This is a genomic window from Clostridium sp. CTA-7 (assembly GCF_054768095.1).
Genome location: NZ_BAAAAV010000009.1, coordinates 1 through 57,671 on the forward strand (window position 1 = coordinate 1; position 57,671 = coordinate 57,671).

Consider the following 57,671-nt stretch of genomic DNA (forward strand, 5'->3'; position numbering starts at 1 on the left):
GGAAGAGTTGAAAGAGGAATTCTTAAGGTAGGAGACGAAGTAGAAATCGTTGGATTACAAGAAGAAAGCAGAAAAGTAGTAGTAACAGGAATAGAAATGTTCAGAAAGTTACTAGACGAAGCGCAAGCTGGAGACAATGTTGGAGTTCTTTTAAGAGGAGTTCAAAGAACAGACATCGAAAGAGGTCAAGTTTTAGCGAAGGCTGGAACAGTTAAGCCACACAAAAAGTTCGTAGGTCAAGTTTACGTACTTAAAAAAGAAGAAGGTGGAAGACATACTCCATTCTTCGATGGATACAGACCACAATTCTATTTCAGAACAACAGACGTTACTGGTTCAATTAAGTTACCAGATGGAATGGAAATGGTTATGCCAGGAGACCACATCGATATGAACGTTGAATTAATCAATCAAATAGCTATGGATGAAGGATTAAGATTCGCTATCAGAGAAGGTGGAAGAACTGTAGGTTCAGGAGTTGTTACTAGCATAATAGAGTAATATGTATTATTAGTATATAGTTTAGGGCTGGGTGGGATTACCTAGTCCTTTACAAAGGCTTATATATTGACATAATGCATGTTTTGTGATAATGTGTTTAGGTAATTAACGAAATTAAATTAACATAAAGTAATAAGGTTTTATATTATTTACGGTAAACTGGAGGTGCAGACTGTGAGAGTAAAGATAACTTTAGCATGCACAGAGTGTAAGCAAAGAAACTACAATTCAATGAAGAACAAGAAAAATAACCCAGACAGATTAGAAATGCATAAATACTGCAAGTTCTGTAAAAAACATACACTTCATAAAGAAACTAAATAGTTAGCTGATATAGTGATGACATATACTCACAAAAATTAAGGATGTGAAGTAATGGCTGTTAAGGAAAATGTAAATTTAACTAAAAATTCACCTGATAAAGGTGGCGTATTTAAATTTTTTAGAGAGGTTAAGGCAGAAGTTAAAAGAATAACTTGGCCTTCTAAAAATGATACTAAAAAAGCGTTAATTGCAGTTGGCGTAGTCGTACTAATATATATAGTATTAGTAGGCGGGTTAGATTATATTTTTCAAAACCTCTTTAAATTCATTTTAAAACTAAAGTAAGGAGGTTTAGGTGGTTAACCACCTATAAGGAAATATGAGCGAAAAAGCAAGATGGTATGTTGTACACACATACTCAGGCTACGAAAACAAAGTTAAAGCAAATCTTGAAAAAACCATTGAAAATAGAAATCTTCAAAGCTTACTTCAAGACATTCAAGTGCCTATGGAAGAAGTAATAGAAGAGAAAGATGGGAAACAAAAGATTTCTCTTAAAAAGAAGTTTCCTGGATATGTGTTAGTAAAAATGCTAATGACTGATGAGTCATGGTATGTGGTTAGAAACACTAGAGGCGTAACTGGGTTTGTTGGCCCAGCTTCTAAACCAGTTCCTCTTACCGATGAAGAAGTTGAGTCTATGGGAGTTCAAGAAACTCCGGTAGAAATAGATTTGGAGGTAGGGGAAAGTGTAAGAGTTATCTCTGGACCATTAAAAGAATTTGTTGCTATAATCCAAGAGATAAATCTAGAAAAACGCAAAATAAAAGCGTTAATTGATATGTTTGGCAGAGAAACTTTAGCTGAACTAGAATTTACACAAGTTGAAAAATTAGTTTAATATAAGCTAATGTTTTAATAAAGTGGGAGGACTAAGGTCCGTATTACCACAGTATAGGAGGAATAATACATGGCTAAGAAAGTAACAGGAATGATTAAACTTCAACTTCCTGCAGGTAAGGCGACACCAGCACCACCAGTAGGACCAGCATTAGGTCAACACGGTGTTAACATCATGGGATTCTGTAAGGAGTTCAACGCAAAAACTGCTAACCAAGCTGGATTAATAATACCAGTTGTTATAACAGTTTACCAAGATAGATCTTTTAGTTTTATACTAAAAACTCCACCAGCAGCAGTTCTTATAAAGAAGGAATTAGGAATCGAAAGTGGTTCAGGAGTTCCAAACAGAACTAAAGTTGGAAAACTAACTAAGGATCAAGTTAGAAAAATTGCTGAGTTAAAGATGCCTGACTTAAATGCAGCTACAATCGAAACTGCTATGAGCATGATCGAAGGTACTGCAAGAAGTATGGGAGTAACTATTGAAGAGTAATTCGTAAAAAAGTGGGAGGTAAAAACCGCTAATACCACAAAGGAGGCAAATTATGGGAAAGAATTATATTGAAAGCGCAAAATTAATAGATAAGAGTGCATTATACACTCCATCTGAAGCTTTAGATTTAGCAGTAAAAACTGCTAAGGCAAAATTTGATGAAACTATAGAACTACATGTTAGATTAGGGGTTGACCCAAGACATGCAGATCAACAAGTTAGAGGAGCTGTTGTTCTTCCAAATGGAACAGGTAGAACTGTAAGAGTTTTAGTGTTTGCAAAGGGAGAAAAAGCTAAAGAAGCTCAAGAAGCTGGTGCAGATTTCGTAGGAGCGGAAGAATTAGTTCAAAAGATCCAAAGCGAAAACTGGTTTGACTACGATGTAGTAGTTGCTACACCAGATATGATGGGTGTTGTTGGTAGAATCGGTAGAGTTTTAGGACCTAAAGGATTAATGCCAAACCCAAAATCAGGAACAGTTACATTTGATGTTGCTAAGGCAATTGCTGAAATAAAAGCTGGTAAAGTTGAATATAGAGTAGATAAAACTGCTATAGTTCACTGCCCAATTGGAAAGAAATCATTTGGTGTAGAAAAATTACAAGAAAACTTCCGTGCTTTAATGGATGCTTTAATAAAAGCTAAACCAGCAGCTGCTAAGGGACAATACGTTAAATCAGTATCTGTTTCAAGCACTATGGGTCCTGGAGCAAAGGTTAACCCAACAAAAGTTTTAGATTAGTATTGACAGACGGATAGTTGTGTAATATAATTTTATCTGTTGTTAAAGAGAATACTGATTCCAAAGACAGTAGGTGCCGAAAGGTTTAAAATAATTGCCTACCGAGGAATACCAAGGTAAGTAATTATTTGGTCTTCCTATGTCTATGGGAAGGCCTTTCTTAATATAAATTTGCAGTTAAAAACTGTGAGGAGGTGGACACACAGTAATGAACAAGAATAGACAAATTAAAGAAGCTAAAGTTGCTGAGATTAAAGAAAAATTAGAAAAAGCTCAAGCGATCGTTTTAGCAGACTATCAAGGTTTAACAGTTGAAGAAGATACAGCCTTAAGAAAATCTTTAAGAGAAGCTGGTGTTGAATATAAGGTTTATAAGAACAACCTAGTAACATTAGCAGCTAAAGAATTAGGAATAGAAGGTCTTGATGAATATTTAGAAGGACCAGTTTCTATAGCGTTCGGATACGAAGATGCTACTGCTCCAGCAAGAGTATTACATACATTTGCTAAGGATCATAAGAAAATAGAATTAAAGGCTGGTATGGTAGAAGGAACTTTATACAATAAAGAAGAAGTTGAAAAACTTGCTACAATACCATCAAAAGAAGTTCTTATCGCAAAACTTCTTGGAAGCTTCAAAGCTCCATTATCAAACGTTGCATATTTATTAAATGCAATTAAAGAAAAAAAAGAATCAGAGTCAGCTGAATAATAACTGATAAAAATTTGGAGGTGCAATTAAAATGACAAGAGAAGATATAATTCAAGCTATAAAAGAAATGACTGTTTTAGAATTAAACGAGCTAGTTACAGCTTGTGAAGAAGAATTTGGTGTAAGTGCGGCTGCTCCAGTAGCTGCTGCAGGAGCTGTTGCAGGTGCTGCAGCTGCAGAAGAAAAGACTGAATTCGACGTAGTATTAGCTAGCGCTGGATCACAAAAGATCAAAGTTATCAAAGTTGTTAGAGAATTAACTGGATTAGGATTAAAAGAAGCTAAGGAAATAGTTGATGGAGCTCCTAAGACATTAAAAGAAGCTGTATCAAAAGAAGAAGCTGAAGACATGAAAGCTAAATTAGCTGAAGTTGGAGCTGAAGTAGAAGTTAAGTAATTAACTTTTAAATTGAAAAGGTGCTGTTAAAGGCACCTTTTTAATTGCCTAAATAAAACTATATAAAATATCAAAATCCTGGGATACTTTATATAGTTTTATATAAAAATTACTTGAAATGTAATTTATTATAGATTAACATAAGTTATACAATAAATTAATTGACATTAAAAGAATAGTATGATAGTATCATTAAATGTACTATTCAATATGGATAGCTATATATTCATATGAAAAAAATGTATAATCGAACAGAAGATGGTTATACTAATAAGTGATGCTGTCCGAAAGCATAAGTCCTTAGGGAAAGTGTGCTTTTGGTTATTTTAGTTTTATACAAGGGGTGAAAATTCATGGTACATCCTGTCCAAGTCGGAAAAAGAACTAGAATGAGTTTTGGTAAAGTTAAAGATGTAACTGAAATGCCAAATCTTATTGAGGTACAATTAGATTCATATCAGTGGTTTTTAAAGGAAGGACTTCATGAAGTTTTTGATGATATCAATCCTATTACAAACTTTACTGGTAATCTTGTGCTTGAATTCATTGATTACAAGCTTGATATGGATAATATTAAGTATTCAGTGGAAGAGTGTAAGGAGAGAGACTCTACTTATGCTGCGCCATTAAAAGTTTCAGTAAGATTACAAAATAATGAAACTGGAGAAATTAAAGAACAAGAAGTATTTATGGGAGACTTCCCATTAATGACAGAGCAAGGTACTTTCATCATAAATGGTGCTGAAAGAGTTATTGTAAGTCAATTAGTAAGATCACCAGGCGTTTATTACAATTTTAATGTTGATAAAACTGGTAAAAAATTATATTCATCAACAGTAATTCCAAATAGAGGAGCATGGTTAGAATATGAAACAGATTCTAACGATATTATCTATGTAAGAATAGATAAGACAAGAAAGCTTCCTATATCTATATTAGCAAGAGCTATGGGATTTGGAAGTGATCAAGAACTTTTAGACTATTTTGGAGAAGATGAAAGATTTAAAGCTACAATAGAAAAAGATAATACTAAGACTAAAGAGGAAGCTTTATTAGAGATATATAAGAGATTAAGACCTGGTGAACCACCTACAGTAGATAGTGCTATATCTCTTATAGATTCATTATTCTTCGATGCTAAGAGATATGATTTATCAAGAGTTGGTAGATATAAATTTAATAAGAAGTTAGCTTTAAATTTAAGATTAGTTAATCAAGTAGCAGCTACAGACATAGTTAATCCTCAAACAGGAGAAATTATGGTTGAGCAAGGTGAAAAGATTAGTAGATCTCTTGCAGAAGAAATTCAAAATGTTGGTATTAACTCAGTAGACATATTAGTAGAAGATAAAGTGGTTAGAGTAATTGGTAACCATTTTGTAGACATTAAGAAATTTATATCATTTAATATTGATGAGTTAAATGTTAGAGAGCTTGTTCACTACCCAACATTAAAAGAGATATTAGATAATTATGAAGATGAAGATGTTATAAAAGAAGAAATAAAGAAAAACATAAACAGACTTATTCCTAAACATATAATAAGGGATGATATATTTGCAACAATAAGCTACGAGTTGGGTTTACCATATAATGTTGGCTATGTTGATGATATAGACCACTTAGGAAATAGAAGATTAAGATCAGTTGGAGAACTATTACAAAATCAATTTAGAATTGGTTTATCAAGAATGGAAAGAGTAGTTAAAGAAAGAATGACTATTCAAGACCAAGAAGCTATAACACCTCAGATGTTAATTAACATAAGACCTGTTGCAGCTGCTATAAAAGAATTCTTTGGTAGTTCACAATTATCACAGTTCATGGATCAAACAAATCCATTATCAGAATTAACACATAAAAGAAGGTTATCAGCTTTAGGACCTGGAGGTCTTTCAAGAGAAAGAGCAGGTTTTGAAGTTAGAGACGTTCACCACTCCCATTATGGTAGAATGTGTCCTATAGAAACTCCAGAAGGACCAAACATAGGGCTTATTAACTCTTTAGCAACATATGCTAAGGTTAATGAATATGGATTTATAGAAACTCCTTATAGAGTTGTAGATAAGGAAAAAGGTATAATAACTGATGAAATAGAATACTTTACAGCTGATGTAGAGGACCAATATCTTATAGCACAAGCTAAAGAGCCTATTAGTGAGGACAGAAAGTTTGTTGATAAAAGAGTAACGGTTAGATACCTAGATGAAGTATTAGTAGTAAATGCTGAAGAAGTTGATTTAATTGATGTTTCACCAAGACAAATAGTTTCAGTAGCTACTGCTATGATACCATTCCTTGAAAATGACGATGCTTCAAGAGCACTTATGGGATCTAACATGCAACGTCAAGCTGTTCCTTTATTAAAACCTCAGGCGCCAATAGTAGGTACTGGGATAGAATTTAAAGCAGCTGTAGACTCTGGAGTTCTTCCAAAGGCTAAAAATGCAGGGAAAGTAGTTTACGTAAGCTCTAATGAAATAAGAATTAAGAGGGACGTAGACGGTGGTATAGATACTTATAGACTTCTGAAGTTTAAGAGAAGTAACCAAGGTACATGTATAAATCAAAGACCTTTAGTAGATAAGGGTGAAATAGTGTTTAAGAACCAAGTTTTAGCTGATGGTCCATCAACTGATTTAGGCGAAATAGCACTAGGTAAAAACATTAGAATGGGATTCATAACTTGGGAAGGCTATAACTATGAAGATGCCATGCTTATTTCTGAAGAACTAGTTAGAGAAGATGTCTTTACTTCAATTCATATAGAAGAATACGAATGTGAGGCAAGAGATACAAAACTAGGACCAGAAGAAATAACTAGAGATATTCCTAATGTAAGTGAAGATACATTAAAAGATATAGATGATAGAGGAATAATAAGAATTGGAGCTGAGGTTAGATCAGGAGATATTCTTGTAGGTAAAGTAACGCCTAAAGGAGAAACTGAATTAACTGCAGAAGAAAGATTACTAAGAGCTATATTTGGAGAGAAAGCTAGAGAAGTAAGAGATACTTCATTAAGAGTACCTCATGGAGAAGCTGGAATAATAGTAGATGTTAAGGTATTTACTAGAGAAAATGGCGATGAATTAAATCCAGGAGTTAATGAACTAGTTAGATGTTATATAGCTCAAAAGAGAAAGATTTCTGTTGGAGATAAGATGGCTGGACGTCACGGTAATAAGGGGGTTATCTCAAGAGTATTACCAGAAGAAGATATGCCATTCTTACCTGATGGTAGACCATTACAAATATGCTTGAACCCACTTGGGGTTCCATCTCGTATGAACATCGGTCAGGTACTTGAAGTTCACTTAGGATGGGCAGCAAGTCAATTAGGATGGCATATAGCTACTCCTGTATTTGATGGAGCTACTGAAAAAGATATTGAAGAATGCTTAGAAAAAGCGGGATATAATGCAAATGGAAAAACTGTTTTATATGATGGTAGAACAGGAGAAGCATTTGATAACGAAGTAACTGTTGGTATAATGTATATCTTAAAGCTAGCTCACTTAGTTGATGATAAGATTCACGCAAGATCAACAGGACCATATTCATTAGTAACTCAACAACCACTTGGTGGTAAGGCACAATTCGGTGGTCAAAGATTTGGAGAAATGGAAGTTTGGGCGTTAGAAGCATATGGTGCTGCTCATACACTACAAGAAATATTAACTGTTAAATCAGATGATGTAGTAGGTAGAGTTAAAACATATGAAGCTATCGTTAAGGGAGAAAACATACCTGAGCCAGGAGTTCCAGAATCATTTAAAGTTCTAATTAAAGAACTTCAAGCTTTATGCTTAGACGTTAAAGTATTAAATGATGAGAATCAAGAAGTTAGACTTAAAGAATTCGCTGAAGAAGATATGGAAGATTTAGAAGTTAATATTGAGGGTACAGAAGATGTTGTATCTGATGATATAAATGTAGATGATAGTTATACAATATCAGAGGAAGAAGTTGAGGAAGATGTTGAGTTTGATAACTTTGCATTAGATGGATTCCAAGAAGAAGATCTAGAACTTGATGATTTTGTAAATGATGAACACTAAATTTGAAGGGAGGATATACCCTTGTTTGAATTCAATAATTTTGATGCTATACAAATAGGTTTAGCTTCACCTGATCAAATAAGAGAATGGTCAAGAGGAGAAGTCAAAAAGCCTGAAACTATAAACTATAGAACTTTAAAACCAGAAAGAGATGGTTTATTCTGTGAAAGAATATTTGGACCTATTAAAGACTGGGAATGTCATTGTGGTAAATATAAGAGAGTTAGATATAAGGGAATAGTTTGTGACAGATGTGGAGTTGAAGTTACTAAAGCTAAAGTAAGAAGAGAAAGAATGGGGCATATTGAACTGGCTGCCCCAGTTTCTCACATTTGGTACTTTAAAGGGATTCCATCAAGAATGGGATTACTTTTAGATATGTCACCAAGAGCTTTAGAGAAAATATTATACTTTGCATCATATGTTGTAATAGATCCTAAGGAAACACCATTATTAAAGAAACAACTTTTAAATGAAAAAGAATATAGAGAAGCTGTTGATAAGTATGGTGAAGAAAGCTTTGTAGCTGGAATGGGTGCTGAAGCAGTTCAAGAGTTACTTAGAGAAATTGACTTAGAAGGCCAATCAAGAGACCTTAAAGAAGAACTAAAAACAAGCACTGGTCAAAAGAAAGTTAGAATCATAAGAAGATTAGAAGTAGTTGAATCTTTTAGAAAATCAGGAAACGACCCAAGATGGATGGTTATTAATGTAATACCTGTAATTCCACCAGATTTAAGACCAATGGTTCAATTAGATGGAGGAAGATTCGCAACTTCAGACTTAAATGATCTATACAGAAGAGTTATAAATAGAAATAATAGATTAAAGAAGCTTTTAGATTTAGGAGCACCAGATATAATTGTTAGAAACGAAAAGAGAATGCTTCAAGAAGCTGTAGATGCGCTTATAGATAATGGTAGAAGAGGAAGACCTGTTACAGGACCAGGAAATAGACCTCTTAAATCTTTATCAGATATGCTTAAAGGTAAACAAGGTAGATTTAGACAAAACCTACTTGGTAAAAGAGTTGACTACTCAGGTAGATCAGTTATAGTTGTAGGCCCAGAGTTAAAAATGTACCAATGTGGACTTCCAAAAGAAATGGCTTTAGAATTATTCAAACCATTTGTTATGAAGAAGTTAGTAGAAGATGGGGTAGCACATAATATAAAGAGTGCTAAGAGAATGGTTGAAAGAGTAAATAATCAAGTATGGGATGTACTTGAAGAAGTTATTACAGATCATCCAGTTTTATTAAACCGTGCACCTACACTACATAGGCTTGGAATTCAAGCATTCCAACCGATTTTAGTAGAAGGTAGAGCAATAAAGCTACATCCACTTGTATGTACGGCTTATAATGCTGACTTTGATGGAGACCAAATGGCTGTTCACGTTCCACTATCAGTTGAAGCACAAGCAGAAGCAAGATTCTTAATGCTTGCAGCAGGAAATATTATGAAACCTTCTGATGGTAAACCAGTTTGTGTACCTACACAAGATATGGTTTTAGGATCATATTATTTAACTATGGATAAAAGTGATGCTAAGGGAGAAGGTAAGATATTTGCTTCTAAGGATGAAGCTATAATGGCTTACCAAGTTGGTGAAATAGCAATTCATGCATTAATTAATGTAAGAATGTTTAAAGAAGTAAATGGAGAAAAGAAATCAGGAATAATAAAGACAACAGTTGGAAAGATAATATTCAATGAATCAATACCTCAAAATTTAGGCTTTGTAGATAGAACTAAGGAAGAGGAAGAGTTCAACTTAGAAGTAGATTTCTTAATAACTAAAAAGTCTTTAGGAACAATTATAGATAAATGTTACACTGTACATGGTCCAACTAATACATCAATAATGCTTGATAAAATTAAAGCATTAGGATATCATTATTCATCTATTGGAGCTGTAACAGTAGCAGCTTCTGATATGATAGTGCCTGAAGCTAAGTACACACTATTAAAAGAAGCGGATGAAACTGTTGATAAAATAGAAAAGATGTATAAAAGAGGATTCATATCAGAAGATGAAAGATATGAAAGAGTTATAGAAAAATGGACTAAGACAACAGAGGATGTTGCCGATGCATTAATGGAAAGTTTGGATAAGTTTAATCCAATATTCATGATGGCAGACTCTGGAGCCAGAGGATCTAAGTCTCAAATTAAGCAATTAGCTGGTATGAGAGGTCTTATGGCGAGTCCAACAGGTAAGATTATAGAGTTACCTATTAGAGCATCCTTTAGAGAAGGACTTGAAGTTCTAGAATACTTTATATCTACTCATGGAGCTAGAAAAGGTAATGCAGATACAGCTCTTAAAACTGCTGACTCTGGTTACTTAACAAGAAGACTTGTTGATGTATCACAAGATGTTATTGTAAGAGAGATAGATTGTGGAACAACAGAAGGTATATATGTTTCTGAAATAAAAGAAGGAAACGAAGCAATCGAAGGATTAGCAGAAAGACTATACGGAAGATATACAGCAGAACCAATAATTAATCCAACAACAGGAGAAGTTATGGTTGAAGCTGATCAATATATGGAACTAGATGTTGCAGAAAAAGTTGCAGCAGCAGGAGTTAAGAAAGTTAAAATTAGATCTGTATTTACATGTAAGTGTAAAGTTGGTGTGTGTTCTAAATGTTATGGTATGAATATGGCCACTGCACAAAAAATAAATATAGGTGAAGCTGTTGGTATTATAGCAGCTCAATCAATCGGAGAACCAGGAACTCAGCTTACAATGAGAACCTTCCATACAGGGGGAGTTGTTGGAGCCGATATAACACAAGGTCTTCCTAGAGTTGAAGAATTATTTGAAGCTAGAAAACCTAAAGGTTTAGCTATAGTAAGTGAAATTACAGGTACAGTAAAAATTGAAGAAACTAAGAAAAAGAGAACTGTATTTGTTACTTCAAATGATGGTGAAGAACGTAGTTATGAAATACCATTTGGTTCAAGATTAAAAGTATCAGACGATGACTTTATAGAAGCTGGTGATGAAATTACTGAAGGTTCAGTAAATCCACATGATATAGCAGCAATTAAAGGCATAGATGGAGCTAGAAAATATCTACTATCTGAAGTTCAAAAAGTTTATAGACTTCAAGGTGTTGATATTAATGATAAACATTTAGAAGTTGTTGTTAGACAAATGACTAGAAAAATAAAAGTTTCGGATTCAGGAGATACTGAGCTATTACCAGGAACTATGATAGATATGTTTGACTTCGAAGAAGAAAATGCAAGAGTAAGAGAATTTGGCGGAGAAGAAGCTAAAGGGGATCAAGCATTACTTGGTATAACTAAGGCTGCTTTAGCAACAGATAGTTTCTTATCAGCTGCATCATTCCAAGAAACTACAAGAGTTCTTACAGAAGCTGCTATTAAAGGAAAGATAGATCCTTTAGTGGGGTTGAAAGAAAATGTTATTATTGGTAAGTTAATACCAGCAGGTACTGGGATGATGAGATATAGAGATGTAAAACTAGATGTTGACGATGTTTTAGTAGAAGATGAAGCATTAGAATCAATAGAATAATACATTGCAATTTTATTGACATGTGTATGCTTAAATGATAAAATACGAGATGTGTGATTTTAAAAGCTACACTACAGTATAATTGTCTACATGAATTCATGGAGGCAAAGTCATGAACTTAGCCTCTATGAACTTTTATATAGGGAGTGATTTCATGATAGATAGAATTGTAGGTAATAAAGTAATTGGAATAAAACAATGTACTAAATCTATACTAAATGGAAGAGGTACTATTTTATATGTAGCTAAAGATGCAGACTGTAATTTAACTAATTCGTTAATAGAATTAGCGAATGAAAAAAAAGTTAAAATTATTATTATTAATACTATGAAAGAATTAGGAAAAATGTGTGGTATAGATGTTAAAGCATCTTCAGTACTTATATTAGACTAATTCATTAAGAAGCTTTTATCTTAAATATTAGATATATAGATAAAAATTTTCAGGAGGTGAAAAAATGCCAACTATTAGCCAATTAGTAAGAAAAGGCAGAAAAACTATTATCAACAAGTCAGCGTCACCAGCACTTAACGAGTGTCCACAAAGAAGAGGAGTTTGTACAGTTGTTAAAACAACTACTCCAAAGAAGCCTAACTCAGCTTTAAGAAAAGTAGCGAGAGTAAGACTTACAAATGGATTCGAAGTAACTGCATACATTGGTGGTGTAGGACACAACTTACAAGAGCACAGTGTTGTTCTTATAAGAGGTGGTAGAGTAAAGGACCTTCCTGGTGTTAGATACCATATCGTAAGAGGAGCACTTGACTGTGCTGGAGTAGCTAACAGAATGCAAGGAAGATCAAAATACGGTGCTAAAAAGCCGAAGGCAAAAAAGTAGTTTAAACTAAACTACAGTAGTGCTTGTCTTCAGCATTTACATAGATTTATAAATTAAGTTTATATAGATGAAAAGGCGAAGCACTTTACGGCAATGTTTAATTGCAGAGTACCAATGAACTTAAATTTACAATGTTAAGGAGGGAAGAAAAGTGCCAAGAAAAGGACATATCGCAAAAAGAGATGTATTACCAGATCCAATATACAACTCAAAAGTTGTTACAAAGTTAATAAACAATGTAATGGAAGATGGTAAAAGAGGAGTAGCACAAAAAATATGCTACGACGCGTTTGAAATAATGGCGCAAAAAACAGGAAAAGATGCTTTAGAAGTTTTTGAAGAAGCTATGAACAATGTAATGCCTTTATTAGAGGTTAAAGCTAGAAGAATAGGTGGTGCTAACTACCAAGTTCCTATCGAAGTTAGACCAGAAAGAAGACAGACATTAGGATTAAGATGGCTTTTAGATGCTTCAAGAAAAAGAGGCGAAAAAGTAATGGCTCAAAGATTAGCTGGAGAATTAATGGATGCAGCTAATAACACTGGAGCAGCTGTTAAGAAAAGAGAAGATACTCACAAGATGGCTGAAGCAAACAAAGCATTTGCTCATTACAGATACTAATATACAAACTGTTTTGGCTTTTGCCAAAACAGTTTTGTCGAATTTAAAATTACTCGTTGAGAGGAGGACATACAAATGGCTAGAAAATATTCGTTAGATAAATTCCGTAACTTTGGAATAATGGCTCATATAGATGCTGGTAAAACTACAACTACTGAGCGTATATTATTCTATACAGGAAGAAGCCACAAAATTGGAGAAGTTCATGAAGGGGCAGCTACAATGGACTGGATGGTTCAAGAACAAGAAAGAGGTATAACAATTACTTCTGCTGCAACAACATGCGAATGGCAAGGACATGAACTAAATATTATAGATACTCCAGGTCACGTAGATTTCACAGTTGAAGTTGAAAGATCATTAAGAGTACTTGATGGAGCTGTTACAGTTCTAGATGCAAAGAGTGGGGTTGAACCACAAACTGAAACTGTATGGAGACAGGCAGACAAATACGGTGTTCCAAGAATGATATATGTTAATAAGATGGATGCTACAGGTGCAGACTTCTTCAGATGTATAAACACTGTAAGAGATAGATTAAAAGCTAATGCAGTTCCAATTCAAATTCCTGTTGGATCAGAAGACCAATTTAAGGGAATGATAGACTTAATAACTAATAAAGCTATTATGTTCTATGATGATTTAGGAAAAGACGTTAGAATTGAAGAAATACCAGCTGATTTAGCTGATCAAGCTGAAGAATACAGAATGGCTTTATTAGAAGCTATAGCTGAAAATAACGAAGATTTAATGGAAAAATATCTTGAAGGTGAAGAGTTAACTGAAGAAGAGTTAATGATTGGATTAAGAAAAGCTACTATAGCTAATGAAATAGTTCCATGTATATGTGGTTCATCTTATAAAAATAAAGGTGTTCAGCAAATGATTAATGGAGTTGTTGCTTTCTTACCATCACCGTTAGATATTCCAGCTATTAAAGGAACTACTTTAGAAGGTGAAGAAGATTCAAGAGAAGCTTCTGATGAAGCTCCAATGGCAGCTTTAGCATTCAAAATAGCAACTGACCCATTCGTTGGAAAACTTGCATTTACAAGAATTTATTCAGGTATTATGGAAAGTGGAACATATGTTCTAAACTCAACAAAGGGTAAAAAAGAAAGAATAGGAAGACTTGTTAAGATGCATGCTAATTCAAGAGAAGAAGTAGAAGCATTAGAAGCAGGTGAATTAGGAGCAATTATTGGATTAAAAAATACTACAACAGGAGATACTCTTTGTTTAGAAAGTAATCCAATAGTATTAGAATCAATGGAATTCCCAGAACCAGTTATATCTGTAGCTATAGAGCCAAAGACAAAAGCTGGTCAAGAAAAGATGGGCTTAGCATTAGCTAAACTTGCTGAAGAAGATCCTACTTTCAAAACTCATACTGATCAAGAAACTGGTCAAACAATTATTGCTGGTATGGGAGAACTTCACTTAGAAATCATTGTTGATAGATTAACAAGAGAATTCAAAGTTGAGTGTAATGTTGGAGCTCCTCAAGTTGCTTACAAAGAAACAATTAGAACAGCTGTTAAAGCTGAAGCTAAGTATGCTAAGCAATCAGGTGGTAAAGGACAATACGGTCACTGTGTTATTGAAATGGAACCTACTGAAGGAGAATACACATTTGAAAATGCTGTAGTTGGAGGGGCTATTCCAAGAGAATATATTCCAGCTATAGATAATGGTATTAAAGAAGCAGCTAAGAATGGTATTATAGCTGGTTATGAAACTATTAACTTCAAAGTTAAAGTTGTTCATGGTTCATATCACGAAGTTGACTCATCAGAAATGGCATTTAAGATTGCTGGTTCTATGGCATTTAAAAACGCTATGGCTAAAGCAGATCCAGTATTACTTGAGCCAATGGAAAAGGTTGAAGTTACAGTTCCAGAAGAATACATGGGAGATGTAATGGGTGACCTTAACTCAAGAAGAGGAAGAATCGAAGGTATGGAAGCTATAAATGGAGCTCAAATAATAAGAGCATTCGTTCCACTTTCAGAAATGTTTGGATATGCAACTACTTTAAGATCAAGAACTCAAGGTAGAGGTACTTACTCAATGGTATTCGATCACTTCGAAGAAGTTCCAAAGAGTGTTCAAGAAAAAATTAAGAGTGAAAGAAATTAATTCACTTTAGTAATAAATTTAGGTAATGTTGCTCATAATTAAAGTGTGAGCAACGTTACATAATATAAATTTTAGTATTATCAAATAATATGATGAAAATTTATATAACTCTAGAAAATTAGAACTAAATTAGATATAATAACTAAGAAGGTTCATATAATTAATTTCCATAAAGGAGGATTTTACAATGGCAAAGCAAAAATTCGAAAGAAGTAAACCACACGTAAACATTGGAACAATCGGTCACGTTGACCACGGTAAGACAACTTTAACAGCTGCAATCACAACTGTTTTATCAAAAAGGGGATTTGCAGAAGCATTTGATTATGCTGCAATAGATAAAGCTCCAGAAGAAAAGGAAAGAGGTATTACAATCAATACTTCTCACGTTGAATATGAAACAGAAAACAGACACTATGCTCACGTTGACTGTCCAGGACATGCTGACTATGTTAAGAACATGATTACAGGTGCTGCACAAATGGATGGAGCAATCTTAGTTTGTTCAGCTGCAGATGGTCCAATGCCTCAAACAAGAGAGCACATTCTTCTTGCATCAAGAGTTGGAGTTGACTACATAGTTGTTTTCTTAAATAAAGCAGATATGGTAGACGACGAAGAATTATTAGAATTAGTTGAAATGGAAGTTAGAGAATTATTATCAGAATACAACTTCCCAGGAGACGATATTCCAGTAGTTAAGGGATCAGCTTTAGTAGCATTAGAAAACCCAACAGACGAAAAAGCAATCGCTCCAATACTTGAGTTAATGGATGCTGTAGATAGCTACATCCCAACTCCAGAAAGAGCAACAGATAAGCCATTCTTAATGCCAGTAGAAGATGTATTCACAATCACTGGTAGAGGTACAGTTGCAACAGGAAGAGTTGAAAGAGGAATTCTTAAGGTAGGAGACGAAGTAGAAATCGTTGGATTACAAGAAGAAAGCAGAAAAGTAGTAGTAACAGGAATAGAAATGTTCAGAAAGTTACTAGACGAAGCGCAAGCTGGAGATAACGTTGGAGTTCTTTTAAGAGGAGTTCAAAGAACAGACATCGAAAGAGGTCAAGTTTTAGCAAAAGCTGGATCAGTTAAGCCACACCAAAAGTTCGTAGGTCAAGTTTACGTACTTAAAAAAGAAGAAGGTGGAAGACATACTCCATTCTTCGATGGATACAGACCACAATTTTATTTCAGAACAACAGATGTTACTGGTTCAATTAAGTTACCAGATGGAATGGAAATGGTTATGCCAGGAGACCACATCGATATGAACGTTGAATTAATCACTCAAGTAGCTATGGATGAAGGATTAAGATTCGCTATTAGAGAAGGTGGAAGAACTGTAGGTTCAGGAGTTGTTACTAGCATAATAGAGTAATAATTTCTTATAAAATAGATTTGAATGTAAATTTAAATATTAAGTGTGATCACGTTTAGAGAGTAAGGGGACGCCCTTGCTCTCTTTTTTTTATAATAATATAGAAAAGAGTTAATAGATAGAATATGCATAATAAATAAATGCTAGTGCATATATACTTTTATAATATGTAGATAGTATAATAAAAGAAATTTATAAAAATATGTTCTTTTTATTGTAAAGGATTAATATATGTTGAATAGTCAATAATATTAATATAAATTTTAATTTATAAAGATCTGTAAAATAATACTATAAAAAATATATTGATAAATATCGAAAACACATATAAAATATATTTGCAAAATAAAATATGTTTTGAAGGTATAACAAAGCATACTTTAAAAATTATCAAAAAAGGCTAAAAAACTCTTGAAAATGCTATGTAAAGATAGTATAATAAAGAAGTTGTATAGCAAACAGCGATGAATCAAGAGGTTGCCGGACTTCCGGGTTAATTCTTGATGAGTATGTTAGGATCTAGAATCCAACGACAGGGGTTTTATAAAAGTGTGTTTTCAAATATGAAACACCAGGAACAGTTTATAGAACATCCGCTGTTGTGCGTTAGAAGTAAAGCGTACATGAAAAGGAGGGAAACCAAGATGTCAAAACAAAAAATAAGAATCAGATTAAAGGCTTTTGATCACACAATATTAGATCAATCAGCTGAAAAAATTGTTGAAACAGCTAAATCAACAGGAGCTAAGGTTGCAGGTCCAGTACCACTACCAACTGAAAAAGATATTGTTACTGTATTAAGAGCTGTTCATAAATACAAAGATTCTAGAGAACAATTCGAAATCAGAACACACAAGAGATTAATCGATATCGTTAATCCATCACCAAAAACAGTTGATGCATTAATGAGATTAAACTTACCAGCTGGTGTTGATATCGAAATCAAGCTATAGTTGATACTTATTAAATAAACAGTTTGAACGGTTATGATTGCTAAGCAGTCCGCTAATACGTTTAGGAGGTGTAAATACATGAAAAAAGCTATATTAGGAAAAAAAATAGGTATGACTCAAATTTTCGATGAAAATGGAAAAGTTGTTCCTGTAACAGTAGTAGAAGCTGGTCCATGTGTTGTTGTTCAAAAGAAAACTATCGAGAAAGATGGTTATGAAGCAATACAAGTAGGCTTTGGAGATGTTAGAGAAAAATTAGTTAACAAACCAAAGAAGGGACATTTTGCTAAAGCAGGTGTTTCTTTAAGAAGAAAGCTAAAAGAATTCAGATTAGAAGATTGTTCAGCTTATGAAGTTGGTCAAGAAATCAAAGCTGATTTATTCGTAGCTGGAGATAAAATTGATGTATCTGGAGTTTCTAAAGGAAAGGGATTCCAAGGGGTTATCAAAAGATGGAATGCTAGCAGAGGACCAATGAGTCACGGTTCTAAATTCCACAGAGCAGTAGGTTCAATGGGGGCTTCATCAGATCCATCAAGAACTTTCAAGAACAAGAACATGCCAGGACATATGGGAGCTGTTAACACAACAGTATTAAACTTAGAAGTAGTTAAGGTTATAGCTGAAAAGAACTTAATACTAATCAAGGGTGGTATCCCAGGACCTAATAAAGGTACAGTAGTAATAAGAAACGCAGTTAAAGCTTAATTTCTGTAGAAAGGAGGAAACAGGATGCCTACAGTAGGATTATTTAATCAAGAAGGAAAACAAGTTGGAGATATCCAATTAAATGATAATGTGTTCGGAGTTGAAGTTAACACTGATGCTATGCATCAAGTTGTAGTTGCTTTATTAGCAAACAAGAGACAAGGAACTCAATCAGCTAAGACAAGAGCTGAGGTTAGAGGAGGCGGAATTAAGCCTTGGAGACAAAAAGGAACTGGTAGAGCAAGACAAGGTTCTATTAGAGCGCCACAATGGATCAAAGGTGGAGTTGTATTCGCACCAAAACCAAGAGATTATAGAATGTCAGTGCCAAAGAGCATGAGAAGAGTAGCTATGAAGTCTGCATTAACTAGCAAAGTTCAAGACGGACAAATGGTAGTGCTTGAAACATTAGCATTTGAAGCTCCAAAAACTAAGAAAATGGTTGAAGTTTTAAAAGCATTTGAAGCTAAGAAAACTTTAATAATAACTGGAGAAGCTAATGAAGTTCTTTACAAGTCAGCTAGAAATATTGCTGATATTGAAATAATGCCAGTTAACAACATCAATGTTTATGATTTATTAAAATTTGAGAAATTAATCATAACTAAGGATGCTGTATCAAAAATTGAGGAGGTGTACGCATAATGACAAGCTATGATATTATAAGAAAGCCTGTTATCACTGAAAAGACTATGACTGCTATGGCAGACAAAAAGTACACTTTCATAGTTCAAATTAATGCAAACAAAGTTCAAATTAAGAGAGCTGTAGAAGAAATATTCGGCGTTAAAGTTGAAAAAGTTCAAACAGTAAGAACTATGGGAAAAACAAAGAGAATGGGCGTACATGTAGGAAAGAGAGCAGACTTCAAAAAAGCTATCATTACTTTAGCAGGAGATAGCAAGAACATAGAATTCTTTGAAGGAATGCAATAACGCAAATAAAGCGTATTATTGGTATGAAAATACCAGAGAAGCTTAAAGTAAGGAGGGAATTTACATGGCAGTTAAAAAGTTTAGACCAACTACCCCATCAAGAAGAGAAATGACAATGGCTACTTTTGAAGAAATAACAACAAGTACACCAGAAAAATCACTTCTTGTATCATTAAACAAAAGTGGTGGTAGAAATGCTCAAGGTAAAATAACTGTTAGACACCACGGTGGTGGAGCTAAGAGAAAATATAGAATAATAGATTTCAAGAGAAATAAGGATGGTGTTCCAGCAAAGGTTGCTACAATAGAATACGATCCAAACAGAACAGCATACATTGCATTAGTAGTATATGCTGATGGTGAAAAGAGATATATAATAGCTCCAGTAGGATTAAAAGTTGGAGATGTTATAGTTTCAGGTCCAGATTCTGATATTAAAGCAGGAAATGCTCTTCCATTAAAGAATATACCAGTAGGTACTTTCGTTCACAACGTTGAGTTACAAGTTGGTAAGGGAGCTCAAATGGTAAGATCAGCTGGAACTACAGCTCAATTAATGGCTAAAGAAGGTAACTATGCAACATTAAGATTACCTTCAGGAGAAATGAGATATGTAAGAATCGAATGTAGAGCTACAATCGGTACTGTATCAAATACTACTAACGATATAATCAATATCGGTAAAGCAGGTAGAAAGAGACACATGGGATGGAGACCTACAGTTAGAGGTTCTGTAATGAATCCTTGCGATCACCCTCATGGTGGTGGTGAAGGTAGATCACCAATCGGTAGACCGAGTCCAGTTACTCCATGGGGTAAACCAGCACTTGGATACAAGACAAGAAAGAATAAGAAGTATTCTGACAGATTCATAATAAAGAGAAGAAACGATAAGTAGTATGAAGAGAATCTAAATTTCTCTTCATGGCTTGTCAGCCTATAGATTATGAAGGGAGGCAAATTATAGTGAGTAGATCAACAAAAAAAGGGCCTTTTGTACATGAAGGACTTTTAAAGAAAATTGAAGAAATGAATGTTAGTGGAGATAAGAAGGTTGTTAAAACTTGGTCAAGAAGTTCAACTATCTTCCCACAAATGATTGGTCATACAATTGCTGTTCACGATGGAAGAAAGCATGTTCCAGTTTTCGTTAGCGAAGACATGGTAGGACACAAGCTTGGTGAGTTCGCTTTAACAAGAACTTACAGAGGACACGATTATGACGAAAAAGCAGCAAGAAAAAGAAAGTAATCCCGGAAAGGAGGAACATAAATGGAAGCTAGAGCTATAGCTAAATATGTTAGAATGTCTCCAACAAAAGTAGGAGTAGTTCTTGATTTAATAAGAGGAAAAAATATTCAAGAGGCTTTCGCTATTTTACAATATACTCCGAAAGATGCAGCTGTTGCTATAAACAAAGTTTTAAAATCAGCTGTTGCTAATGCAGAAAATAATCATGAAATGGACGTAGAAAGATTATATGTAGCAGAAGCATTCGTTGGTGCAGGTCCAACACTAAAGAGATTTAGACCGATGGATCACGGAAAAGCATTTAGAATTAACAAAAGAACAAGTAATATAACACTTGTAGTTAAAGAAAGAGCTTAGAAAGAAGGAGGGAAATCAAGTGGGTCAAAAAGTACATCCTCACGGACTTAGAGTAGGAGTTATCAAAGATTGGGATGCTAAATGGTATGCTTCAAAGAAGAATTTTGCAGACAATCTAATAGAAGATAACAAAATCAGAGAATTCGTAAAGAAAGAACTTTTCTCAGCTGGTATTTCAAAGATCGAAATTGAAAGAGCTACTAAAAGAGTTAAGTTAAATATATATACTGCTAAACCAGGAGTTATAATTGGAAAAGGTGGATCAGGAATAGAAGCATTAAAAGGTAAATTAGCTAACTTAGTTGATAGTAAGAACTTATTAATCAATATAGTAGAAGTTAAAAATGCTGAAGCAAATGCTCAATTGATGGCAGAAAATATAGCTGCACAATTAGAAAAGAGAGTATCATTCAGAAGAGCTATGAAACAAAGCATTCAAAGAGCTATGAGACTTGGAGCTAAAGGTGTTAAGACAGCTTGCTCAGGTAGATTAGGTGGAGCTGAAATAGCTAGAACTGAACAATATCATGAAGGAACAATTCCACTACAAACTTTAAGAGCAGATATAGATTATGGATTTGCTGAAGCTGATACAACTTACGGGAAAATCGGCGTAAAGGTTTGGGTTTATAATGGAGAAGTTCTTCCAACTAAAAAAGTTGAAAAGAAGGAAGAAGTTAACGCGTAAGAAAGGAGGAATTAGTCATGTTAATGCCTAAAAGAGTTAAGCATCGTAAGGTACAACGTGGTAGAATGAAAGGGAAAGCTACTAGAGGTAATTTCCTTGCATACGGAGATTTTGGTATTCAAGCTACAACTTGTGGTTGGATAACTAGTAACCAAATAGAATCTGCCAGAATTGCTATAAACAGATATATCAGAAGAGGTGGAAAACTTTGGATAAAGATTTTCCCAGATAAGCCAGTAACTGAAAAGCCAGCTGAAACAAGAATGGGTTCAGGTAAAGGTTCACCAGAATATTGGGTAGCAGTAGTTAAACCTGGTAGAGTTTTATTCGAGCTATCAGGAGTTAATGAAGAAGTTGCAAGAGAAGCTATGAGACTTGCATCACACAAGCTTCCTGTAAAGTGTAAATTCGTTACAAGAAGAGATTTTGAGGAAATGGGTGGTGAAGAATAATGAAGGCTAGAGAATTAAAAGAATTAAGAGCAAATAATCCTCAAGATTTAAAGGTTAAATTAAATGACCTTAAGGCTGAGTTATTCAACTTAAGATTCCAATTAGCTACAGGTCAATTAGAAAATCCTATGAGAATAAAAGAAGTAAAAAAATCTATAGCCCAAATCAAAACCATCATAAGAGAAGAAGAGATCGGGGCTTTCGAGCAGTAAATCTGAAAGGAGGTAACTCTTAATGGAAAGAGGATTAAGAAAGAAAAAAATAGGTAGAGTTGTTTCAGATAAAATGGATAAAACTATCGTTGTTGCTGTTGAAACTAAGGTTAGACACCCATTATATGGTAAAACAGTTAATAGAACAACTAAGTTTAAAGCTCATGATGAAAACAATGAAGCTAGAATAAATGATAGAGTTTTAATTATGGAAACTAGACCATTATCTAAAGATAAGAGATGGAGACTTGTTGAAATAGTTGAAAAAGCTAAATAGGCTTTAAGACTGAAAGGAGGGTAATTCAATGATACAACAACAAACCTTACTAAAGGTAGCAGATAACTCAGGCGCAAAGGAAATAATGTGCATAAGAGTTTTAGGCGGATCAAAAAGAAAGTTCGGTAACATTGGAGATGTAATAGTTGCTAGCGTTAAAAGTGCAACACCAGGCGGAGTTGTTAAAAAAGGAGACGTTGTAAAAGCTGTTATAGTTAGATCAGTTAGAGGATTAAGAAGAGCTGATGGTTCATACATTAAGTTTGATGAAAATTCAGCTGTTATTATAAAGGATGATAAGCAACCAAGAGGAACTCGTATCTTCGGACCAGTTGCTAGGGAGCTAAGAGATAACGAATTTAACAAGATTTTATCATTAGCGCCTGAAGTTCTATAATAGAGGAGGTGTCTCATTTGAAGGTACATGTTAGAAAGAACGACACAGTTGTAGTTGTTTCAGGTAAAGATAAAGGGAAAACTGGTGAAGTTTTAAAGGTATATCCTAAAACAGGTAAAGTTATTGTTCAAGGAGTTAATATAATTAAAAAACACCAAAAGCCAACTAGAGCTAATGCTCAAGGTGGAATAATTGAAAGAGAAGGAGCTATTTATAGCTCAAAAGTTATGTTATACTGCACAAAATGTAAAAATGCTACAAGAATAAGCAGTAAAATCTTAGAAGATGGTACTAAGGTTAGAGTTTGTAAGAAGTGCGGAGAAACATTCTAGAATCTGAAAGGAGGTACTAATTATGACAACAAGACTTCAAGAAAAGTATCAAAAAGAAGTAATTCCAGCTATGATTGAAAAGTTCGGATATAAAAATATAATGGAAGTTCCAAAGCTTGAAAAGGTAGTTATCAACATGGGAGTTGGTGAAGCTAAGGACAATCAAAAAATATTAGAAGCTGCAGTTAACGATTTAAGCATAATTGCAGGTCAAAAGCCAATTTTAACTAGAGCAAAGAAATCTGTTGCTAACTTTAAGATAAGAGAGAATATGGCTTTAGGATGTAAGGTTACATTAAGAAAAGCAAAAATGTACGAATTTGCTGACAAATTAATGGCTATTGCTCTTCCAAGAGTTAGAGATTTCAGAGGAGTTTCAAGCAAAGCTTTTGATGGTAGAGGAAACTACTCACTAGGAGTAAAAGAGCAATTAATATTCCCAGAAATTGAATACGATAAAATCGATAAGGTTAGAGGAATGGATATTATCTTCGTTACATCAGCAAACACTGACGAAGAAGCAAGAGAATTATTAAGATTCCTTGGTATGCCATTTGCTCAATAATAAGGAGGGAAAACTGTGGCACGTAAGGCTATTATTGAAAAGTGGAAAAAAGAACCTAAATATAAAACAAGAGCTTATACAAGATGCAGAATATGTGGAAGACCACATTCAGTATTAAAGAAGTTCGGTATTTGCCGTATATGTTTTAGAGAACTTGCTTATAAAGGTCAAATACCTGGTTGTAAGAAAGCAAGTTGGTAAAAAACTGATGTAGTGAAAGGAGGCACATTAAATGGTTATGACAGATCCTATCGCAGATTTGCTAACACGTATTAGAAACGCAAATGCTGTAAGACATGAAGTAGTAGAAGTTCCTTCATCAAATATGAAGAAGGCTGTTGCAAATATATTATTACAAGAGGGATATATTAAAGAGTTAGAGGAATATAACGATGGTGTTGTTCCAATGTTAAGAATATCTCTTAAATATGGCGCAGATAAAGAAAGAGTTATAACTGGTATAAAGAGAATATCTAAACCAGGACTAAGAGTTTACTGCAAGAAAGATGAAATTCCAAAGGTACTAAGTGGACTAGGAATTGCTATAATATCAACTTCAACAGGTTTATTAGTTGATAGAGATGCAAGAAAAGCTGGATTAGGCGGAGAAGTAGTTTGCTACGTTTGGTAATTTTCAAAATAGAAAGTAACTAAATTAACATATAGAACAAGTAAAACAGGAGGTGCGATTATGTCAAGAGTAGGTAGATTACCTATAGCTATACCTGCAGGCGTAACTGTAACTGTTTCAGCAGACAATGTTGTTACAGTTAAGGGTCCAAAGGGCGAACTTGTTAAAGCTATGAATACAGACATGAATATAGCAGTTGAAAACAACCAAGTTGTTGTAACTAGACCTAGCGATCAAAAAGAGCACAGAGCTCTTCATGGTTTAACTAGAGCATTAATCAACAACATGATAATCGGAGTTGAAAAGGGATTTGAAAAGAACTTAGAACTAATAGGTGTTGGTTACAGAGCTCAATTACAAGGTAAGAAGCTTGTAATGAACTTAGGATATTCACATCCAGTTGAAATAGAACCAATCGAAGGTGTAACTTTCGAAACTCCAGCTGCAACTAAGGTTGTAGTAAAGGGAATCGACAAGGAAAAGGTTGGAGCAGCTGCGGCTGATATAAGATCATGGAGAAAGCCTGAACCATATAAGGGTAAAGGAATTAAGTATGATAACGAAGTGATCAGACGTAAAGAAGGTAAAACTGGTAAGAAATAATAGAAAGGAGTGAAACCTTTATGTTCAAGAAGGTAGACAGAAAAGCTAGTAGAGAAAGACGTCACCTAAGAGTACGTAAGAAAATTTCTGGTACTCCTGAAAGACCAAGACTTTCAGTATATAGAAGTGAAAAAAATATATATGCTCAAATTATAGATGATGTTAATTCAGTAACTTTAGTTTCAGCTTCAAGCTTAGATAAAGCATTTGATGAAAAATCAGGTGGAAATAAAGAAGCAGCTAAAATGGTTGGTGAATTAATAGCTAAAAAAGCTTTAGAAAAAGGAATTTCAGAAGTAGTATTCGACAGAGGTGGATACGTATATCACGGAAGAGTTCAAACTTTAGCTGAAGCTGCTAGAGAAGCAGGCCTAAAATTCTAATAAATAAGGAGGGAAATACATGAGAATCGATCCTAGCACACTAGACCTTAAAGAAAAGGTTGTTAACATAAACAGAGTAACTAAGGTTGTTAAGGGTGGTAGAAACTTCAGATTCAGCGCTTTAGTAGTTGTAGGTGACGAAAACGGACACGTAGGCGTTGGTATGGGTAAGTCAATAGAAATCCCAGAAGCAATTAAAAAAGGAATAGAAGACGCTAAGAAAAATTTAGTAAGTGTTGCAATAGTTGGAACTACTGTTCCTCATCAAATATATGGAAAATTCGGAACTGGTAATGTTCTTATAATGCCAGCAAAAGAAGGTACAGGAGTTATCGCTGGAGGTCCAGCAAGATCTGTATTAGAATTAGCAGGATTAAAGGATGTTAGAGCTAAGTCATTAGGTTCAAACAATCCTAAAAATATGGTGAATGCTACAATTAACGGTTTAGCAAGCTTAAAAACAGCTGAAGATATAGCTAAATTAAGAGGCAAAACTGTAGAAGAAATTTTAGGTTAGGAGGGAAAAGCAATGGCAAAAATTAAAGTTACTCTAATGAAGAGTTTAATTGGAAGAAAGAAAGACCATATTGCTACTGCACATGCCCTTGGACTAAAAAAGATCGGTAAGACAGTAGAACATGAAGAAACTCCTCAAATCAGAGGAATGATCAACAAAGTTGACTATCTACTAAAAGTAGAAGAAGTTTAATAAGAGGAGGTGCATTGAGTAATGAAACTTCATGAATTAAAACCAGCAGCAGGAAGTAAGAAAGCTCCAAAGAGAGTGGGTAGAGGTACTGGTTCAGGATTAGGTAGAAATGCCGGAAAAGGTGAAAAAGGCCAAAATTCTAGATCAGGCGGTGGAGTAAGACCTGGATTTGAAGGCGGTCAAATGCCACTATATAGAAGACTTCCTAAGAGAGGATTTACAAATATATTTGCTAAACAATATGTTAGCATAAACGTAGATAGATTAAATATATTTGAAAATGGAACAGAAATAACACCAGAAGTTTTACTTGAAAGAAGAGTTATAAGTAAGGTAAAAGACGGAGTTAAGATTTTAGGAAATGGGACATTAGAGAAGAGCCTAACTGTTAAAGGATGTAAGTTCTCAAAATCAGCGGCTGAAAAGATAGAAGCAGCTGGAGGAAAAGTTGAGGTGATTTAGTATGCTATCAACCCTACGTAATGCCTGGAAGGTTCCCGAATTAAAGAAAAGATTTTTATGGACTATATTTTTAGTTGCAATCTTCAGGATAGGAATACATATTCCTGTTCCTGGAATTAGCACAGAAGTTCTAAATGATTTAGCTAGTAGCGGAACTATATTTGGTTTCTACGATTTGTTATCTGGTGGAGCATTTAGACAGTTTAGTATATTTGCTTTAAGCGTAACGCCATATATTAATGCTTCAATCATAGTTCAATTATTGACTATAGCAATTCCTTCTCTAGAGCAATTATCTAAAGAAGGTGAAGAAGGAAGAAAGAAGATACAAAAGATAACTAGAATATTATCAATATTTATAGGATTTATTCTTGCTTTCGGAACATATAGTATGGTTGCAGCAAGAGGTGCAGCGCAAGGAATGCAATGGACTGGAATAATCGTTGTATTAGTAGCATTAGTTGCAGGTTCAACATTCTGTATGTGGCTAGGTGATCAAATTACAGCTAAAGGCTTTGGAAATGGTATATCCATATTAATATTTGTAAATATAGTATCTCAGTTACCTGTAACTTTAATGTCATTATTTACATTAAAGGATCAAGGAAAAATTACTATAGTTGAAATTTTATTATTTGTAGTTTTTGCAATTGCTTTATTAGGAGTAGTAATATTCTTCTCATTAGCAGAAAGAAGAATTCCAGTTCAATATGCTGGTAAAGCTGTTGGAAATAAAGTTATGAGAGGCCAAAGTACTCACATACCTTTAAGCATAATAGGATCTGCTGTTATAGCAATAATATTTGCTATGTCAGTTATGATGTTTCCTAAAACAATTGCAGAATTTTTCCCAGGTCATGACTGGGCTGTATGGATAACAGGAAGTAAGTATAGTGTATTTAATGAAAAAACATGGATGTATCCTGTAATGTATTCAATATTAACTATATTCTTTACTTGGTTCTATACACAAATTACATTTAAGCCAGATGAAATGGCAGAGAATCTGCATAAATCAGCAGGGTTTGTGCCAGGAATAAGACCTGGAGATGCAACTGAAAAGTATTTTGAAAAAGTACTTACTAAAGTATCATTAGTTGGAGGAGTATTTGCAGCTTTACTAGCGATACTACCAATACTAATTTCAAATACACAGTTACAAGGAGTTCAATTTGGTGGTACATCATTATTAATTATGGTTGGTGTTGGACTTGATTTCTCAAGACAATTAGATTCACAATTAGTAATGAGACATTATCAAGGATTCTTAAAATAGATTAGTAATGGAGATGATGCCCGTGAAGATAGTATTATTAGGTCCTCCTGGAGCAGGAAAGGGAACACAGGCAAAATCAATTAGTAATAGATACTCAATACCACATATTTCTACAGGAGATATATTTAGAAAAAATATTTCTGAAAACACTCCATTAGGAATAGAAGCTAAGAAGCACATCGATAAAGGACAGTTAGTACCAGATGAAGTTACTATTGATATGGTAAAAGATAGATTGCAGCAAGAAGATTGTAAAAATGGGTATTTATTAGATGGATTCCCAAGAACAGTCGCTCAAGCAGAAGCACTTCAAGATTTTCTTTCTGAAAGAAATGAAAAGCTTGATACTGCTTTACTAATTGAAGTACCTACTGGATTTATATTAGAAAGAATGACAGGTAGAAGAGTGTGCCCATCATGTGGAGCTAGCTATCATATAAAGTTTAATCCACCAACTGTTACAAGCAAATGTGATGTTTGTGGAAGTGATATAATCCAAAGAAAAGATGATACAGAAGAAACTGTATCTGAAAGACTTGATGTGTATGAGAGACAGACACAACCACTGATTGATTTTTATAAAGAAAGAAACTTACTTTCAATTGTAAATGGAACAAAAGCTATTAACGAAGTATTCGAAGGTATCTGTAATATCTTAGGGAGAGTTAAATAATGATAATCATTAAAAATAACAAAGAAATTGACCTAATGAGATTATCAGGTAAAATAGTAGCTGAAACATTACTACTAGTTGAAGAAAAAGTAAGACCAGGAATAACTACTGCTGAATTAGATAGAATAGCAGAAGAATTTATAACTAAGCATGGAGCAAAGCCTTCATTTAAAGGGCTATATGGTTTTCCAGCTTCACTATGTATATCTGTTAACGAGCAAGTAGTTCATGGGATCCCAGGAGGTTATGTATTAAAAGATGGAGATATAATTAGTGTAGACTGTGGTGCTTTACTTAATGGCTTTCACGGAGATGCTGCAAGAACTTTTGCAGTGGGAAACGTAACAGAGGAGGCTAGTAAGTTAATTAAAGTAACAGAAGAAAGTTTCTTTAAAGGAATTGAATATGCTAAGATCGGTAACAGGCTTACTGATATATCACATGAAATACAAAACTACATAGAAGCTTCAGGTTTCTCTGTAGTAAGAGATTTCGTAGGACACGGTATAGGTAGAGTTGTACACGAAGATCCAGAAGTGCCTAATTTTGGTAAGCCTGGCAGAGGCCCAAAGTTAGCTTCAGGAATGGCACTAGCTATTGAGCCTATGGTTAACGTAGGAAGCTATAAAGTTAAAACATTAAATGATGACTGGACTGTAGTAACTAGTGATGGAAGTCTATCTGCACACTACGAAAATACTATTGTAATTTTACCAGATGGACCCGAAATATTAACACTAATTAAATAAGTGTTGCTTAGTTATAAATTCGCATGATACCAAAAGGTGGCTTGTAGATTTATGACTAAGGTAATCATCGAGGTGAAAAGTTTGCAAAACAATGACTTAATTGGGAAAGTGGTTCTTTCAAAAACAGGAAGAGATAAAAATCATTTATATGTAATAATAGGCCATTTAAGTGATAATTATGCAATTCTTAGTAATGGGAGTACTAAAACAGTTCAGATGCCTAAAAAAAAGAATTTAAAACATATAAATGTTTTAGATGATGTAGATGATGAGATTAAAGAATCTATCATATCAAAAGATAGAGGTACTGATTTAAAAATAAAAAGATTTCTAAAACTTAAAGGCATTGTTAAGGAGGGTTGATTACCTTATGTCAAAAGATGATGTAATAGAAATGCAAGGTATAGTACTAGAATCATTACCAAATGCTATGTTCCAAGTTGAACTAGAGAGTGGTCACAAAATTCTAGCACATATATCAGGAAAATTAAGAATGAATTTCATAAGAATTCTACCGGGAGATAAGGTTACAATTGAACTTTCTCCATACGATTTATCAAGAGGTAGAATTACATGGAGAGCTAAATAAAGGTAGAGATTACCGTCAAGTATTACAAGGAGGGTTAGCGATGAAAGTAAGACCATCAGTTAAGCCTATTTGCGAAAAGTGCAAGATTATAAGAAGAAAAGGAAAAGTAATGGTTATCTGTGAAAATCCTAAGCACAAGCAAAAACAAGGCTAATACAATCAAAGTATAGGCAAAAAAAGTATTATTTAACTATGTAAAACTTATTGACTTTTAACTTAAAGTCAAATATGATTATATAGGCATTTAATTAAGTAGATAAATTTTAGGTACGGCTGACAGTAGAGTGAATCTCTATTGACCTATGATTTTATTATATAAAATACACATATAATTAAGTTGTATGCATTTCAATATCAGGAGGTGTAAGTTTTAATGGCAAGAATTTCAGGAGTAGACCTACCAAGAGAAAAAAGAGTTGAAATAGGTCTAACATATATATATGGTATAGGACTTTCTACTTCACATAAGATTTTAGCACAAACAGGAGTTAATCCTGATACAAGAGTTAAAGATCTTACTGAAGAAGAAGTAACAAAAATTAGAGAATATGTAAAAACTTTAACAATTGAAGGTGACTTAAGAAGAGAAGTTGCTTTAAATATTAAAAGATTAGTAGAAATTGGATGTTATAGAGGAATTAGACATAGAAAAGGTCTTCCAGTTAGAGGTCAAAAGACTAAAACTAACGCAAGAACTAGAAAAGGTCCAAAGAAAACTATCGCAAATAAGAAGAAGTAGTGAGGAGGGAATTCGATGGCTCAAAAAGTTAAAAAAACTAGAAGAAGAAAAGAAAGAAAGAACGTTGAGCATGGTGCTGCACACATCAAATCAACTTTCAATAACTCAATAGTTACTTTAACTGATGCTACAGGAAATGCTTTATCATGGTCAAGTGCAGGAGCTTTAGGCTTCAGAGGATCAAGAAAGAGCACTCCATTCGCAGCTCAAATGGCAGCAGAAACAGCAGCTAAAGCGGCTATGGAACACGGATTAAAGAGTATAGAAGTATATGTAAAGGGACCAGGCGCAGGAAGAGAAGCGGCTATAAGATCTTTACAAGCAGCAGGATTAGAAGTAACTTTAATTAAAGACGTTACTCCAATCCCACATAACGGATGTAGACCACCAAAGAGAAGAAGAGTCTAGTATTCATATAGGAGGTGTAATTAATGGCAAGATATACTGGAGCTACATGTAGATTATGTAGAAGAGAAGGTATGAAATTATTCCTTAAAGGGGATAGATGTTATACAGATAAATGTGCTTTTGTTAGAAGAAGTTATGCGCCAGGACAACATGGAGCAGCTAAGAAAAAAATATCTAACTACGGTGTACAATTAAGAGAAAAGCAAAAAGCTAGAAGAATATACGGAGTATTAGAAAGCCAATTCAGAACTTATTATGAAAAGGCTGATCATATGAAGGGTATTACTGGTGAAAATTTACTTAAATTATTAGAAATGAGATTAGATAACGTTGTTTACAGACTAGGTTATGGTGCTTCAAGAAATGAAGCTAGACAATTAGTTAATCATGGACATTTCTTAGTTAATGGTAAGAAAGTTGACATTCCTTCATTTAAAGTTTCTGTTAATGATGAAATTACAGTTACAGAAAAGAGTAGAGGAACTGAAAAATTCAAGACATTTGTTGAAAATCCAAAGACATTACCAAAATGGTTAGAAGCAAACGTTGAAAATTATTCAGGTAAAGTAGTTGCTGAACCAGCAAGAGAAGATATTGACGTTCCAGTTAATGAAACTCTTATCGTTGAGTTATACAGCAAGTAATAGTTTAATATTTGTATTTGTAAGAGCAATCTTACAATACAAATATATAAGCAGTTGCCCTCAGAATAAGGTTGCCATTTAAAATTTAAGGAGGGTTTGTGCATGTTAGAAATAGAAAAGCCAATAATAGAATGTATAGAGTCAAATGAAAATGGTACTTACGGTAAATATGTAGTTGAACCACTAGAAAGAGGATATGGTATAACTCTTGGAAATGCTTTAAGAAGAATACTTTTATCATCACTTCCAGGTGCTGCTCCTACATCAGTAAAAATAGACGGAGTACTACATGAATTTTCAACTGTACAGGGAGTTAAAGAAGATGTTACAGAAATAATATTAAACATTAAATCTTTAGCTTTAATAATGAATGGTGAAGGTCCAAAGACTATATATATAGATGCTCAAGGACCAGGAGTAGTTACAGGTGCAGATATAAAAACTGATGGAGATGTTGAAGTTGTAAGCAAAGATCTTCATATTGCAACATTAGATGATAATGGTAAGTTATATATGGAGATAACAGTTAATAGAGGAAGAGGATACGTAACTCAAAATAAAAATAAGAGTGAAGACCTTCCATTATCAGCAATTGCTGTAGACTCAATTTATACGCCAGTTAAAAGAGTTAATTTCACTGTAGAAAATACAAGAGTAGGTCAAATTACTGACTATGATAAATTAACTTTAGAAATCTGGACTAATGGAACTATTAAGATTGATGAAGCAATAAGCTTATCAGCAAAAATTCTTATAGAACATTTTAAATTATTTATGTCATTAGGAGATAGTACTAATGATGTAGAGATTATGATAGAAAAAGAAGAAGATAAAAAAGAGAAAGTACTAGAAATGACTGTAGAAGAGCTAGATTTATCAGTTAGATCATATAACTGTTTAAAGAGAGCTGGAATAAATACAGTTCAAGAACTTGCTGGAAAATCAATGGATGACATGATGAAGGTAAGAAATCTAGGAAAGAAATCTTTAGAGGAAGTCGAAAGAAAGCTTAAGGAATTAGGCTTAGGATTAAGACTAAACGATGAGTAAGGAGGTAAATCCACATGGCAGGTTATCGTAAATTAGGTCGTCCTACTGACCAAAGAAGAGCTATGCTTAGAAGCCTTGTTACAAGCTTTTTAAAGCATGGTAAAATCGAAACAACTGAAACAAGAGCAAAAGAAACTAGAAGATTAGCTGAAAAGATGATCACTTTAGCAAAAAGAGGTGACCTTCACGCTAGAAGACAAGTTTTAGCTTTTGTTAACGAAGAAGAAGTAGTTCAAAACCTATTTGACAATGTTGCTCCAAAGTACGCAGAAAGAAATGGTGGATACACTAGAATGTACAAAAAAGGCCCAAGAAGAGGGGACGGAGCGGAAGTTGTTATACTTGAATTAGTATAATATAAAGGGGATTAAGTTAAAAACTTAGTCCCCATTTTTACATGTTGAAATTTAACTAGTATATAAGAATTCATAAATTTAATATTAAAGTAATTGTAATTAAATGAATGTATATTATAATATTCTTATGCTGAATGTATATACACTATGAATTTTTATATAGTACTTAAGAGCAGAAGTTAAGCAATAAAAGGAGGGGGCTATATATGAAAGAAACAATGATTAAATGTGATAATGTATCTTTTAAATATAGAGTACATGAGGGAGAAGAGGAACGATACGCAGTTAATGGCGTAAATTTTGAGGTTGAAAAAGGAGAATTTTTAGTTGTTTTAGGACATAATGGATCTGGTAAATCAACTATAGCAAAACATATTAATGCACTTTTAGTACCATCAGAAGGAACTGTTATAGTAGATGAACTTGATACTTCAGATCCTAATAATTTATGGCAAATAAGAGCTAAGGCTGGAATGGTATTTCAAAACCCTGATAACCAGTTAGTAGCTACTATAGTTGAAGAAGACGTTGCTTTTGGACCAGAGAATCTAGGGGTACCACCAGAAGAAATAAGGAAAAGAGTAGATGAGAGCTTAAAGAAGGTTGGAATGTATGAATATAAAAGACATGCACCACACTTGCTTTCGGGTGGGCAAAAACAAAGAATCGCAATAGCTGGGATTTTAGCAATGAAGCCTCAATGTATTATTTTTGATGAGCCAACAGCTATGCTAGATCCTTCTGGTAGAAGAGAAGTATTAAATAATATAAAAGAAATAAATAAAAAATATGGGATTACAATAGTTCTTATCACTCATTATATGGATGAAGCAGCACAAGCAAATAGAGTTATTGTAATGGATAATGGAAAAATAATATTACAAGGAAATCCAAGAGAAGTATTTTCTAATGTTAAAGAAATGAAAGAAATAGGATTAGATGTTCCTCAAGTTACAGAATTATGTTATGAACTTAAAAAAGATGGTATAGATATAGATACAAATATTTTAAATGTAGATGAGATGGTGAATGCGTTATGTCAATTAAAATAGAAAACTTAGTACATGTATACATGCCCAAATCACCTTTTGAGAAAATGGCATTAAATAATGTTAATATTGAAATAAATGAAGGTGAGTTTGTAGCACTTATAGGCCATACAGGCTCAGGAAAATCAACATTAATACAACACATGAATGGGCTGCTTAAGCCAAGTTCAGGTAGAATAATAGTTGATGGAGAGGATATTACAAAAGAAGGTGTAAAACTTACTGATATAAGAAAAAAGGTTGGACTTGTATTTCAATACCCAGAGTATCAATTATTTGAAGAAACTATAGAAAAAGATATAGAGTTTGGGCCAAGAAATTTAGGATTATCTGATGAAGAAATAACAAAAAGAGTAAAAAGAGCAATGGAAATGGTTGGTCTAGATTATGATAAATATAAGAATAAATCTCCATTCGATTTAAGTGGGGGACAAAAGAGAAGAGTAGCTATAGCTGGTGTAATTGCTATGGAACCTAAAATACTTATACTAGATGAACCAACTGCAGGACTAGACCCAAAAGGAAGAGATGATATTTTAGCTCAAATAAAGGTTTTACATAATGAGTATAAAATGACAATTATACTTGTAAGCCATAGTATGGAAGATGTGGGTAAACTTGCAGAACGAATAATAGTAATGAATAAGGGAGAAGTGGCTTTAGAGGGAACCCCATCTAGGGTATTTAAAGAAGTGGATACTTTAGAAAGTATAGGGCTTGCAGTTCCACAAGTAACCTATCTTATGAGAGAATTAAAAAATAAGGGATTTAATGTTTCAGATGAAGTTTATACTATAAGTCAGGGAAAAGAAGAATTACTAAGAATATTAAAGGAAGTTAAAAACTAGGGGGAACAAAAATGATAAAAGATATAACTATAGGTCAGTATATACCAGGTGAAACTTTTGTTCATAAGCTGGATCCTAGAACAAAGATATTATTATCAATACTATTTATAATTTGTCTATTTGTAGTAGATAAGTTTATTGGATATATATTAATAGTTGCATTTTTAGCATTAACTGTATATGTTGCTAAATTGCCACCTAGGTACTTATACAAAGGTTTAAAACCAGTATTTTTCCTTATTATTTTCACAGCTATTTTAAATATTTTTATGATAAAAGGTACTTCAAGCACATTAATATTTGAACTTGGATTTGTAAAAATATATCAAGAGGGATTAAGAACTGCTGCATTTATGGCTTTAAGGTTAATATTTTTAATAATGGGTACATCAGTATTAACATTAACTACATCACCTATTGAGCTAACTGATGGAATCGAAAGATTATTAAAACCTATTGGAAAAGAAACTGCACATGAATTAGCTATGATGATGACTATAGCACTAAGATTTATACCAACATTAATGGATGAAACAGATAAAATAATGATGGCACAAAAAGCAAGAGGAGCAGATTTTGAAACAGGGGGAATGATTCAAAAAGCTAAAAGTCTTATACCATTATTAGTACCATTATTTATAAGTTCATTCAGAAGAGCTGATGAACTTGCTATGGCCATGGAAGCTAGAGCATATAGGGGTGGAAATGGTAGAACTAGAATGAAACAATTAAAGTTTACAAGAAAGGACACTATTGCATTTGCTTTATTTTCTATTTTATTTATCGGAAGCTTAGCAGTGAGATTTGTTATTTAGAAAAAATGAGTAAAAGTGATTTAAGTTATGAGAAATATTAAGCTTACTTTAGAATATGATGGTACTAATTATTTTGGATGGCAAAAACAAAAAGTAGGAAGTACTATACAAAAAACATTAGAAGAAGCCATAAGCATCTTAACTAATGAGGATATTGAAGTTATAGGAAGCTCAAGAACTGATGCTGGTGTACATGCAAAAGGATTTGTTGCAAATTTTAAAACAGAAAGCAAAATACCATCAGAAAAATTTAGAGAAGCAATTAACTATAGATTGCCTGATGATATAGTTATTTTAAAATCTGAAGAGGTAAATGAAGATTTTCATTCAAGATATAGTGCAAATGGAAAAACTTATTCTTACTCTATATTAAACAGAGAGGTTCCACCTGCAATAGGAAAAGATTATTTATATCATGTAAAAAGAAAACTAAGTGTAGAATCAATGAAAGAATCTTGTAAATATTTTATTGGGACTCATGACTTCATTGCATTTAGAAGTAGTGGAAGCTCTACAAAAACAACTATTAGAACAATAACAGAATTATATATTGAAGAAAGTAGCGACATAATAAAAATTTATGTAACAGGTGATGGTTTTTTATATAATATGGTTAGAATAATAGTTGGAACATTGTTAATGGCAGGAACTAATAAAATAAATCCTGAAGATATACAAAATATAATATATGATAAAGATAGAACAAAAGCTGGAATATGTGTTCCAGCAACAGGTTTAGTATTAGAAAAAGTTTATTATTAAAATTAACAATAATAAATTAAAAAACATGTTGACACGCCCGTAAGCGTGTATTATAATAATGTATGTTTGTTAGAATAATTTATGTATATAAGATCCACTAGCCCCGGGTCTTGACATAAAAGCAGTACTTAATAAGTAAAGCACAAATGTAAGTTCAGGGAGGGAAAAACATGAAATCATACATTGCTAAGGCACAAGAAGTTGAAAGAAAATGGTATGTTGTTGACGCTGCTGGAAAGCCACTAGGAAGAGTTGCTAGCCAAGTTGCTTCAATTTTAAGAGGAAAAAATAAACCAACATTTACACCAAATGTTGACTGTGGAGATTTCGTTATAGTAATCAATGCAGAACAAGTTGTTTTAACTGGTAAGAAGTTAGATCAAAAATTAATGAGAAAACACAGCTTATATCCAGGTGGATTAAAGGAAACTCCATATAGAGAAGTATTAGCTAAGAAGCCTGAATTCGCTTTCGAAGAAGCTGTAAGAAGAATGCTTCCAACAGGCGTTTTAGGAAGAAAAATGCTTAAGAAGCTAAAAGTATATAGAGGTACTGAGCACGGACATGATGCTCAAAAACCAGAAGTACTTGAATTAAAGTACTAATACAAGCTCGGGAGGAGGAATAAAAATGGCAAAAGTTCAATACATGGGTACTGGAAGAAGAAAAAAATCAATTGCAAGAGTTAGACTTGTACCAGGAAATGGTAAAGTAGTTATAAATAGCAGAGAAATAGAAAACTATTTCGGTTTAGAAACTTTAAGAATGATAGTTAATCAACCATTAGTTTTAACTGGATCTAAAGATAGATTCGACGTTTTAGTTAACGTTCATGGTGGTGGATTCACAGGTCAAGCTGGAGCAATAAGACACGGAATAACTAGAGCTTTAATAAAAGCTGACGAAAACTTAAAGTCAGAATTAAAGAAAGCAGGTTTCGTAACTAGAGATCCAAGAATGAAAGAAAGAAAGAAATACGGTCTTAAAAAGGCAAGAAGAGCTCCACAATTCTCAAAGAGATAATATATGGAACTTCACAAATCCCACAAACCGCACGGTTGTGGGATTTATTTTTTTATAAAAAATTATAAAAACCTATGCTTTTTAACGATAACTAACAGATGATTATAATTTCTTAAATTATAAAGTATAGTAATTTATAATAAATATCTTTTTTTATTATATTAATTTAATAAGTTTAGTAGTTATATTAAATTTAGGTTAAAAATATGTTTAATTACTTAACAAATGTTAAAAAATAATGTAAACTAAACTTGTAAAAATAATGTTGAAAAGGAGAATAACTTTGGAATCATTAATGGTTATTATAAAGTTAGTTGGTGGATTAGGGCTGTTCATTTACGGAATGAAGTTAATGGGAGATGGCCTAGAAAATGCAGCTGGAGATGGATTAAAGTCAATACTTGAAAAAGTAACTAGAAATCCAATAGTTGCTGTATTAGTAGGTGCAATAGTTACAGCCGTAATACAAAGCAGTAGTGCTACAACTGTAATGGTGGTAGGATTTGTAAATGCTGGATTAATGAACTTAGCGCAAGCAGCAGGAATTATAATGGGAGCTAACATTGGTACAACAATTACTGCACAATTAGTTGCCTTTAAGTTAGATGAAATTGCTCCTCTATTTGTTTTTGTAGGGGCATTTATGGTTATGTTTGCAAAGGGCAAAAAGAGAAAAGATATAGGAAACATAATATTAGGATTTGGTATCTTATTTGTTGGTATGGGACAAATGAGTGATTCAATGAAACCTTTAACAGCTTCACCTATATTCCAAGAAATATTAGCAACAGTAGGTGATAAGTGGTATTTAGGGATAATTGCAGGAGCAGTTATAACTGCTGTACTTCAAAGCTCATCAGCAACTACAGGAATTTTAGTAGCTTTAGCAACTGCTGGGGCAATAAATATACATAATGCGCTTCCAATAGTATTTGGATGTAATATTGGTACATGTATTACAGCTATGATAGCATCTGTTGGAACAAATAAAACAGCACATAAAGCTGCAATAATGCATTTAATATTTAATTTAGGTGGAACATTAATATTTATACCAGTACTATTAAGTGGAATTTTAGGTAATTTCGTATCTACATTAAGCCCAGGAGATGTTAGTAGACAAATTGCTAATGCTCACACAGTATTCAATATAGTAAATACTGCTATAATGCTACCTCTTACTGGAGTATTAATTAAAATAGTAAATAGAATAATACCAGGAGATGATGAGGAAGACAAACCAGGACCAAAGTACATAGACGATAGATTATTAGAAACTCCAGTTATTGCTGCTGGACAAGTTGCAAAAGAAACACTAAGAATGGCTAATAAAGCTAAAAAAGGATTAGCTTTAGCTATAGAAGCTTTTGAAAGCAATGATGAAAAGTTAATTAAAAAAGTATATGATAATGAAGTTGTTGTAAATACTTTAAATGAAGCAATTACAACTTACCTAGTTAAGCTTTCAAAATGTGATTTATCTGATAAAGAATTAAGTATTGTAGCAGCAACCTTCCATGTTATAAATGATATAGAAAGAATAGGAGATCATGCTAAAAATATAGCTGCTTTAACAGAACAAAAAATTTCTAAGAAGTTTGAATATAGTAATCAAGCAATAGAACAATTACATAATATGTATAATAAGGCTACTGAATGTTTAGATGTAGCAATAGACAGTTATGCTAAAAAGGATGTAGAAAAAGCTAAAAGTATAGAGCCTATAGAAGCAGAAGTAGATAGATTACAAAAGAAATATAGAGAGCTTCATATAAAAAGACTTTACGATGGTACATGCAATGCATATGCAGGAGCTATATTCTTAGATTTATTAAGCAACTTAGAAAGAATAGGTGATCATTCAACTAATATAGCAGAAAGTGTTATAGAAAATAGTTAAAAAATATAAAAAAATCTCTAGTAAAGGATATAAGTTCCTAAACTAGAGATTTTTTTATTAGTAAGAAAAATAAATAAATTGGACATAATATTTTTATAACCAATTTTATAAATATTATGGAGGCATACTAATGAAGAAATTTAACTTAATATTTTTATCTATCATTATGTCATTTTTATGTTTTACATCTGTTAGAGTTTTGGCAGAAGAAACAGGTCAAAAAATTATTTTAATAGACCCAGGGCATGGTGGATTTGATGGTGGAGCTAAATCAAAAACAGGTATTATAGAAAAGGATATAAATTTACAAATAAGCTTAAAACTTAAAGGTGTCTTAGAGGGTAAAGGATATAAGGTTTATTTAACTAGAGATAGTGATACAGGTTTAGAAGAAAAAGGTTCAACTATAAAAGAAAAGAAAAGAGAAGACTTGAAAAAGAGAAGAGATCTTAAACCGGAAACAAAATGTGATGTTTTTATTTCAATTCATCAAAATATGTTCCCACAATCAAAGTGTTTTGGTGCACAGGTATGGCATTCATCAAATGATGTAAGTAAAAAGTTAGCAGACAATATACAAGAATCATTAAAGGAAACTGTTAAAGATAATAATAAAAGAGTATCAAAGCCAGCAGGAGATTCTTATTTAATTCTGAGAGATAATTATGAAGGAGCTTCAGTATTAGTTGAATGTGGATTTTTATCTAATCCTGAAGAAGAACAAAAGTTACAAACAGAAGAACATCAAAATTTAATAGTTCAAGGAATATCCCTTGGAATAGAAAAATATTTTGAAGAAATTAATAAGCAAAATAATTAATAGATAAATTTCCGGGGAAATATATCAAAACTTATTGTCGAAGATATTTTAATTCTATAATAAATTAAAGAAACAAGATATATTTTATAAAAAATAATAGATCTTGTTTCTTTTTGCATAATAATATATTTATTAAAATAAATTAGTTTATATTCTTTGGAATCCCTTTCCATTAACTTCAGAAACATCTATTATTGTAATAAATGCCTTAGGGTCTATTCTTAATATTTTATTTTTTAAATGCACCATTTGAGAAGAAGTTACAGCTATATAAAGCATTTTCTTTAACTCATGAGTATATTCACCTTCAGCAATAAGTGAGGTAACTCCTCTATTCATATCTTTAATAACATATTCAATTATATCTTGTTCTTTTTCTGTTAAAATTAATAGTAGTTTTTTACTGTTAAATCCATTAATAACTTTATCTACTATAGTTCCTTGAACAAACATAGAAATTAATGTATATAATGCTTTAGGAAGCCCAAATATCAAAGCACCTATAAAAACTATTATACAGTTAATTCCAAAACTTAGCTTACCTATTTCAAAATTTGAATACTTCTTTCTAAGTATCATTGCAATTATATCAGTACCACCAGTTGAGCCATTTCGTGAAAATACTAATCCATATCCAAGTCCGCATAATACTCCTCCATAGATACAGTAAAGTAATATATCATCTACCTTAACTAAGTGGGAAAATCTTTTAGTTAAGATAAGAGAAAGGGATAAAGACACCATACCAACTGCTGAATATAGAGTAAATCTTTTATTTAGCATCCTATAACTTACAAAAAATAATGGTATATTTATTATAAAAACAGTTATACCTGAAGGAACCTCAAATAAGTATTGTAATATAAGCGCGACTCCAGTAGCACCACCACTAAGAAGTTTGGCGTTAACTAAGAATAAATTAACACCAAGAGATGCAATTAAGCACCCAATAAAAATTATAAAAAAATCTAGAATCATATGCTTGTTGATTGTGAACTTGTGTAACATATCAAACTCCTTAAATTTATCTGTTAAAAATATACGTTAAAAATTATATCACTAAAATTATATATCAAATAGGTAGATATGTTAATAATAACTTATAAGATATTTAATTATTTTAATAAAAATGTAATTTTTATAATTAGTAAAAGTTCATAATATAAGATATTATAGTTATAAGGTATTATAAATTAAGAGGTGAAGTTATGTTTAACGTTTTAGTTGTTGATGATGAAAAAGAAATCAGAGATGCCATTGATATATATTTAAGAGGAGAAGGAATGAAGGTTTTCAAAGCTAAAGATGGAGTTGAAGCCTTAGAAGTTCTAGATAAAGAAAAGATACATTTGATTGTATTAGATATAATGATGCCTAGAATGGATGGAATAAAAACCTGTCTAAAAATTAGAGAAAAAAGAAATTTACCTATAGTAATGTTATCAGCCAAAGGAGAAGATAGTGATAAAATATTAGGATTAAATGTTGGTGCTGATGATTATATAGCTAAGCCATTCAATCATTTAGAGCTTGTAGCAAGGGTAAAATCTCAACTTAGAAGATATCAAAAGCCATTAGAGCTAGAAGGGGAAAGTCCTGATATAATAGAGGTAAAAGATTTAGTAATAAATAATAAAGAAAAGACGATATTTTTAAGAGGAGAAGAGATAAAAGCTACAGCTACAGAATTTAAAATACTTCAATTACTAGCTTCAAGCTTAGGTAGAGTTTTTTCTATAAAGGAAATTTATGAAAAGGTCTGGGAAGAACCATTTTATAGAAGCGAAAATACTGTAACTGTTCATATTAGAAGAATAAGAGAAAAAATAGAAATTAATACAAAGGACCCTGAATATATAAAGGTAGTGTGGGGAGTTGGATATAAAATTGAAAGAGAAGATTAAAAACTATATAACCGGAGTATGGGGAATAGAAATTTTAACAGTATGTGTCTTATTAGTAACCTTAACTATAGGGTATTATCAATCTTTTAATAATGTATTTGCTGAATTAGGTGCAGGTACCTTTGATGCACTATTAAATAAAGAAAAGTATATAGATTCAATGATATATTATGAAAGTAGAGATATATCTAAATATATATATAAAAGTACAAATAATTTAGATGATATTAGTTCTATAAAATATGAAAACGAGCATTTATCAGAAAATGCTTATCTTTATGGCAACTTATTTTATGTGCTAATAAATAAAGAAACAGGTGATTTTACAACAAGTGATATAAATTTATATAAATTTATACAAAAGTATGATAATAATGTTGCATTGTTAGAAGATAAAATAAATGCATATCTTAAAGAACTTGGATTTTCATCAGTTAGAATAGATAATAAAGATAAATATAATTACTATGTTAAAAGTACTACTGATAAAGTAAATAGTCAAAATATTGATAATTATATAGAAATATATTATAGGGATCCTAGCATGTATACATATCTTATAAAAACAGAATCACTAACAGCGAAGATTATGATATTGTCAACTATATTAACATTACTTCTTTTATTAAAGATAATAGTTAATTCAATATTTAATAGTGATAAGATTTATTTAGAAATTAAAATATTAAAAAGACTTTTCTATGTATTAAGATATGGATTTAAGTACAAAAATACAAGAAACAAAATAATATTTTCCTTTAGTGGAGCAATAGCAGTAATACTTGTTTATTTATATTTAGTTGCAGGAATAAGAAATCAAAATGTATTAGTAACATTTTTAACTAGATATCCATTTAAAGGAACATTAATTTTAGTGTTAATACCATTAGTTTGTGTACTATATTCATTAAAGAAGAGTTTGGATATATCGGTAATCAATGATGGTTTAAAGAAAATTAATTCAGGAGATTTAGAATACAGTTTAAAAAATATTGGTGAAAGAGAAGTTAAAGAATTAGTAGATAATATAAACCAAATAAAAGATGGATATAGAATAGCTTTAAACGAAAAAGTAAGAAATGAAAAGTTAAAAACAGAGCTTATATCTAATGTTTCTCATGATTTAAAAACACCACTTACATCAATAATAAATTATGTAAATATATTAAATGATCCTAATATAACAGAAGAGGAAAGAAAAGACTATTTAACTATATTAGACAGGAACTCAAAAAGATTAAAAACTCTTATAGAGGATTTATTTGAAGTGTCTAAATTAAATAGCGGCAAGATGAAAATAGAAAAAACAGAAATAGATATAGTTTCATTAGTACATCAAGGGGTTGGAGAGTATTCAAATTTATATGAAGAAAAGAACCTAGAGTTTAAAGTAAGCTCAAATGAAGACGAAATATTTGTTGAGTTAGATGGCAAATTAATGTCAAGAGTTTTTGAAAATATAATAGTAAATTCTTTAAAATATTCTTTAAATAATACTAGAGTTTACATAGATATAAATTCTAGAGAAAATTCAGTTGAAGTATCCTTTAAAAACATATCAAATTATGAAATGGATTTTAATACTGAAGATATATTTGAAAGATTTACAAGAGCTGATAAATCGAGAAATTCATCAATAGAAGGTAGTGGAATGGGATTAGCTATTACTAAAAGTATAGTTGAACTTCATAGTGGAAGGATAAACATTGAAGTAGAGGGTGACATGTTTAAAATATATTTAATCATACCTAAGAAATAATATGTTATAATAGTATTAAGTAAATAATAATAATTAAATATAGGAGTGATAAAATGTCAGTTTTATTTATTGAATATCCAAAATGTACTACATGTAAAAAGGCAAAAAAGTTTTTAACTGAAAACAATATAGAATTTATAGATAGGCATATAGCAGAAGAAAATCCAACAAAAGATGAATTAAAAAATTGGATATCTAAAAGTGGTTTAGGAATTAATAAATTCTTTAATACATCAGGTGTATTATATAGAGAAATGCAATTAAAGGATAAGGTTAAGGTACTGCCAGAAGATGAACTTCTAGATATTTTAGCATCTAATGGAATGTTAGTTAAAAGACCAATAATAGTGAAAGATGATACTGTATTAGTAGGATTTAAAGAAGCAGAATGGATAGAAAAGTTGAAGTAATAAATAGTATTTGATTATTAATTGTAGATAATAAAAATTATTGATAAAAACTATTATTAGAGGTGAAATAAGGAGATATTAAATGAATATCTCCATTTTTCTTTGCTTAATATTAGATTATTAAATTTTACAAAGGTAAGAATTGAAATTATAATTAACTATATGTTGTATATTATGGAAAGAGACGTAAGGTTATATACCATATATAGTGGAAGGGGATAAGTATGATAGATTTGTTTAATATTTGCAAGTTAGCTTTAGATGGAATAGATAATAGTCAGGGAATTTATACTGAGGAAAGACTTTTAGATGCATTAAAACATATAATTAGACCTAATGTAAAAGAAGAAGAAATTAGAGATTCAATAATACAAGTAGCATTAGAGCTTACATCTGATTTAGAACCAGCATGGCAATATGTTGCAGCAAGACTTTATGTATTTAAGCTTTATGATAAAATAAGAAAAAACAGGGATCTTAAAAAGGAAGAAAATTTATATGGTAATTTATATGGATTTATAAGTGAACTAACTGATAAAGGACTTTATGGTAAGTACATACTAGAAAATTATACTAAAGAAGAAATTTTAGAATTAGAAAAGGAAATTAAACCTGAAAGAGATTTTTTATTTACGTATAGTGGTATAAATCTTTTAGCAAAAAGATACTTAATTCAAGATTTTGATAGAAGTACATTAGAGTTACCTCAACAAATGTTTATGGGAATCGCTATGCATTTAGCAATTCCAGAGAAAAAGGAAGCTAGAGTAAATTGGGCAAAAAGATTTTATGATGTTCTAAGCTCACTTAAGGCGACCATGGCAACTCCAACAATGTCAAATGCTAGAAAGCCATTTTATCAATTAAGTTCATGCTTTATAGATACAGTAGAAGATAGTTTGAAGGGGATATATAAATCATTAGATAACTTTGCAGAAGTTTCAAAGTTTGGTGGTGGAATGGGAATATATATTGGTAAGATTAGAGCTTTAGAGTCACCAATAAGAGGATTTAAAGGTGCTTCAGGAGGTGTAATCCCTTGGGTTAAGCTATTTAATGATACAGCAATAGCGGTTGATCAATTAGGTGTAAGAAATGGATCAGTTGCTATATGGCTGGATGCTTGGCATAAAGATTTACCAGAGTTTCTTCAACTAAAAACTAATAATGGCGATGATAGAAAAAAAGCTCATGATGTTTTCCCAGGTCTTTGTTATCCAGATTTGTTCTGGAAGCTTGCAGAAAATGATATAGATTCAAATTGGTATATGATGTGCCCACATGAAATTAGATTAATAAAGGGGTACTCACTAGAAGATTCCTATGGAGAAGAATGGGAAAAGAGATACTATGAATGTGTTGAAGATGAAAGAATAAGCAAAAGAGTTATGACAGTTAAAGAAATTGTTAGATTAATAATAAAAAGTGCTGCTGAAACGGGAACTCCATTTGCTTTTTATAGAGATACAGTAAATAAAATGAATCCAAATAAGCATAAGGGAATGATTTACTCATCAAACCTTTGTACTGAAATAATGCAAAACATGAGTGCAATGGATATTCAAAAATCAGAAATAACAGATGAAAATGGAGATACAATAATAGTTGAAAGAACAAAGCCAGGAGACTTTGTGGTGTGTAATTTATCATCAGTAGTTTTAGGAAATGTTGATGTCAAAAATGATGAAGAACTTGGATATGTTGTAGAAACACAAATAAGAGCTATGGATAATGTTATAGATTTAAACTATTATTCAGTACCATTTGCTGAAGTTACTAATAAAAAGTATAGAGCAATAGGGCTTGGAACAAGTGGATATCATCATATGCTTGCAAATAATTTAATACATTGGACAGAAGATGAACACAAAGAATTTGCAGATGATGTTTATGAAAGAATAAACTATCATGCAATAAAGGCAAGTATGACTATATCAAAAGAAAAAGGAAGATATTCATGCTTTGAAGGGTCAGATTGGGATAATGGAAACTACTTTGAGATTAGAGAATATAAATCAGAGAAGTGGAACTTATTAAGAGAAGAAGTAAATACTTATGGAATGAGAAATGGTTACTTAATAGCTGTAGCTCCAAATGGTTCAACGGCAACTATAGCAGGAACTTCTGAAGGAATAGATCCAGTAATGGCTAGATTTTGGCTTGAAGAAAAGAAAGGCAGCATAATACCTAAGACAGCACCAAACTTAAATGAAGAAAACTATTGGTATTATAATTCAGCTTATAATATTGACCAAAAATGGTGTGTTCAAATTAACGGAATAAGACAAAGACATATAGATCAAGGGCAATCATTTAATTTATATATAACAACAAACTATACTATGAGACAAATCATGAATCTATATATAGAAGCATGTAAATCAGGAGTTAAATCAATATACTATGTGCGTTCAAAGTCATTAACAGTAAATGATTGTGAAAGTTGTTCAGCATAATAGGAATAGAGTCTTGGAGGAAAGAAAATGCTTATAAATAAAAAACCTCTTTTTAATGAGTTTGGTGATATTGAAACATCTAAAAAGAGAATGATAAATGGAAATACTACTAACTTAAATGACTTTAATAATATGAAATATACTTGGGTTTCAGATTGGTATAGGCAAGCAATGAATAATTTCTGGATACCAGAGGAAATAAATCTAGCTCAAGATTTAAAGGATTATAATAAGTTAGCTAATGAAGAACGAACAGCTTATGATAAAATACTGTCATTTTTAATATTTTTAGATTCAATACAGACAGCGAATTTATCAAATATAAATAACTACATAACAGCTAGTGAAGTGAATTTATGTTTAACAATACAAGCTTTTCAAGAAGCAGTACATTCCCAAAGTTATAGTTATATGCTAGATACAATATGTTCTCCAGAAAAGAGAAATGAAATATTATATCAATGGAAAGATGATAAGATATTATTAGAGAGAAATAAATTTATAGGTGAATTGTATAATAACTTTTTAGAAGCACCAACTCAAGAAAATCTTATAAAAACTATAATGGCTAACTATATATTAGAAGGAATATATTTTTATTCAGGATTTATGTTTTTCTATAATTTAGAAAGAAACGGTAAAATGCCTGGCTCAGCTCAAGAAATTAGATATATAAATAGAGATGAAAACACCCATCTTTGGTTATTTAGAAATATATTAAAAGAGTTACAAGTAGAAGAACCAGCAATGTTTACTAAAGATATAAAAAATCAATTGAAGGAAATGATGAGAACTGCAGTCGAACATGAAATAGCATGGGGAAATTATGTTATTGGCGATAATATTCAAGGTATAAATAAAGACCTAATCAATGATTATATAAAGTACTTAGGGAATTTAAGAATGAAAGCTATTGGATTAGAAGAAATTTATCCTGGATATGATAAAAATCCAGCTGCATGGGTAGATATATTAGCAGATGCAAATTCTGTTAAAACAGATTTTTTTGAAGCAAAATCAACTGCTTATGCAAAAGCTGGAGCACTTATTGACGATTTATAAAAAACAAAAGCTATCTATAAATTTTTAAATTTAGTTTATAGATAGCTTTTATATTTATAAAATTTGAAAATATAAAAGTATAAAAAATGAAGCGGTTTGAAATTATTGTAAAAATTTTTAGTATAATTATACTCATATAGAAAATCGCAAAAGAAAATAAACAGAAAATTAAAATTAGTAAGAGAAAATAATAAAAATTATGTGCATTATTATTAACATACAGAAAAAATATGATATAATACATTGTAGTTGTAATTTATAAAACAGATTAGTACTTCTATAAATTTCATATATTAATTTGAATTTATAGCCATTATTAAGGAGGAATCTCGGAAATGAAAAAAGGTATAGCTGCGTCTAAAGGTTATGCAATAGGAAAAGTATTTTTACAAGAACACGAAGAAATAGTAATAACAGACACAAAGGTTTCTGATGTAGAAGCAGAAAAGGCAGTACTACAAAAAGCTTTAGAGCAAGCAAAGGTTCAATTAACTGCAATTAGAGATAAAGCTTTAGCAGAGATTGGAGAACATGAAGCTCAGGTTTTCGAAGCTCACTTAACTTTATTAGATGACCCAGAATTTACTGGCGGAATGTTATTAGAAATAGAGTCAAATAGTATAAATGCAATGAGAGCAGTTGAAGGTGTTACAAATACATTTGTAATGATTTTTGATTCAATGGAAGATGAATATATGAAGGAAAGAGCTGCTGATATAAAGGACGTTTCAAAGAGAATCATAGCTAACTTAGCAGGTAAAGGCGGAGATGCTTTTGCAATTACAGAAGCAAACACTGTAGTTGTAGCTCATGACTTAACTCCATCAGACACAGCTCAATTAGATAGAAGTAAGGTAGTTGGTTTCTTAACTAACATTGGAGGAAGAACTTCTCACTCTGCTATTATGGCAAGAACATTAGAAATTCCTGCAATAGTTGGATTAAAAGATATAACTACATCAGTTAAAAACGGAGATATGGTTATAGTTGATGGTATTGAAGGAATATGTATCATAAACCCAGAACAATCAGTTATAGATGAATATACTGCAAAGAGAGAAAAATTCTTAGCAGAGCAAGAAGAATTAAAGAAATTAATAACTGTTAAAACAGTTACTAAGTCAGGAAGAAGAGTTGAAGTTTGTGGAAACATAGGATCACCTGCAGATGCTGAAGCAGTTGTTGCAAATGGTGGAGATGGTGTTGGTTTATTTAGAACTGAATTCTTATATATGGACAGAGATTCTGCTCCAACTGAAGAAGAGCAATTCGAATCTTATAAAAGAGTTCTTGAAATAATGGATGGAAAGCAAGTTGTTATAAGAACACTAGATATCGGTGGAGATAAGACACTTCCATACTTACCATTACCACAAGAAATGAATCCATTCTTAGGATATAGAGCTATTAGATTATGTTTAGATAGAAAAGATATATTCAAGGTTCAAATTAGAGCTTTATTAAGAGCTTCTGTATATGGAAACCTTGCAGTTATGTTCCCAATGATTTCAGGCTTAGAAGAATTCCAAGCTGCTAAAGAATTCGTTGAAGAATGTAAGGTTGAATTAAAAGCAGAAGGAAAAGAATACTCAGAAAAAATCCAATGGGGTATAATGGTAGAAATTCCTGCTGCAGCTGTATATGCTGATGAATTAGCTAAGTATGTTGATTTCTTCTCTATAGGAACAAATGACTTAATCCAATACACATTAGCTGCTGATAGAATGAGTGAAAAGGTATCATACCTTTACAACCCAATGCACCCAGCTGTATTAAGATTAATCAAGATGACTATAGATGGAGCTCACAAGCATGGCAAGTGGGTAGGAATGTGTGGAGAAATGGCAGGAGACGAAACTGCTATCCCAACATTAGTTGAATATGGATTAGATGAGTTCTCAATGAGTGCTACATCAATGTTAACAGCTAAGAAGATAATATTAGAACAAGAATAATTAAACTTATGAAAAGTCGCATCATATAAATGCGGCTTTTTATTTTTACTCTTTAGGAAATTATAAAAAGTTTACCCTATCAATAACTTTTTATAATTTCCTTCCTTCAGTTTTCAAGTCGATATATAGGTTTGCGATGACTTGGAGCAAAGCGACGGAATAAGTAAACCTATATATATCGACTTTTTTTAATAAAAGCATATAATTAAAAGTAAACTAATGTTGTAAAAGCTATATTAAAATTATGTATATAAGAGTTATTTTTAATAAGAGGAGGAGCAAATGAGAAAAATTTTAGAAATGTTTATTTCTTTTTTTAAAATAGGAGCTTTCACCTTCGGTGGAGGTTATGCAATGATACCTTTAATAGAAGAAGAGGTTGTAAAAAATAAAAAGTGGATTGAAAAAGAAGAGTTCATAGATATATTGGTAGTTTCGCAAAGTCTTCCAGGGGCATTAGCAGTTAATTGTTCTATATTTTTGGGATATAAAATAGGAGGAGTTATAGGGGGAATAATGGCTCTTTTAGCAGTAGTATTACCATCCTTCTTAATAATAATTATAATTGCAGCTTTCTTTATGCAATTTAGAGATAATTATTATGTAAATGCGGCTTTTAAGGGTATAACGGCTGCAGTTCCGATGCTAGTATTAGTTGGAGCAGTAAGTTTGAGCAAGGGCTTGCCAAAAAACACAAGGACTGTAATTACAATTATAATTGCGCTTATAGCATTAACTTTCTTTAATATTCATCCAGTTATAGTAATATTATTATCCGCTATATATGGAGCTATATTTTTAAGAAAGAAGGTGAGCTAATGCAGCTTTTAATAAAATTATTTTTTTCTTTCTTCAAAATAGGTGCATTTAGTTTTGGAGGGGGATATGCTATGCTTCCCTTTATTCAAAGAGAAATAGTGGAAAATAATAATTGGCTTAATATAAATGAATTCATGGATATAATCGGTATATCTCAAATGACTCCTGGACCAGTTGCAATAAATTCTGCCACATTTGTAGGTTATAAGGTTTCAGGAGTTGTAGGTAGTATTATGGCTACTTTAGGAGTTGTAATAACGTCATTTATATTAGTATCAATTATAAGTAAAACATTAGAAAAGTTTAAAGAATCTACAATAGTAAAATCAGCCTTAATGGGAATGAGGCCTGTATTAATTGCATTAATACTAAAAGCTTTTCTAGACTTAGCAAAAGAATCTTATTTAGATTTAAAGAGTATTATAATAACTACGATAATAGGATTAGTACTATTAAGTAAAAAGGTTCATCCTATATTAGTTATAGTAATAGCTGCAATTATAGGATTAATATTTTATTCATAAATCTAATGAGGTAACGAAAGTATGAAGAATAAAGATAAAAAGGTCTATGAAAAGGCACTTGATTTATATAATAAAGGTTATATAGATAAAGCTATAGAGCAATGTGAGATAGGAATATCAAGAAATTTAAAAGATTCAAATTTATTAAATTTAAAGGGACTACTTTTATATTTAAAGGGAAATATAGAAGAAGCAGTTTCATTATGGAAAATAAATAAAGATTATAATGGCGACAATATTTCAAAATCATATTTAATAGATATAGAAAAAGATTTCCGTAGAAAAGAATTATTTGAAGAGGCCGAAGAATTAATAAAAAATCTTAATATAGATGAAGCCATAGAGATTTTAAATATATGTAATGAAAGTGATTTTAACTTAATAGGAGTAAACAATAATTTAGCTATATGCTATATGAAAAAAGGGCTTTATGATAATAGTAAATTTTATATTAAGAAAGTATTTGCAGTAGATAAAAATAATATTACTGCAAAGAGCATAAATAAAGAGATAAATGAAATTTTAGATATAAAAGACAATAATAAAATAGTTTTTAAGTCTATAATAATAACATTTATTATATTTATGATTGTATCAACAGGAGCAATTGTTATGGGAAAGCTTAAAAATACACCTTTAGTTGAAGAAAAACTGTTAAGTGATAATTTAAGCGCTTCAAATAATATAGAGAATTCTAATACAATTAATGAAAGTGAAAATTCCAGCTCAAAGGATGAAGCGAAGCAAAATAATATACAAGATAAAAACAATGAGAAAATAGAAAATCCATTAACAGAAGATGATATAACTAGTAATTATATAAATGCAACAAATCTTTTTTCACAAGAAAAGTATAATGATGCAAAAGTATTATTAGAAAAAACTATTATTTATTCTGAGAAAAGTCATCTAAATGATGATATATTATTTTTACTAGCCTCTGCAAGCGAAAAGATAGCAAAGAATGAAGAGGCAATAAAATATTTTGAGCAATATATATATAAATATGAAAAAGGGAACTATATAGAAGAAGCTTATTATAAAATAGCCCTATTGTATAAAGAGATAAATATAGAAAAAAGTAAATTTTATGCACAGGCTTTAGTAAATAAGTATAAAAATTCAATTTATAATAACAATATTATAAAAGGTATTTTAAATATTTAACTATAGGAGTGACCAATATGCTAACAGTAATAAAAGGAATTAAAGTTTACTCTCCTGAATATAAAGGAGAAAAGGATGTAGTAATATCTTCAGATAAAATTGAAGGAATATATGAAAATTTAAAAATTCCTGAGAATTTTATAAATATAAATGTTATAGAGGGGAAAGGGAAGCTACTTTTTCCTGGCTTTATAGATTGTCATGTACATATTAATGGAGGCGGAGGTGAAGGGGGATTTAAAACTAGAACTCCTGAGATAAAGCTAACAGATTTAACAAGAGCAGGAATAACTACTGTAGTAGGATGTATAGGTACAGATGCAATTTGCAGAGATATGAGAAGTTTACTAGCAAAAGCAAAAGCTTTAGAAGAAGAAGGAATAACTACATATTGCTATACAGGCTCTTATGATATACCAGTAAAAACCATAACTGGTAATATAAAAGGTGATATAATGCTAATGGATAAAGTTATTGGAGTAGGTGAAGTAGCTTTATCTGATCATAGAAGCTCTCAAGCTACATATAATGAGTTTGCAAATACAGTTGCTCAAGCCAGAGTAGGAGGATTGCTATCAGGAAAAGCTGGAATAGTTAATATTCATTTAGGTGATGGAGCAAGAAAACTAGATTATTTATTTTCTTTAATTGAAGAAACAGAAATTCCTCCAACTCAATTGCTACCAACTCATATAAATAGAAGTAGAAAGTTATTTAAGGTTGGAGAGGATTATGCAAAAGAAGGTGGATTTATAGATCTTACTACAAGCTATGATCCTAAATTTTTAGAACCAGAAGAATTAAGAGCAAGTGAAGCATTAAAGCTTTTATTAGAGAATGGAGTAAATATATCTAATGTTACTTTTTCATCAGATGGAAATGGAAGCATGCCTATTTTTGATAATAATGGTAACTTAACTGGTCTTGGAATATGTTCTGTATCAACTCTATATGGGGAGGTAAAAGAATGTATAAAAACCCATAATTTAAAAATAGAAGATGCAATTAAAGTTATTACATCTAATGTAGCAAGCGTATTAAAGCTTTCAAATAAGGGATCAATAGATGCAGGAAAAGATGCAGATTTAGTTTTAGTAAATGAAAATTCATTAGAAATAGATACGGTTATAGCTAAGGGTAAAATAATGGTTGAAAATGGTGAGCCGATAGCAAAAGGTACTTTTGAGTAACAAAAAAGAAGTGATATTTTATCATATCACTTCTTTTTTTGTTTTAGTTTACTGAAAACTCCCTATTTAAAAACCAGGAGTTTTTCTAGAAACTCTTTTAAACTATCTACCTATTTAATTTGTTTTAAAAAATAAATGTTGCCCTATAGCTTTGCTATCAGTTTTTTCAACACCTTGCATCCAAGAACAAGTTGCTATAGAAGGATTATAGAAGAATAAAGCTTCATTTGTTGGATCATTACCTTTTATAGCTTCGTAAACAGCATTATAGCATTCTTCAGTTGGAGTAACTGATATTTCACCATTTACCACACATGAAAAAGCATTTGGTTGAAGAATAACCTCTCTAATGCTATTTGGGAATCCTGGACTTAGTACCCTATTTAGAATAACCGACGCTACGGCAACTTTGCCTTCATAGGGCTCACCTTTACTTTCAGCATAAACAATTTTAGCCATTAAATTTAAGTCATCTTGTGTTAGATATATTTGGTTGTCATTGTGATTGAAAACCTCAACCACCTTTTCTTCTGGAATATTTATAAAAGTACTATTGAATGCTACATTTAAGTCATTGCTTATTAGGTTATTAGAACTAATTTTAGCACTGGTGGATGTGGTAGTAGTTCTATAACCAAACACAGGTATTTCTGCTGAAAATAAAAAGGTTAAAAATAAAATAGGTATTGTTTTTAAATATTTCATAAATAACCTCCTTTTGGATAATATATAATCCAAAATTAGTATTGCCAAAAGAAAAAATATAATACTAATTTTTTTGTAGATTATTTTTATAAGAATAATAAGCATCTAAGACATCATTTCTCTTAGAAGAAGCATTTTGATAATTTTTATCTATCTCTTTAGAATATTTACTTATATCAGAACAAGTTTTTTCATATATTACAGCTTCTTTAATTGATTTTAAATAAATGTGATATATTTTTAAATATTCATCTAAAGAGTTATATATGTTCATAAAACCATCTGGTATAGATAAAGATATAACTTCTTTTTTCAAACTTTCATAAGATTTTTCTTTTTTATATAAATCGTCAATAATAACCTGTAAGTCTCTCTTATCTTCTCTTATTTTATTTATAGCAGGTATTAAGTCTTCATTAAGTGTATCTATTGTTGATTTAAAAGATTCAAGTTTAATAATAAATTCACGTTGTTTTGTATTTTGAAATTCAGAATCTCTATTTAATTTAATAAGAGTATTTACATAATTATAAGTATTATTAAAAAATTCAAGAGTTTTATCTGAAAGTTCTATACGTATTTTGCTTTCATTTACAATAGAATAATCTTTTAGACATTTTTCTTTAAGATTATTAAAGGTATCTAAATCACTGCTAGATCTTATATCTTTAGGATTAGATAATATATAGATACAATTATCATATAAATTTATTGTTGATAATAAAGCATTATTTAAATCATTTTTCATAGAAGAAACTTCTGCATTTACATTTTCTACTTCAGAAAGAGATGACAAAAGCTCTTTAAGTTTATTTGAACCAGAAATTAAAAGTTCGTAGGATTTATTTGTATCAATTGTCATATCTTTTATGCCATCCTCAAGACTTGCATTAACTTCATTTAGTTCAACAATCATATGTTTTAAATTTCTTTTAGTTTTATTTGAATCTGAATTGTATATAAGAAAAAAGGACACAATTGATAAAAGTAATAATGCTGATATTAAAGATACGAACAAAAACTTATGCTCCTTTATTAAAATAGTAAATTTTTCTTTCATAAAACCATCCCCCCGTATTAATCTCTTTACATAAATTTATATTATAGTAAAGTGGAAAATATTATATAATTAAAAAATTTTAAAGTATTATACTAAGATTTTACTAATTGGTGTATAATTAAAGTATATGAAAGTTAGGGGGGTGCCCTTTGTGCAAGAGATCAGTACGTTAATAACAAACACAATAAAAAACATATCTGTATGGGCGGTTTTAGATATAATAGTAGTTGCTTATATATTCTATAAGGGGTATATATTAATAAAAGAAACAAGGGCAGAGCAACTTTTAAAAGGTATTATATTGATGATAGCATTAATACCTATAAGCTATATCTTAAAACTAGAAATGCTTAATTTTATTTTAAACAAGACTTTAACAATTGGACTTTTATCTGTTGTTATAATATTTCAACCAGAAATAAGAAGGGCGTTGGAACATATAGGGAGAAGTGCATTTGAAGAAATACACAATATTCAAGATGAGGAAAAAAGAGATATAACTGTAAATGAAATAATTAATGCTATCAATAACCTAGCAGAGTCTAAAACAGGAGCATTAATAGTTATAGAGCAAGCAACAAGGTTAGGTGAGATATTAAATTCAGGAACTATCTTAGATGCAAAAGTATCTTCAAATTTATTAGAAAATATATTTGTAGTTAACACACCACTTCATGATGGAGCAACAATAATAAGAAAGGATAGAATACTAGCATCAGGATGTGTTCTTCCATTAACTAATAATAATACTATAAATAAAAAGCTTGGAACTAGGCATAGAGCGGCGATTGGACTATCCGAAGTTTCAGATTCTATGGTATTAGTTGTTTCAGAAGAAACTGGTATTGTATCGCTAGCTATAAATGGTAGATTAACAAGAAATTATGATAAAGAGAAATTAAGAGTAATTTTATTGAAAATGATGCAGCATAATGATAAAAAGAATGTAAAATCAGCTGGGGAGAAGGTGAAGGCTTGGATAAGAAGGAAAAAACCAAATTAGTAGTACCAATAATATGCCTCTTATTATCTATAGGCTTATGGGTTTATGTAACCAATGTAGAAAATAAAATAAGAACTACAGAAATAAGTAAAATACCAGTTGAATTAATTAATACAGAAGCTTTAACTAACTCTAAGTTAGCATTAACTCCAAATCAAGAACTATATGTAACTTTAAAGGTTGAAGGAAACACAAGTGATATAAATAAAATAAAGAAAAGTGATTTTAAAGTTCAAGTTGACTTAAGCGAATATGCTTGGAAAAAGGGTGAAAATAAGGTGCCGGTTACTATAGTAGATTATCCTATTACTGTAAGCCTAAAAAATAATAACGCCTTAACAGTGTCAATTAGAATAGAAGATATGGTAGAAGAATCTATGCCAGTAACTTCAAATATTAAAGTTAATACACGTGAAGGATACTTTGCATCTGAAGCAACAATAAAGCCAAATGAGGTTAAAATTAGTGGAGCAGAATCTGCTGTTAGCAGAGTTTCTAAATTAGTAGTATCAGGAACAAAGGAAGATGTTTATGAGAGTATCCTTGAGAGTTATGATATAAAAGCCATAGATGAAAGTGGAAAAGAAGTAACAGATATTTCTATATCGGATAAAGTAGCTAATGTAGAAATAAAGGTAAGCAAAGGGAAAGCTGTAAAAGTTAATATTGCTACCAGTGGACTGCTACCTAATCAATTTAAAATGAAATCAATAGAAAGCGATAAGAAAGCAGTAGAAATATTAGGACCTAAAGAGATATTAGATACTATAAATGAAGTAACAACAACCCCTTTAGATTTAAGCTCAATAACAGAAAATAAAGATGTTTCACTTGGAATAATAGTTCCAGATGGAGTAAAAGTCGCTCAAGGGGATGAGTATGTAACAGCTAAAGTAAGTGTAATAAAACTTATAACAAAGGACTTTAATGTAAAATACGATTTACTTGGAGCTGTTCAAGGTTTGAAAATTAAATTAAACAAAGATACCATAAGGGTTACAATAAGGGGATATGAAGACGAAATGACTAATGTTACTCTAGATAATATTAAAGCAACATTAGATGTAAGTTCCTTTAAAGAAGATGGGACTTTTGAACAAACTCCAAAGGTTACAATGCAAGGACTAAATAGTAATTTTAGTATAGTATCTTTTGAGAATGCAACATTTACTGTCTCTAAGGAAGTAGCTCAAAAGCCGCCAGAGAACAATAATAATTCAGAAAATAATTAATAATCTAAATAAAGAGATACATAGCTAATTTGGTTATGTATCTTTTTAATATCGAGGAAAGTATAAAAGTTTAAAGTTTTGAAATAGTAGTAGATAATACATATAAAAATAATTCTAATAAGAATAAATATATGTTAAAATAAGGTGCTATCAAATGAGTATTATAATTGATAGATATATTATAAATATCCAATAGAGAG

70 protein-coding genes and 1 other annotated feature are annotated in these 57,671 nt (G+C 31.5%); of the genes, 67 read left to right on the plus strand and 3 right to left on the minus strand.

Annotated elements, in window-relative coordinates:
• The 55 genes from ACYUEX_RS15205 to cwlD all read left to right on the plus strand — a co-directional run.
• Positions 1-501, plus strand: a 501-nt coding sequence (locus ACYUEX_RS15205) for an EF-Tu C-terminal domain-related protein (protein WP_460288961.1), incomplete at its 5' end; no start/stop codon positions are given.
• A gap of 174 nt (positions 502-675) precedes the next feature.
• Positions 676-825 (plus strand): 50S ribosomal protein L33, encoded by a 150-nt coding sequence (gene rpmG, locus ACYUEX_RS15210; protein ID WP_008681213.1) that lies wholly within the window; start codon positions 676-678, stop codon positions 823-825.
• 51 nt (positions 826-876) lie between these two features.
• The gene (secE, locus tag ACYUEX_RS15215) at positions 877-1,110 is read left to right on the plus strand and encodes a preprotein translocase subunit SecE (RefSeq protein WP_322458501.1); all 234 of its coding nucleotides are present in this window, start codon (positions 877-879) and stop codon (positions 1,108-1,110) included.
• Positions 1,111-1,144: 34 nt separating this feature from the next.
• A complete protein-coding gene (gene nusG, locus ACYUEX_RS15220) occupies positions 1,145-1,666 on the plus strand; it encodes a transcription termination/antitermination protein NusG (RefSeq protein ID WP_460288962.1) in 522 nt (173 codons plus the stop codon).
• Positions 1,667-1,735: 69 nt separating this feature from the next.
• Positions 1,736-2,161, plus strand: a complete 426-nt coding sequence (rplK, locus tag ACYUEX_RS15225; RefSeq protein ID WP_008681208.1) for a 50S ribosomal protein L11 — start codon at positions 1,736-1,738, stop codon at positions 2,159-2,161.
• Positions 2,162-2,213: 52 nt separating this feature from the next.
• Positions 2,214-2,903, plus strand: a complete 690-nt coding sequence (gene rplA, locus ACYUEX_RS15230; RefSeq protein WP_411169519.1) for a 50S ribosomal protein L1 — start codon at positions 2,214-2,216, stop codon at positions 2,901-2,903.
• A gap of 42 nt (positions 2,904-2,945) precedes the next feature.
• Positions 2,946-3,074 (plus strand) — a sequence feature (ribosomal protein L10 leader region).
• A gap of 37 nt (positions 3,075-3,111) precedes the next feature.
• On the plus strand, positions 3,112-3,615 hold the full coding sequence (rplJ, locus tag ACYUEX_RS15235; protein WP_411169520.1) for a 50S ribosomal protein L10: 504 nt from the start codon (positions 3,112-3,114) through the stop codon (positions 3,613-3,615).
• Between the two features lie 31 nt (positions 3,616-3,646).
• Positions 3,647-4,012, plus strand: a complete 366-nt coding sequence (gene rplL / locus ACYUEX_RS15240; RefSeq protein ID WP_460288963.1) for a 50S ribosomal protein L7/L12 — start codon at positions 3,647-3,649, stop codon at positions 4,010-4,012.
• 353 nt (positions 4,013-4,365) lie between these two features.
• A complete protein-coding gene (gene rpoB, locus ACYUEX_RS15245; protein WP_460288964.1) occupies positions 4,366-8,073 on the plus strand; it encodes a DNA-directed RNA polymerase subunit beta in 3,708 nt (1,235 codons plus the stop codon).
• Between the two features lie 21 nt (positions 8,074-8,094).
• Entirely contained in the window at positions 8,095-11,628 is a 3,534-nt protein-coding gene (gene rpoC, locus ACYUEX_RS15250; RefSeq protein WP_460288965.1) for a DNA-directed RNA polymerase subunit beta', read from the plus strand.
• Positions 11,629-11,782: 154 nt separating this feature from the next.
• Complete coding sequence (locus ACYUEX_RS15255; protein WP_460289084.1) at positions 11,783-12,022, plus strand: ribosomal L7Ae/L30e/S12e/Gadd45 family protein; 240 nt, start codon at positions 11,783-11,785, stop codon at positions 12,020-12,022.
• Between the two features lie 64 nt (positions 12,023-12,086).
• Positions 12,087-12,467: a 30S ribosomal protein S12 gene (rpsL, locus tag ACYUEX_RS15260; protein ID WP_322458589.1), complete on the plus strand. Its 381-nt coding sequence runs from the start codon at positions 12,087-12,089 to the stop codon at positions 12,465-12,467.
• A gap of 151 nt (positions 12,468-12,618) precedes the next feature.
• On the plus strand, positions 12,619-13,089 hold the full coding sequence (rpsG, locus tag ACYUEX_RS15265; RefSeq protein ID WP_411169524.1) for a 30S ribosomal protein S7: 471 nt from the start codon (positions 12,619-12,621) through the stop codon (positions 13,087-13,089).
• Positions 13,090-13,164: 75 nt separating this feature from the next.
• Positions 13,165-15,228 (plus strand): elongation factor G, encoded by a 2,064-nt coding sequence (gene fusA / locus ACYUEX_RS15270; protein WP_411169525.1) that lies wholly within the window; start codon positions 13,165-13,167, stop codon positions 15,226-15,228.
• 187 nt (positions 15,229-15,415) lie between these two features.
• Positions 15,416-16,609, plus strand: coding sequence for an elongation factor Tu (gene tuf, locus ACYUEX_RS15275; RefSeq protein WP_460288966.1), 1,194 nt, complete (start codon positions 15,416-15,418; stop codon positions 16,607-16,609).
• Positions 16,610-17,253: 644 nt separating this feature from the next.
• Positions 17,254-17,562 carry a 30S ribosomal protein S10 gene (gene rpsJ, locus ACYUEX_RS15280; RefSeq protein ID WP_322413296.1) on the plus strand — a complete coding sequence of 103 codons (309 nt, stop codon included), beginning with the start codon at positions 17,254-17,256 and terminating at the stop codon, positions 17,560-17,562.
• A 78-nt stretch (positions 17,563-17,640) separates the two neighbouring features.
• On the plus strand, positions 17,641-18,270 hold the full coding sequence (rplC, locus tag ACYUEX_RS15285; RefSeq protein ID WP_460288967.1) for a 50S ribosomal protein L3: 630 nt from the start codon (positions 17,641-17,643) through the stop codon (positions 18,268-18,270).
• Positions 18,271-18,294: 24 nt separating this feature from the next.
• The gene (rplD, locus tag ACYUEX_RS15290) at positions 18,295-18,915 is read left to right on the plus strand and encodes a 50S ribosomal protein L4 (RefSeq protein ID WP_411169527.1); all 621 of its coding nucleotides are present in this window, start codon (positions 18,295-18,297) and stop codon (positions 18,913-18,915) included.
• The gene (gene rplW, locus ACYUEX_RS15295; RefSeq protein WP_411169528.1) at positions 18,915-19,205 is read left to right on the plus strand and encodes a 50S ribosomal protein L23; all 291 of its coding nucleotides are present in this window, start codon (positions 18,915-18,917) and stop codon (positions 19,203-19,205) included. The genes rplD and rplW overlap by 1 nt, the downstream gene beginning before the upstream one ends.
• A gap of 64 nt (positions 19,206-19,269) precedes the next feature.
• Positions 19,270-20,103 carry a 50S ribosomal protein L2 gene (gene rplB / locus ACYUEX_RS15300; RefSeq protein ID WP_411169529.1) on the plus strand — a complete coding sequence of 278 codons (834 nt, stop codon included), beginning with the start codon at positions 19,270-19,272 and terminating at the stop codon, positions 20,101-20,103.
• 68 nt (positions 20,104-20,171) lie between these two features.
• Positions 20,172-20,456 carry a 30S ribosomal protein S19 gene (rpsS, locus tag ACYUEX_RS15305; RefSeq protein WP_460288968.1) on the plus strand — a complete coding sequence of 95 codons (285 nt, stop codon included), beginning with the start codon at positions 20,172-20,174 and terminating at the stop codon, positions 20,454-20,456.
• A 21-nt stretch (positions 20,457-20,477) separates the two neighbouring features.
• Positions 20,478-20,813: a 50S ribosomal protein L22 gene (gene rplV, locus ACYUEX_RS15310; RefSeq protein ID WP_016205894.1), complete on the plus strand. Its 336-nt coding sequence runs from the start codon at positions 20,478-20,480 to the stop codon at positions 20,811-20,813.
• Between the two features lie 19 nt (positions 20,814-20,832).
• Complete coding sequence (gene rpsC, locus ACYUEX_RS15315) at positions 20,833-21,501, plus strand: 30S ribosomal protein S3 (protein ID WP_460288969.1); 669 nt, start codon at positions 20,833-20,835, stop codon at positions 21,499-21,501.
• A gap of 17 nt (positions 21,502-21,518) precedes the next feature.
• Positions 21,519-21,953, plus strand: a complete 435-nt coding sequence (gene rplP, locus ACYUEX_RS15320; RefSeq protein WP_008681186.1) for a 50S ribosomal protein L16 — start codon at positions 21,519-21,521, stop codon at positions 21,951-21,953.
• Positions 21,953-22,165 (plus strand): 50S ribosomal protein L29, encoded by a 213-nt coding sequence (rpmC, locus tag ACYUEX_RS15325; protein ID WP_460288970.1) that lies wholly within the window; start codon positions 21,953-21,955, stop codon positions 22,163-22,165. The genes rplP and rpmC overlap by 1 nt, the downstream gene beginning before the upstream one ends.
• A gap of 22 nt (positions 22,166-22,187) precedes the next feature.
• Positions 22,188-22,442 (plus strand): 30S ribosomal protein S17, encoded by a 255-nt coding sequence (rpsQ, locus tag ACYUEX_RS15330; protein WP_460288971.1) that lies wholly within the window; start codon positions 22,188-22,190, stop codon positions 22,440-22,442.
• 28 nt (positions 22,443-22,470) lie between these two features.
• Positions 22,471-22,839, plus strand: a complete 369-nt coding sequence (gene rplN / locus ACYUEX_RS15335; protein ID WP_411169531.1) for a 50S ribosomal protein L14 — start codon at positions 22,471-22,473, stop codon at positions 22,837-22,839.
• Positions 22,840-22,856: 17 nt separating this feature from the next.
• Positions 22,857-23,171: a 50S ribosomal protein L24 gene (gene rplX / locus ACYUEX_RS15340; protein ID WP_322458564.1), complete on the plus strand. Its 315-nt coding sequence runs from the start codon at positions 22,857-22,859 to the stop codon at positions 23,169-23,171.
• A gap of 22 nt (positions 23,172-23,193) precedes the next feature.
• A complete protein-coding gene (rplE, locus tag ACYUEX_RS15345) occupies positions 23,194-23,736 on the plus strand; it encodes a 50S ribosomal protein L5 (RefSeq protein WP_411169532.1) in 543 nt (180 codons plus the stop codon).
• A gap of 15 nt (positions 23,737-23,751) precedes the next feature.
• A complete protein-coding gene (locus ACYUEX_RS15350) occupies positions 23,752-23,937 on the plus strand; it encodes a type Z 30S ribosomal protein S14 (RefSeq protein ID WP_008681179.1) in 186 nt (61 codons plus the stop codon).
• 31 nt (positions 23,938-23,968) lie between these two features.
• The gene (gene rpsH, locus ACYUEX_RS15355) at positions 23,969-24,367 is read left to right on the plus strand and encodes a 30S ribosomal protein S8 (RefSeq protein ID WP_411169533.1); all 399 of its coding nucleotides are present in this window, start codon (positions 23,969-23,971) and stop codon (positions 24,365-24,367) included.
• A 60-nt stretch (positions 24,368-24,427) separates the two neighbouring features.
• A complete protein-coding gene (gene rplF / locus ACYUEX_RS15360) occupies positions 24,428-24,970 on the plus strand; it encodes a 50S ribosomal protein L6 (protein WP_411169534.1) in 543 nt (180 codons plus the stop codon).
• A gap of 20 nt (positions 24,971-24,990) precedes the next feature.
• Positions 24,991-25,353: a 50S ribosomal protein L18 gene (gene rplR / locus ACYUEX_RS15365; protein WP_411169535.1), complete on the plus strand. Its 363-nt coding sequence runs from the start codon at positions 24,991-24,993 to the stop codon at positions 25,351-25,353.
• Between the two features lie 19 nt (positions 25,354-25,372).
• The gene (gene rpsE, locus ACYUEX_RS15370) at positions 25,373-25,870 is read left to right on the plus strand and encodes a 30S ribosomal protein S5 (protein ID WP_411169536.1); all 498 of its coding nucleotides are present in this window, start codon (positions 25,373-25,375) and stop codon (positions 25,868-25,870) included.
• Positions 25,871-25,882: 12 nt separating this feature from the next.
• The gene (rpmD, locus tag ACYUEX_RS15375) at positions 25,883-26,062 is read left to right on the plus strand and encodes a 50S ribosomal protein L30 (RefSeq protein WP_322412614.1); all 180 of its coding nucleotides are present in this window, start codon (positions 25,883-25,885) and stop codon (positions 26,060-26,062) included.
• Positions 26,063-26,083: 21 nt separating this feature from the next.
• On the plus strand, positions 26,084-26,524 hold the full coding sequence (gene rplO / locus ACYUEX_RS15380) for a 50S ribosomal protein L15 (RefSeq protein ID WP_411169537.1): 441 nt from the start codon (positions 26,084-26,086) through the stop codon (positions 26,522-26,524).
• 1 nt (position 26,525) lies between these two features.
• Positions 26,526-27,800, plus strand: coding sequence for a preprotein translocase subunit SecY (gene secY, locus ACYUEX_RS15385; protein WP_411169538.1), 1,275 nt, complete (start codon positions 26,526-26,528; stop codon positions 27,798-27,800).
• A gap of 22 nt (positions 27,801-27,822) precedes the next feature.
• On the plus strand, positions 27,823-28,473 hold the full coding sequence (locus ACYUEX_RS15390) for an adenylate kinase (protein WP_460288972.1): 651 nt from the start codon (positions 27,823-27,825) through the stop codon (positions 28,471-28,473).
• Positions 28,473-29,222 carry a type I methionyl aminopeptidase gene (map, locus tag ACYUEX_RS15395; protein WP_460288973.1) on the plus strand — a complete coding sequence of 250 codons (750 nt, stop codon included), beginning with the start codon at positions 28,473-28,475 and terminating at the stop codon, positions 29,220-29,222. The genes ACYUEX_RS15390 and map overlap by 1 nt, the downstream gene beginning before the upstream one ends.
• Before the next feature lie 51 nt (positions 29,223-29,273).
• On the plus strand, positions 29,274-29,585 hold the full coding sequence (locus tag ACYUEX_RS15400; RefSeq protein WP_411169540.1) for a hypothetical protein: 312 nt from the start codon (positions 29,274-29,276) through the stop codon (positions 29,583-29,585).
• Positions 29,586-29,592: 7 nt separating this feature from the next.
• The gene (gene infA, locus ACYUEX_RS15405) at positions 29,593-29,811 is read left to right on the plus strand and encodes a translation initiation factor IF-1 (RefSeq protein ID WP_322412699.1); all 219 of its coding nucleotides are present in this window, start codon (positions 29,593-29,595) and stop codon (positions 29,809-29,811) included.
• Between the two features lie 40 nt (positions 29,812-29,851).
• Positions 29,852-29,965, plus strand: a complete 114-nt coding sequence (gene rpmJ, locus ACYUEX_RS15410; protein ID WP_016205879.1) for a 50S ribosomal protein L36 — start codon at positions 29,852-29,854, stop codon at positions 29,963-29,965.
• 219 nt (positions 29,966-30,184) lie between these two features.
• Positions 30,185-30,550 (plus strand): 30S ribosomal protein S13, encoded by a 366-nt coding sequence (gene rpsM / locus ACYUEX_RS15415; RefSeq protein ID WP_317274669.1) that lies wholly within the window; start codon positions 30,185-30,187, stop codon positions 30,548-30,550.
• A 15-nt stretch (positions 30,551-30,565) separates the two neighbouring features.
• On the plus strand, positions 30,566-30,958 hold the full coding sequence (rpsK, locus tag ACYUEX_RS15420) for a 30S ribosomal protein S11 (protein WP_411169541.1): 393 nt from the start codon (positions 30,566-30,568) through the stop codon (positions 30,956-30,958).
• A gap of 23 nt (positions 30,959-30,981) precedes the next feature.
• Positions 30,982-31,602, plus strand: a complete 621-nt coding sequence (gene rpsD, locus ACYUEX_RS15425; protein WP_411169542.1) for a 30S ribosomal protein S4 — start codon at positions 30,982-30,984, stop codon at positions 31,600-31,602.
• 102 nt (positions 31,603-31,704) lie between these two features.
• Positions 31,705-32,652 carry a DNA-directed RNA polymerase subunit alpha gene (locus tag ACYUEX_RS15430; RefSeq protein ID WP_411169543.1) on the plus strand — a complete coding sequence of 316 codons (948 nt, stop codon included), beginning with the start codon at positions 31,705-31,707 and terminating at the stop codon, positions 32,650-32,652.
• Between the two features lie 14 nt (positions 32,653-32,666).
• A complete protein-coding gene (gene rplQ, locus ACYUEX_RS15435) occupies positions 32,667-33,008 on the plus strand; it encodes a 50S ribosomal protein L17 (protein WP_322459178.1) in 342 nt (113 codons plus the stop codon).
• A 206-nt stretch (positions 33,009-33,214) separates the two neighbouring features.
• Positions 33,215-34,060, plus strand: a complete 846-nt coding sequence (locus ACYUEX_RS15440; RefSeq protein WP_460288974.1) for an energy-coupling factor transporter ATPase — start codon at positions 33,215-33,217, stop codon at positions 34,058-34,060.
• Complete coding sequence (locus ACYUEX_RS15445) at positions 34,045-34,905, plus strand: energy-coupling factor transporter ATPase (RefSeq protein WP_460288976.1); 861 nt, start codon at positions 34,045-34,047, stop codon at positions 34,903-34,905. Before ACYUEX_RS15440 ends, ACYUEX_RS15445 begins: the two co-directional genes overlap by 16 nt.
• Positions 34,906-34,916: 11 nt before the next feature.
• Complete coding sequence (locus ACYUEX_RS15450) at positions 34,917-35,720, plus strand: energy-coupling factor transporter transmembrane component T family protein (RefSeq protein ID WP_460288977.1); 804 nt, start codon at positions 34,917-34,919, stop codon at positions 35,718-35,720.
• Positions 35,721-35,747: 27 nt separating this feature from the next.
• Positions 35,748-36,482, plus strand: a complete 735-nt coding sequence (truA, locus tag ACYUEX_RS15455) for a tRNA pseudouridine(38-40) synthase TruA (protein ID WP_460288978.1) — start codon at positions 35,748-35,750, stop codon at positions 36,480-36,482.
• 170 nt (positions 36,483-36,652) lie between these two features.
• A complete protein-coding gene (rplM, locus tag ACYUEX_RS15460) occupies positions 36,653-37,087 on the plus strand; it encodes a 50S ribosomal protein L13 (protein WP_411169548.1) in 435 nt (144 codons plus the stop codon).
• 25 nt (positions 37,088-37,112) lie between these two features.
• Positions 37,113-37,505, plus strand: a complete 393-nt coding sequence (gene rpsI, locus ACYUEX_RS15465; protein ID WP_460288979.1) for a 30S ribosomal protein S9 — start codon at positions 37,113-37,115, stop codon at positions 37,503-37,505.
• A gap of 283 nt (positions 37,506-37,788) precedes the next feature.
• Positions 37,789-39,405, plus strand: a complete 1,617-nt coding sequence (locus tag ACYUEX_RS15470) for a Na/Pi cotransporter family protein (RefSeq protein ID WP_460288980.1) — start codon at positions 37,789-37,791, stop codon at positions 39,403-39,405.
• A gap of 130 nt (positions 39,406-39,535) precedes the next feature.
• The gene (gene cwlD, locus ACYUEX_RS15475) at positions 39,536-40,225 is read left to right on the plus strand and encodes an N-acetylmuramoyl-L-alanine amidase CwlD (RefSeq protein ID WP_460288981.1); all 690 of its coding nucleotides are present in this window, start codon (positions 39,536-39,538) and stop codon (positions 40,223-40,225) included.
• 147 nt (positions 40,226-40,372) lie between these two features.
• On the opposite strand, the gene ACYUEX_RS15480 is transcribed toward cwlD, so the two are convergent.
• Positions 40,373-41,233 (minus strand): YitT family protein, encoded by an 861-nt coding sequence (locus tag ACYUEX_RS15480; protein ID WP_460288982.1) that lies wholly within the window; start codon positions 41,231-41,233, stop codon positions 40,373-40,375.
• 200 nt (positions 41,234-41,433) lie between these two features.
• Between ACYUEX_RS15480 and ACYUEX_RS15485 the strand changes: the two genes are divergently transcribed.
• From ACYUEX_RS15485 to iadA, 10 genes are all read left to right on the plus strand, one after another.
• Positions 41,434-42,129, plus strand: a complete 696-nt coding sequence (locus tag ACYUEX_RS15485; protein WP_411169553.1) for a response regulator transcription factor — start codon at positions 41,434-41,436, stop codon at positions 42,127-42,129.
• On the plus strand, positions 42,113-43,888 hold the full coding sequence (locus tag ACYUEX_RS15490) for a sensor histidine kinase (protein WP_460288983.1): 1,776 nt from the start codon (positions 42,113-42,115) through the stop codon (positions 43,886-43,888). Before ACYUEX_RS15485 ends, ACYUEX_RS15490 begins: the two co-directional genes overlap by 17 nt.
• 53 nt (positions 43,889-43,941) lie before the next feature.
• Positions 43,942-44,298: a Spx/MgsR family RNA polymerase-binding regulatory protein gene (locus ACYUEX_RS15495; protein WP_411169555.1), complete on the plus strand. Its 357-nt coding sequence runs from the start codon at positions 43,942-43,944 to the stop codon at positions 44,296-44,298.
• 224 nt (positions 44,299-44,522) lie between these two features.
• Positions 44,523-46,754: a ribonucleoside-diphosphate reductase subunit alpha gene (locus tag ACYUEX_RS15500; RefSeq protein ID WP_460288984.1), complete on the plus strand. Its 2,232-nt coding sequence runs from the start codon at positions 44,523-44,525 to the stop codon at positions 46,752-46,754.
• A gap of 27 nt (positions 46,755-46,781) precedes the next feature.
• Positions 46,782-47,816 (plus strand): ribonucleotide-diphosphate reductase subunit beta, encoded by a 1,035-nt coding sequence (locus ACYUEX_RS15505; protein ID WP_460288985.1) that lies wholly within the window; start codon positions 46,782-46,784, stop codon positions 47,814-47,816.
• Positions 47,817-48,151: 335 nt separating this feature from the next.
• Complete coding sequence (ptsP, locus tag ACYUEX_RS15510) at positions 48,152-49,771, plus strand: phosphoenolpyruvate--protein phosphotransferase (RefSeq protein ID WP_460288986.1); 1,620 nt, start codon at positions 48,152-48,154, stop codon at positions 49,769-49,771.
• A gap of 282 nt (positions 49,772-50,053) precedes the next feature.
• Positions 50,054-50,590, plus strand: coding sequence for a chromate transporter (locus ACYUEX_RS15515; RefSeq protein ID WP_460288987.1), 537 nt, complete (start codon positions 50,054-50,056; stop codon positions 50,588-50,590).
• On the plus strand, positions 50,590-51,114 hold the full coding sequence (locus ACYUEX_RS15520; protein ID WP_322545415.1) for a chromate transporter: 525 nt from the start codon (positions 50,590-50,592) through the stop codon (positions 51,112-51,114). Before ACYUEX_RS15515 ends, ACYUEX_RS15520 begins: the two co-directional genes overlap by 1 nt.
• A 21-nt stretch (positions 51,115-51,135) precedes the next feature.
• The gene (locus tag ACYUEX_RS15525) at positions 51,136-52,281 is read left to right on the plus strand and encodes a tetratricopeptide repeat protein (protein ID WP_460288988.1); all 1,146 of its coding nucleotides are present in this window, start codon (positions 51,136-51,138) and stop codon (positions 52,279-52,281) included.
• Between the two features lie 17 nt (positions 52,282-52,298).
• On the plus strand, positions 52,299-53,471 hold the full coding sequence (iadA, locus tag ACYUEX_RS15530; protein ID WP_460288989.1) for a beta-aspartyl-peptidase: 1,173 nt from the start codon (positions 52,299-52,301) through the stop codon (positions 53,469-53,471).
• 114 nt (positions 53,472-53,585) lie between these two features.
• Here the strand turns inward: iadA and ACYUEX_RS15535 are convergent, their stop codons facing one another.
• Both ACYUEX_RS15535 and ACYUEX_RS15540 read right to left on the minus strand, forming a co-directional pair.
• A complete protein-coding gene (locus tag ACYUEX_RS15535; protein ID WP_460288990.1) occupies positions 53,586-54,176 on the minus strand; it encodes a cell wall hydrolase in 591 nt (196 codons plus the stop codon).
• Between the two features lie 64 nt (positions 54,177-54,240).
• Positions 54,241-55,236, minus strand: a complete 996-nt coding sequence (locus ACYUEX_RS15540) for a hypothetical protein (RefSeq protein WP_460288991.1) — start codon at positions 55,234-55,236, stop codon at positions 54,241-54,243.
• A 151-nt stretch (positions 55,237-55,387) separates the two neighbouring features.
• Between ACYUEX_RS15540 and cdaA the strand changes: the two genes are divergently transcribed.
• Positions 55,388-56,239 (plus strand): diadenylate cyclase CdaA, encoded by an 852-nt coding sequence (gene cdaA, locus ACYUEX_RS15545; RefSeq protein WP_460288992.1) that lies wholly within the window; start codon positions 55,388-55,390, stop codon positions 56,237-56,239.
• Positions 56,212-57,471 carry a CdaR family protein gene (locus tag ACYUEX_RS15550; protein ID WP_460288993.1) on the plus strand — a complete coding sequence of 420 codons (1,260 nt, stop codon included), beginning with the start codon at positions 56,212-56,214 and terminating at the stop codon, positions 57,469-57,471. Before cdaA ends, ACYUEX_RS15550 begins: the two co-directional genes overlap by 28 nt.
• Positions 57,472-57,671: the final 200 nt, after the last annotated feature.

Coding starts and splice junctions, on each gene's coding strand:
- secE (WP_322458501.1), top strand. CDS start 877: ATGGCTGTTAAGGAAAATGTAAATTTAACTAAAAATTCACCTGATAAA.
- nusG (WP_460288962.1), top strand. CDS start 1,145: ATGAGCGAAAAAGCAAGATGGTATGTTGTACACACATACTCAGGCTAC.
- rplK (WP_008681208.1), top strand. CDS start 1,736: ATGGCTAAGAAAGTAACAGGAATGATTAAACTTCAACTTCCTGCAGGT.
- rplA (WP_411169519.1), top strand. CDS start 2,214: ATGGGAAAGAATTATATTGAAAGCGCAAAATTAATAGATAAGAGTGCA.
- rplJ (WP_411169520.1), top strand. CDS start 3,112: ATGAACAAGAATAGACAAATTAAAGAAGCTAAAGTTGCTGAGATTAAA.
- rplL (WP_460288963.1), top strand. CDS start 3,647: ATGACAAGAGAAGATATAATTCAAGCTATAAAAGAAATGACTGTTTTA.
- rpoB (WP_460288964.1), top strand. CDS start 4,366: ATGGTACATCCTGTCCAAGTCGGAAAAAGAACTAGAATGAGTTTTGGT.
- ACYUEX_RS15255 (WP_460289084.1), top strand. CDS start 11,783: ATGATAGATAGAATTGTAGGTAATAAAGTAATTGGAATAAAACAATGT.
- rpsL (WP_322458589.1), top strand. CDS start 12,087: ATGCCAACTATTAGCCAATTAGTAAGAAAAGGCAGAAAAACTATTATC.
- fusA (WP_411169525.1), top strand. CDS start 13,165: ATGGCTAGAAAATATTCGTTAGATAAATTCCGTAACTTTGGAATAATG.
- tuf (WP_460288966.1), top strand. CDS start 15,416: ATGGCAAAGCAAAAATTCGAAAGAAGTAAACCACACGTAAACATTGGA.
- rpsJ (WP_322413296.1), top strand. CDS start 17,254: ATGTCAAAACAAAAAATAAGAATCAGATTAAAGGCTTTTGATCACACA.
- rplC (WP_460288967.1), top strand. CDS start 17,641: ATGAAAAAAGCTATATTAGGAAAAAAAATAGGTATGACTCAAATTTTC.
- rplD (WP_411169527.1), top strand. CDS start 18,295: ATGCCTACAGTAGGATTATTTAATCAAGAAGGAAAACAAGTTGGAGAT.
- rplW (WP_411169528.1), top strand. CDS start 18,915: ATGACAAGCTATGATATTATAAGAAAGCCTGTTATCACTGAAAAGACT.
- rplB (WP_411169529.1), top strand. CDS start 19,270: ATGGCAGTTAAAAAGTTTAGACCAACTACCCCATCAAGAAGAGAAATG.
- rplV (WP_016205894.1), top strand. CDS start 20,478: ATGGAAGCTAGAGCTATAGCTAAATATGTTAGAATGTCTCCAACAAAA.
- rplP (WP_008681186.1), top strand. CDS start 21,519: ATGTTAATGCCTAAAAGAGTTAAGCATCGTAAGGTACAACGTGGTAGA.
- rpmC (WP_460288970.1), top strand. CDS start 21,953: ATGAAGGCTAGAGAATTAAAAGAATTAAGAGCAAATAATCCTCAAGAT.
- rpsQ (WP_460288971.1), top strand. CDS start 22,188: ATGGAAAGAGGATTAAGAAAGAAAAAAATAGGTAGAGTTGTTTCAGAT.
- rplN (WP_411169531.1), top strand. CDS start 22,471: ATGATACAACAACAAACCTTACTAAAGGTAGCAGATAACTCAGGCGCA.
- rplE (WP_411169532.1), top strand. CDS start 23,194: ATGACAACAAGACTTCAAGAAAAGTATCAAAAAGAAGTAATTCCAGCT.
- rpsH (WP_411169533.1), top strand. CDS start 23,969: ATGGTTATGACAGATCCTATCGCAGATTTGCTAACACGTATTAGAAAC.
- rplF (WP_411169534.1), top strand. CDS start 24,428: ATGTCAAGAGTAGGTAGATTACCTATAGCTATACCTGCAGGCGTAACT.
- rplR (WP_411169535.1), top strand. CDS start 24,991: ATGTTCAAGAAGGTAGACAGAAAAGCTAGTAGAGAAAGACGTCACCTA.
- rpsE (WP_411169536.1), top strand. CDS start 25,373: ATGAGAATCGATCCTAGCACACTAGACCTTAAAGAAAAGGTTGTTAAC.
- rpmD (WP_322412614.1), top strand. CDS start 25,883: ATGGCAAAAATTAAAGTTACTCTAATGAAGAGTTTAATTGGAAGAAAG.
- rplO (WP_411169537.1), top strand. CDS start 26,084: ATGAAACTTCATGAATTAAAACCAGCAGCAGGAAGTAAGAAAGCTCCA.
- secY (WP_411169538.1), top strand. CDS start 26,526: ATGCTATCAACCCTACGTAATGCCTGGAAGGTTCCCGAATTAAAGAAA.
- map (WP_460288973.1), top strand. CDS start 28,473: ATGATAATCATTAAAAATAACAAAGAAATTGACCTAATGAGATTATCA.
- ACYUEX_RS15400 (WP_411169540.1), top strand. CDS start 29,274: ATGACTAAGGTAATCATCGAGGTGAAAAGTTTGCAAAACAATGACTTA.
- infA (WP_322412699.1), top strand. CDS start 29,593: ATGTCAAAAGATGATGTAATAGAAATGCAAGGTATAGTACTAGAATCA.
- rpmJ (WP_016205879.1), top strand. CDS start 29,852: ATGAAAGTAAGACCATCAGTTAAGCCTATTTGCGAAAAGTGCAAGATT.
- rpsM (WP_317274669.1), top strand. CDS start 30,185: ATGGCAAGAATTTCAGGAGTAGACCTACCAAGAGAAAAAAGAGTTGAA.
- rpsK (WP_411169541.1), top strand. CDS start 30,566: ATGGCTCAAAAAGTTAAAAAAACTAGAAGAAGAAAAGAAAGAAAGAAC.
- rpsD (WP_411169542.1), top strand. CDS start 30,982: ATGGCAAGATATACTGGAGCTACATGTAGATTATGTAGAAGAGAAGGT.
- ACYUEX_RS15430 (WP_411169543.1), top strand. CDS start 31,705: ATGTTAGAAATAGAAAAGCCAATAATAGAATGTATAGAGTCAAATGAA.
- rplQ (WP_322459178.1), top strand. CDS start 32,667: ATGGCAGGTTATCGTAAATTAGGTCGTCCTACTGACCAAAGAAGAGCT.
- ACYUEX_RS15440 (WP_460288974.1), top strand. CDS start 33,215: ATGAAAGAAACAATGATTAAATGTGATAATGTATCTTTTAAATATAGA.
- ACYUEX_RS15445 (WP_460288976.1), top strand. CDS start 34,045: ATGTCAATTAAAATAGAAAACTTAGTACATGTATACATGCCCAAATCA.
- ACYUEX_RS15450 (WP_460288977.1), top strand. CDS start 34,917: ATGATAAAAGATATAACTATAGGTCAGTATATACCAGGTGAAACTTTT.
- truA (WP_460288978.1), top strand. CDS start 35,748: ATGAGAAATATTAAGCTTACTTTAGAATATGATGGTACTAATTATTTT.
- rplM (WP_411169548.1), top strand. CDS start 36,653: ATGAAATCATACATTGCTAAGGCACAAGAAGTTGAAAGAAAATGGTAT.
- rpsI (WP_460288979.1), top strand. CDS start 37,113: ATGGCAAAAGTTCAATACATGGGTACTGGAAGAAGAAAAAAATCAATT.
- cwlD (WP_460288981.1), top strand. CDS start 39,536: ATGAAGAAATTTAACTTAATATTTTTATCTATCATTATGTCATTTTTA.
- ACYUEX_RS15480 (WP_460288982.1), bottom strand. CDS start 41,233: ATGTTACACAAGTTCACAATCAACAAGCATATGATTCTAGATTTTTTT.
- ACYUEX_RS15485 (WP_411169553.1), top strand. CDS start 41,434: ATGTTTAACGTTTTAGTTGTTGATGATGAAAAAGAAATCAGAGATGCC.
- ACYUEX_RS15495 (WP_411169555.1), top strand. CDS start 43,942: ATGTCAGTTTTATTTATTGAATATCCAAAATGTACTACATGTAAAAAG.
- ACYUEX_RS15500 (WP_460288984.1), top strand. CDS start 44,523: ATGATAGATTTGTTTAATATTTGCAAGTTAGCTTTAGATGGAATAGAT.
- ACYUEX_RS15505 (WP_460288985.1), top strand. CDS start 46,782: ATGCTTATAAATAAAAAACCTCTTTTTAATGAGTTTGGTGATATTGAA.
- ptsP (WP_460288986.1), top strand. CDS start 48,152: ATGAAAAAAGGTATAGCTGCGTCTAAAGGTTATGCAATAGGAAAAGTA.
- ACYUEX_RS15515 (WP_460288987.1), top strand. CDS start 50,054: ATGAGAAAAATTTTAGAAATGTTTATTTCTTTTTTTAAAATAGGAGCT.
- ACYUEX_RS15520 (WP_322545415.1), top strand. CDS start 50,590: ATGCAGCTTTTAATAAAATTATTTTTTTCTTTCTTCAAAATAGGTGCA.
- ACYUEX_RS15525 (WP_460288988.1), top strand. CDS start 51,136: ATGAAGAATAAAGATAAAAAGGTCTATGAAAAGGCACTTGATTTATAT.
- iadA (WP_460288989.1), top strand. CDS start 52,299: ATGCTAACAGTAATAAAAGGAATTAAAGTTTACTCTCCTGAATATAAA.
- ACYUEX_RS15535 (WP_460288990.1), bottom strand. CDS start 54,176: ATGAAATATTTAAAAACAATACCTATTTTATTTTTAACCTTTTTATTT.
- ACYUEX_RS15540 (WP_460288991.1), bottom strand. CDS start 55,236: ATGAAAGAAAAATTTACTATTTTAATAAAGGAGCATAAGTTTTTGTTC.